Source organism: Vibrio sp. A1-1 (assembly GCF_021728175.1).
GTDB lineage: Bacteria > Pseudomonadota > Gammaproteobacteria > Enterobacterales > Vibrionaceae > Vibrio > Vibrio diabolicus.
Genome location: NZ_JAKKCL010000003.1, coordinates 1 through 57,671, shown reverse-complemented (window position 1 = coordinate 57,671; position 57,671 = coordinate 1). Strand labels below are relative to the sequence as shown.

Sequence of the window (57,671 nt, the reverse complement as noted above, 5' to 3'; positions counted from 1 at the left end):
TCTTTCGTTTGCAATTGTCTTGCGTGGTAAACAGATAGAAATAAAAAAGAGTTAGAGTAGAGCGAAGCTCTGTTTTGGGACTAATTTATTGATATGTATACAAGGAGTATGCGTTTTGCAAATCGGTGTACCTAAAGAGATACTTGCGGGTGAATCGCGAGTAGCTGCATCGCCGAAGTCGGTTGAGCAGTTAATAAAGTTGGGATTCGATATCGCGATTGAATCCCAAGCGGGGGTGCTTGCGAGTTTCGATGATGCTGCTTATGAAGCTGCTGGTGCGAAAATCGTTTCTAGTGAAGAAGTTTGGGCATCTGGTCTTATTCTAAAAGTTAATGCGCCAATCGTAGATGAAGAACAAGGCATTGACGAAATCGCACTACTACAAGATGGTGCAACACTTGTTAGCTTTATTTGGCCTGCTCAAAACGCAGAGTTGATGGAACAACTTTCAAGTAAGAACATTAACGTTCTTGCCATGGATTCCGTTCCTCGTATCTCTCGTGCACAAGCCTTAGACGCGCTCTCTTCGATGGCTAACATTGCTGGGTATCGTGCGGTTGTTGAAGCAGCTCATGAGTTTGGTCGTTTCTTTACAGGTCAAATTACAGCTGCCGGTAAAGTACCACCAGCGAAAGTATTGGTCGCGGGTGCGGGTGTGGCTGGTTTGGCTGCAATCGGTGCTGCTGGTAGCCTAGGGGCTATTGTTCGTGCATTTGACGTTCGCCCAGAAGTGAAAGAACAAGTTGAGTCCATGGGAGCAGAGTTCCTGACCGTGGATTTCCAAGAAGACTCTGGTTCTGGTGACGGCTACGCAAAAGAAATGTCCGATGACTTCAACAAAAAAGCGGCAGAGTTATACGCAGAGCAAGCTAAAGATGTTGATATCATAATTACAACGGCACTAATCCCTGGCAAACCTGCTCCGAAGCTGATCACCAAGGAAATGGTCGACAGTATGAAAGCGGGCAGTGTTATTGTTGACTTGGCAGCTGCTAATGGCGGTAACTGTGAATACACAGTGAAAGACCAAGTTATCATGACAGATAATGGCGTAAAAATTGTTGGTTACACTGACATGGTCGGCCGTTTGCCAACGCAATCTTCTCAACTTTACGCGACAAACCTTGTTAACCTTCTAAAACTGCTGTGTAAAGAAAAAGACGGTAACATCAATATTGATTTCGAAGATGTTGTTATCCGTGGTGTCACCGTGGTTAAAGAAGGTGAAATTACATGGCCTGCGCCACCAATCCAGGTTTCAGCGCAGCCGCAAGTGAAACAAGAGCAACCTGCGAAACCAGAGCCTAAAGTAGAAGAACCTACCTCTCCAACGAAGAAAATTATTGGTGTAGCCGCGGCAGTAGGTGCTTTTGCTTGGATTGCATCGGTTGCGCCGGCAGCGTTCCTTTCTCACTTTACTGTATTTGTTTTAGCTTGTGTTGTCGGCTACTACGTGGTTTGGAATGTTACCCATGCACTTCATACTCCGCTTATGTCGGTAACGAATGCTATCTCCGGCATTATTGTGGTTGGTGCATTACTGCAAATTGGGCAAGGTAATGGGGTCGTTTCATTCCTATCCTTTATTGCTGTATTGATCGCCAGCATCAATATCTTCGGTGGTTTCACCGTCACCAAGCGTATGCTTGAAATGTTCCGCAAAGATAAATAGGAGTTACAATGTCTGCAGGATTAGTACAAGCAGCTTACATTGTTGCTGCATTATTTTTCATCATGAGTTTGGCGGGGCTTTCAAAGCAAGAGTCCGCTCGTAATGGTAACTACTATGGTATCGCAGGTATGACGATCGCGCTGATCGCGACGATCTTCAGCCCTGATGCTCAAGGCTTTGGGTGGATCATTATTGCGATGGCGATAGGTGGGGCGATCGGTATTTTCTATGCGAAGAAAGTAGAAATGACCGAGATGCCAGAACTGGTTGCGATACTGCACAGCTTTGTAGGTTTAGCTGCGGTTTTAGTTGGCTACAACAGTTACCTTGATGCGCCAGAAGCAGCAACTCATGCTGAACATGTTATCCACCTTGTAGAAGTATTCTTGGGTGTTTTCATTGGTGCCGTAACCTTCACGGGTTCAATTGTTGCATTTGGTAAGTTACGTGGTGTGATTTCTTCTTCGCCGCTTAACCTTCCTCACAAGCACAAAATGAACCTTGCAGCGGTTGTGATTTCTACGCTTCTTATGATCTACTTCGTAAATGCAGATGGCAGCATGTTCGCTCTGATTGTGATGACACTGATTGCGTTCGCGTTCGGTTACCACTTAGTTGCTTCAATTGGTGGTGCTGATATGCCAGTTGTCGTTTCAATGCTGAACTCATATTCAGGTTGGGCAGCAGCAGCAGCAGGTTTCATGCTCGCAAATGACCTATTAATCGTAACAGGTGCGTTGGTTGGTTCTTCAGGTGCGATTCTTTCTTACATCATGTGTAAAGCCATGAACCGTTCGTTTATCAGTGTTATTGCTGGTGGCTTTGGTCAAGAGATTGTAATTTCAGGTGACGAAGAGCAGGGCGAACACCGCGAAACAACGGCAGAAGAAGTTGCTGAAATGCTGAAGAACTCAAAATCAGTAATCATCACTCCAGGATATGGTATGGCTGTAGCGCAAGCGCAGTATCCAGTGCATGAAATTACTGACGTACTTCGTTCAAAAGGTATTGAGGTTCGCTTTGGTATTCACCCAGTCGCAGGTCGTCTTCCGGGACATATGAACGTGTTACTTGCTGAAGCGAAAGTACCGTATGATATCGTTCTTGAAATGGATGAAATCAATGATGACTTCGCTGAAACAGATACCGTACTGGTTATCGGCGCTAACGATACGGTAAACCCAGCAGCTCTGGAAGATCCGAACAGCCCGATTGCTGGTATGCCTGTACTGGAGGTTTGGAACGCGAAAAATGTAGTGGTATTCAAGCGTTCAATGAATACTGGTTACGCAGGTGTACAGAACCCACTGTTCTTCAAAGAAAATACATCAATGCTATTTGGTGATGCGAAGGAAAGTGTTGAGTCTATTTTTAAAGCACTCTAACCATTCTTGATTTAAAACTATACAGGGTCAGCAATCGCTGGCCCTTTTTTGTTCCGTTTCAATGTTATAGTAATGCAAATCCTTCTGTTAGCAGATGTCAATTGCTTGTAGATTGATGTATAGTTTTGGCTAATGTAACAAGTGACGGTAACAGTTTGATTAAAAAGTTTTTGCTCGGTTTTGCAACTGTATTGCCGCTTTTTTCGGCACCTGCATTTTCCGATTCACTACCAGAAAGAATAGATACGTTTACAGAGCTATTTAATTATGAAGTAGCTCTTAAATCGTATGATATTCGTATTCTGCAATCAAATTATCCTACCAAGTTACTTGCGCCAGATTCGCTTCTGCCGCAAACGTCTGACTATCCGTTAAAAGATATACAACAGCTTTACAGCTTAGCGAATACTTGTCGTGGTAAATTGCCACTAAGTCCTTTAATTACTGAGCCGTTAGTATTTACAAGAGCTATCTGTAAAGGGACGCAACTGACACCACGTTGGTTCTCGCGTAGTGGCCTCATTCACCCTGGTGGTGGGACTTATGCTGCACGCTATGTGGATAAGTATCCAGAACTCAAACCAAAGCTTGCTCAATACATGCATATTAAAGAGCGTGACAATGAGGAAGGGGATGAGTTGTTAGAAAGCTTGAAAAACATGGACGACGACGCCATTAATGCTTTGATTGCAGGCGCGAGCATGTTTATCGAAGGTAACGAACTTTGGTTACGACGTGGTGACCGTTACTTTGTTTTCGAGAAAGATATCTGGGAAGAAAACGTCGCTAATGCGGGTCTGTCGTACGCTCTAGCGTCTCAAAGCAAAAGTTGCTTTGTTAAACGAGGCAATATTTGTTGGGATGTAGAAGATCACTCACAAGTTTTGCGGATCAGTATGATCATACTGGTAATCGCAAATATTCTTCTAGTGATTGGTTGGGCTGTATACCGCTGGAATAGTAAGCGAGAAGAGCTCCGTAGTAGAATGCTTGTGTTGCAAATTTTAACGCATGAGCTCAGAACACCGATTGCATCTCTATCACTGACGGTTGAGGGCTTTCGCCGAGAGTTCGAGCATCTACCTGAAAGCGTATATGACGAGTTTCGCAGATTGTGTGAAGATACACGTCGTTTGCGTCAATTGGCAGAAGCGAGTAAAGATTATTTGCAATCTGATAACCAAATGCTTGCAACAGACTGGGTTCCGTCTGTCGCAGACTGGTTAGAATTTAAGATCGAAGAAGAATTTGATAGTGCCGTGCTTTTCAACATCAATGAAGATGTGGCTGCTAAAGTTAATGTGTACTGGTTAGGAACTTGTATCGATAACTTGCTTCGTAATGCGCTTAAGTACGGTATTGCACCAGTTGAATTGGATGTTTCAACTAGTGAAGAAAAAATAGTATTCCAAGTCCGAGATGCTGGTGGCCTAACGGCTAAAGATTGGGCAAATTTGAAGAAACCGTTCGTCAGTAAGAGCGGGTTAGGACTTGGGTTAACAATCGTTGAATCTATGGTAGGCCGCATGGGCGGAAAAATGTCCCTGATGGGACCACCTACAACCTTTATATTGGAGATACCTTGTGAAACAGACACTGCTTCTCGTTGAGGACGATAAAAACTTGGCTGATGGCCTGTTAGTAAGCCTGGAACAAGCAGGATATGAGTGTTTACATGTGGAACGTATTGCAGACGTAGAACCACAATGGAAAAAAGCTGACTTGGTTATTCTCGATCGCCAACTCCCAGATGGTGACTCTGTACAATGTCTCCCAGAATGGAAACAGATTAAAGACGTACCAGTTATCTTGCTAACGGCACTTGTTACCGTAAAAGATAAAGTTGCAGGCCTTGATTCCGGCGCGAACGACTACTTAACGAAGCCTTTTGCTGAAGCGGAACTCTTTGCGAGAATCCGTGCACAGCTACGAGCACCGGATTCAGCAGAGCAAAGCAGCGCTGATAAAGTGATCACAAAAGACTTAGAAATTGATCGTTCAACTCGTGAAGTTACCTATAAAGATGAGCTAATTACGTTAACTCGTACAGAGTTTGATCTACTGCTATTTTTAGCGTCGAACTTAGGTCGCGTGTTTACTCGTGATGAGCTACTTGACCACGTTTGGGGTTACAATCACTTCCCAACGACACGTACTGTGGATACGCACGTATTGCAGCTTCGTCAAAAACTGCCAGGACTGGAAATTGAAACACTTCGCGGTGTTGGCTACAAGATGAAAGCATAAGTCATAATGAAAACACTACTCCCCGTAGTTCTCTCATTAGCGTTAGTGAAACCAGTCCATGCAATGGACTGGTTTCAAACCAACACGCCTTTAACGCAGGCACATCAACACTTACTTGAAGATGATCTTGCCGGTATGTTCAACTCTCTTGTTGAACTGTGGCAAACGGAACCAAGTAAAGATTTGACTCCTCATCTCAATGACCTTCTTGGTCAGTCTCTATCTAAAAACTGTGGCAAGTCTCTCACTGGTGTAACGCTGCCTGAATGGATAAGTGGCGTGAACGTTATTCGTCAGACCATCCAAAGCCCTGGGCGAGATACATTTAGATTAGTGATCAAGCTAAGAGCTACAACTGACATCGAAAATATTTCATTTAATCGATGGGTGGATGATTCTATATCCGCAGACAGTTCATTCAGTTATGAAGAACAGCCGAGCGGTACGGAATTAGCCAATGAGCGTAGTTATTCGAAACGCTATAACCTCACGGGTAAGCTTGAAGCAGGCTTGTATCACTTAACTATTGTTTCTAAAGATAAACAAGAGTATCGAACTTGGGTAATATTAGGAGATTCCAATTCTTCGCAATATGTTCGTTGGACATCTAAAGAGAATTGGAAAGTAGAAAAGAGCGCACTTCGTAATCCCCATTGTCCATTACCGCAACTTGAAGTTGGTTTATATGACTACATTGATGGTCAATACGAGCAAATGTGGAAAAAGACTTACGAGTCTAACTATCCCAATTCACTAGAGCTTGCGGGTGTCCCAAATGATAGATACGTGCTAGCAGTGAGTATCAACAGTCGTCGTTGGCAGGGCGATATAATTGTTGAGCAAGCTCAAACTATTAGCCGAACCTATGATCTTTCCCAAGAAGAATAGTTAAAGAAATACCATTTGTGCCGATAAAGGTTCAGGAAGAACCAAAATCACAAGTGTAGTATGAAAACCAAATATAAAATTCTAGCCACCTCTGTTGCCACCACACTTTTCGCAAACGTTGCTTCGGCTGCCACTTATGCGATAGAAGCTCGTAGCGATGCGATGGGTGGCGTTGGTACGGTATCAGCAACTTATCTGACTGCTCCTTTTTTCAACCCCGCACTTACTGCAATTTATCGCCGAAACGACGACGCAGGAATGATCGTGCCAAGTTTTGGTGGTAATTACGATGATCAATATGATCTTGTCGATGAAATCGAACGCATCAGCAAATTGACCGATGTCGATGAAATCAAAAAATCGATGAATGCCATAGATGGAAAAAAAACTGACTTTGATCTTGGTGGCGTTGTCGCTATAGGTATTCCTAATAAATTTTTATCTGCAACTGCATACGGTAAGTTATACACTGAATCATTCGTACAACCAAAAGTAGATACGTCAGGTACTAATCCGTTAGACGATAGCTACGTACAAGGTGTTTCTATTGGTGTTGCTGAAGCAGGTGTATCACTTGCTAAATACACCAACTTTATGAATCAACACCTTTCATTTGGTGTTACGCCTAAACTTCAGCGTATTTATACGTACTCTTACGCCACGAGTTTTCAGAATTTCGATACCAAAGACTTACGTGAACATGAGACAGCGGAAACGATGTTTAACTTGGATGCGGGCGCGCTTTGGTTCTTTGGCCCATATCGTGTCGGTATTTCAGCAAAAAATTTGATCGGAAGAGACGTTAAAACAAAATCGTTCATGTATGGCAGTGATACGATAAAATCATACGAATACAGCATGCGTCCCGTATATACGGTCGGGGCAGGGGTTGTTGCCGATTACTTTACTATGAGTGTCGACTACGATCTTAATGAAGAAAAACGTTTTTCATCCTTCGATGATAATACACAAATGATTCGAGCTGGTATTGAATTTGATATCTTGCGTCAACTGGCATTGCGAGCGGGTTATATGAAAAACTTAGCTCGAAGTAGCGACGAAGGTACCATTACTGCAGGTATTGGACTGTCTCCACTTAAGTTGATCGAATTAGATATTGCTGCTCAGTACACGAACGAGAACGCAATGGGGGCATCAATTAATTTCCTTGCGACCTATTAATTGAATCGTTATAGTCTGCTCCTCAAAATGAGGAGCTTTTTTATGTTTGACGATTTACCCCCTCTATCTCACCAAGAGCAACAACAAGCTGTAGAGAAAATTCAAGAATTGATGGCGAAGGGCACAAGTACAGCAGAAGCCATCAAAATTGTTGCCGAACAGATTCGATCCGAGTACGCAGAAAAACAACAGCAACAAAACTAATTAATTCATATCAGGGCTTTGGCCCTGTTTTTTTGGTCCTCATATTTATCCTCAAATATTTTCATACCTTAACGTAGTTACGTCGTAACGTTATTTCTATACCTTTCAATTTATTCAACTTCCTCTATTCTGTACTAAGCGGTTAGTAAAATTTTACTTGTTTAAGTTAACCTTGATGCGTTCTGGCTTGAACGAATATGGGGTGAAATGCTATTTTTAAATTAAAATTAATAAAATCAGTAACTTGTGTTGGTTTTTTGTCTTGTGGTTATGTTTCGATTATCTTTTTGTGTAATTAAATTACAAGATGATGATTGGGTATGTTTTCAAGTAGAGGATTATGCTGTGAAGATAAAAAAGACACGTTGTAACAGAAAAATAAAATCTGAATATAGTTATATAGTTGACGTTATATAGACAGTAAGTGCTCGCAGACGTATGTCGGTTTTAGGTTGAACATAGGAGTGTTGGACTCTGTTTTAACTCTAAATCTTGTCTTTAATTCAGTGTTGTCTATGAAATAACTCTTAATCTTGATCGATGGATTACACGAAAAAATTACTTATTGCCAAGTGGTTTTACTAAACTAGGCGACGTTGTAATTAGGAATATAAAACAAGCTGCAATAGAAATTGACAGGGTTTAGAAGCGTAGTGACGGCGTAACGTGGGTTTGTTTGCGTTAGTTACATAGTTATGTACATCTTAAGGAGGGAGAACAAAATGGGCCACATATCAATAACTGGTTCCTAAGTCACTAGTTGACTTCACGAGCCTTCAATGGCTATTAGATAGCTGATCGCTCGGCTGTTTCCACATTCTTATATCAAACTCCCATATTTTTATGAAATATGAGTTTAGACATTGCATTCGCTCTTAGTGAACTAGACTTACTATAAGCACATGAAAACTAACTAGGAGAGAAAGAATGAGTTACAAGCACGTTTTAGTCGCTGTTGATTTATCTCAATCTAGCCAAGTCGTTATCGAAAAAGCAATAACTCAAGCAAAGAACTCGAACGCCAAACTTTCATTCGTTTATGTGGATGTTGATCGTGTGATCATGGAGCCGAAAGAAGAACAAAAGTTGCAAAAGGAGCTACAAGAACTCGCTGATAAATGCCTATATCCAGTACACGAGACGATGGCAGTTATCGGTGACCTTCATATCAAATTGTCGGGAATCGTAAAAAAAGAGGGAATAGACCTAGTTGTCTGCGGTCATCATCATAATTTATTGAGCCGTTTCTTTTCATCGGTACCAAGGGTAGCGAATGAGGTTGAAGCGGATTTATTGATTGTTTACTTGGATGAGTGACAGTAACGCAGGTTTGTGCCGCATCTTTTGTAATCCCGTTTTTCGCATATTAAAAAGCCGAACGTTTGCGTTCGGCTTTGCGTATGATTGACAACAAAATAACTAACCAGGAATGGCAGATGCCTCTTGGGATAAAATAGATGCAGACTCTGCGTTTGACTGTAAATCAAAATGCACGTTAACTTGCACACCTTCTCGCTCAAAAGTGACATCATCAAAATCGGTCATAGCAATTTTGAATCCATTTCTAGCAAAAAAGCCAGTCACCATAGTTCGCTGCTTAATTTCTAGTGCAGACGCGAGTAGCTTATCCATGGCATTCTCCTTGGTTATTGTGGGGATATGGGTAGAAGATACACGCAGAACGGTATGAGATCAATTTAATATAAAGCTGCTTTCGATTAAATTTTTAATGTAAGTCAATCTATCGTTTAACCCGCGTGATTTATTCCACGCAAAGCCTTGATAATGAAACGGTATAGCATCTCATGTTGTGATAACAAGCATAAAGTTGGGGATTTTCATAAATTCCTAACGAGGCTCTTTGAAACAATACGTTACAAAGCTTCTCGCTAGACCTCATGAGTTATCAAAGGAAAATTATAAACCTGAAAAGCCATCCTAAAATGATTCATTTTTCAATATTTTTGATAACTCAGACCTAATAAAAGTAGATATTTCAGCTAGCTTTCTTGGTAAAGGGTTTTGATAAGGGTAGGCGATATACATGGAGCGTTCTATATCAAAATTTTGTGAAATTTGGATATTTTTGTCTATATGGTTACCTTTTACAAGGTAATTTGGAATGACGCCAACCCCAACCCCCTCAGAGACAAAGTTTATTAAAATAGAGGTGTTATCAACTTCGATAACGTCAGTGTACTGCTTTTTAATTGATTCCTTATTCGAGTGATTCTTGTAGATTAATAGCGTGTTGTTATTGGCATTGTTAACTGTAGATATTAAAACATCGTTATAATCACCGATTTTATGTGCAATCAGAGTGTCATCAATAATATTATTAAGCCTAATCGCTAAATCTACGTTGCTTTCTAATAAATTCTCAACATTGTTACTTGATGATATTTCAAAGTTCACTGCTGGATATCGCTCTTGTAAGCCTTTAAGAACAGAGCCAAAAATAGAAGAGGCTATAGAATTGGGCATTGTAATTTTAAACTTTCCATTAATGCATTCACTCAACGAGTTAGCTCTGTAATTTAACTCCTGCAAGCTCTCTAACGTTTTTATGGCAAGCTCTCTAATGCTTTCACCATGATCAGTTAAAACGAGTTTTCTTGTTGTCCTGTGGACGAGTGTTACACCAAGTTGTTTTTCTAATGCCGCTAGCTGCCTGCTGACTTGAGCTTTCGACTTTCTAAGTTCTTTTGATGCCTCTGTAAGAGAGAGGTGTTTACAAATGGCTGCAAAGCAGATCAGCTCATTGTTCATCAATTCCATGATTGTTACCTTTTTGCAACTCTGAGTCACGTTGTCTTTTAACGGGAGGGAAAGTATAACTTGCATCAACGGAGGGGGACAATGATATTTAAAAGCCGTCATGAAATAATGGCAGACTACTACCTTAATAAAACCATATTGGATATTAAGTTAAACAAATATCCTGAAGAAATTAACTCAATCGACTTAAATAACGAAACGGAAAATTTAAAAATAAAAGTTCTCTCTCGTGAACTTACTAAGTTAGATTCAGGTGATTTAATTGTCGATTGCGCATCATTGATAATGACTCATTCAAAATCGACAAAAGCAATAATAAAGATCGAACTTGAAAATAATTCTTTAAATTATAAAGTTAAAAATGTGAGAATATTTAAATATGAAGACTGCAATACAAAATTCGAAAAGATCTGTTTATCAGAAAGGTACATTGTATAGAATAATAAATAATATTAGTGCTTTGTATACAAAATCGTTAGTAAAATTATTTGGTGAAGAGTTGAGAATCCATCATTGCAAACATAAAATTAATGTAAGAACCACTAGCGAGTTGAGTGAACATATGAAGAAAGATCTAGGTATAGATTGAAAAGTAGAGAGTTTACATCTAATGGATGCCTTGTTCCTATAAAGCTAATGTAATAATTACACTTTTTGGGATGGATAATACGTGACCATAAGTGAGAACATTGAATTTTATCATCCTTTCGATAACTTAAAACATAAGTTATCGAAAGGATAAATGAGCAATAAATTTGAAGACAAAGACTTTAAGCAATCGTTAGGTTGCTTCTCTGATATAACTTAAACACTAGCTCATGCCCAGCAGAGTTAGTATCAGAACTTCAAGAACGCCAGCCAAAGATCTTGTTAAGTCAGAAAGTTGGAGAGAAATAATCGAATATCCAATACAGTTGTTCGGTTACTTGAATGAGCAAGATGCAGAACAAACGCGTATAGTGTCGAACGTAACCCAAGATACAGTGCAGGAACTTAATCAGCTACACGGTTTTAAAGTTGATGACTGGTTCTTATCAAGTGGTCGCTGTGGTGAAATAAAAGTTCACGGCCCATACAAGACAGCTGATGAAGCTTGCAAAGCTGCAACAGCCAAATACGGTGTCACTAAGCTATCATCGCCAATGCTAATCTTCTAAGCCTAAAGTGCGTATTATGTATATTATGTTAAATTCTTTACGATCAGAATAATGTACACGAGCAAATTCCCTATTTTTGAAAATCAATAGCTTACAAAAATCTCCAGATGCCTTGACAAAGCGAAATCTCCACACCTATTTTTGTACATACAAGAAAAATCTACGAATGAGAATCTGTACATGTATAAGGTTGAAAATTGTAACGGTAAATTTTATTGCTTACTGGATATGGTGACCACTATGCCGCCTCTGTTGGCATTTCGCTGGACCGAACAAGAACTCATGGAGAAATCGCTCGCGACCCAAAAAAGCTACCTCACCTCTGTGAAGCTGTTTTATGACTTCTGGTTGGCCAAGCATGGTATCAGCCTTGACTACGCATTACATCACAATGAGTTTCGAGACGTAGATGCTTTGACCCACGAGTTGATGCCGTTCTGGGATTATCTCCTTGCGGACAAGCAGATTTCCAATGTGATCATGCTGCCACTATCCAATAGCAGTCAGAAAGAAATGTCCAAGAAGAAGCGCACGGCCGCCAAACATTGTCAGGTGATCTGCAATTTCATTCAATTCTTGTCGGGGTTGTATCTGACAACGGCCTACCTTGATGAAGAACCTCATCAGCTGCGCCGCCTGCGCACCGAAATCAAACTGCGACTGAAAGACGTGAAACGCAAGTTCGCGAAGTGGAAGAAATCCAATAAAGAAGTACCCGCCCACAGCACCCTACGCAGTATGACCAGCGAGCAATTTGAGGACTTTTTTCGTGTTCTGACGCCGGATGTGATGAAGCCGGTGCCGGTAAAATTGCCAGACGGCAGTGTGCAAGCCTGCTTTACACTCATTAAGGAAAACCCACTTAATCCCATTGTCAGTTACGATGTGCAGATGCGTAATTACCTGCTCACTACTCTGCTCGTCCGCTATGGGCTGCGAATTGGGGAGTCATTATTGCTGCGCAAGCAATCCTTCTTGCCCTTAAAGTGCGACCCGAGCAAAGTCATCATGCGAGTACGCAATCTGGAGGATGATGAATTAAGCGATACAATCATGGACGATGCGCGTCATAATAAGCCGCAAATCAAGACCGTAGACAGTATTCGAGATGTCGAGATTACGGCCGAGGATCACACAAAAATTCTAATCTACTTCCAGTACATCCGCCCGAAAGAGTGTAAGCATGACTTCATCTTCGCTTCCTCTTTGAAGCCCTACAAACCTGTGTCCTACACCACCATTCAGACTCAATTTAAACAGGTCGTTGAAGCGTTTAAGGAACACTTCCCAGAACATTTTGACCCACAATATTCCGAGTTTATCAGTGAAACTATCACCCCACACTGGCTGCGCCACACTTGGGCCTATGCGATGTTGTCGGCTATTTATGAGAAGGAAAAGCGTCGGTACATTGACTTCGGCGTGGTCAATATTAACGGCATCATGGAGGAAGCGCAGGATCAATTAAGGGTGATGGGTGGATGGGCTAAGAAATCCATTATGCCCGCCAAATACGCTAAGCGATTCATTCAAGAGAATGCCAATCAAACGGTCATGGAGGTGTATCGCAATCATTTCAACTCAAACAGTGACAATGATTTCAATAAGGATGAATGGGATGCTGCATTCAGTTAAAAAAGTCCATCGCATAGATGATGGCGCTAGCTTTACACCAGAACAGGTTGGATTTATCAATAGCATGACACTACCTAGAGTGATGGAAATTACCCAAGCCTCTGAGTTTGATACCCCTTTTGTTCAGACGATAAATGACCGTTGGGAGTACGTCCGTTTGGGGTGCACACATATTGAAATCTTTGACTTGGATGTGCTTAGCAACAAACTGCTGAAATGGTTATCTACGATGCATACAGAATCTCATATGGCTCCTCTTGGTAGTAAACGGTTCAGCATAATTAAAAGGCTGATACGAGAGTCTGATAGTGTTTCTTTTTCAGCCTTTAAACAACGACTCGAAGTGATGGCTAAATCTAAAAATGCGGATGAGTATTACTTACTCAAGTCGGCCACTCATACTCTTATTCGTCATGACTTCCCAGGTTTCGACATTGATGATGAAGAAACGTTGCAGCGTGTAGCGACCCCGAATGTCACTGACCCCTTTCTTCGTTATCAAGAAGTTGAAGACACCATGCCTACCCATTTTAAGAATCTTATCGCCAATCGCTTGGTGGAGTTTGGCACTGAGGAAGGCCTTCGGTCATTGGCGGATAACGACTTAAAAAATCTCTGTGTGCTGGGCTTGTCGTTTGCTAATGGTCCCCGCCCACAGCAATTTGCCATGCTAAAAGGCGGCTCAGTGAAGCTCATCGCAGCTAATCACAAGACCGCACTAAAGCTCTACGAAGTGGCCGTGCCTTTAGCTAAGCAGAACACGACACCGATGAGTGGGCCAAAGATCACTTTGAGCCAAGAAATTGGCTTGTTGATAGATGAATATAAACATCGATTTGACATTGGGGATGACGACGCATTGTTTCCTTATGATTTGGATGTTGTGAACCCATCGTCTCGTGAGATCCATAAGGCGTTAAATGAGGCGTTGCTCTTCATTCAACCGGATAAAATCAAAGAAAAAATCAAACGTAACGAGATGCATCGCCCTATTTATACCACCTATGATTTTCGCCACAACATTGGCCATTCGATGGCAATGGCCGGGGCGAGTGCCGAAGAAATTGCTATGGTACTCGGTCACAGCACCACGGTCGCGGCGCAGTATTACATAATGTCAACCCCAGAACTGGCGCTGCTAAAACACAAAGCGCTCGGGCAAAACCCGGTCTGGAAAGACATGATGGGACTGCTGCTTACGGGTTACCTCACCAATGAGTCTGAATGGACGGGCAAAACGGTGTCAGGCATGCTCAAGGGAAAACTCCTCTACCGAATCGGTGGCTGTAACCGCCTACAGGATAAGTGCCATCTTGCGCTGGTGCGCTCTTGTTATGGCTGCTTTTACTTCCGCCCGTTTAAAAACTTAAACAAGCATAAAACCGTCCTTGAAGTCATCACTCACGAGCTTTTTGAATTGGTAAAAACGTCGCATGATGCTGGCCAACGTAATAATCCGCTAATAGATGCGGCCACCCAAACCAAAAATGAAGTAGAAATGGTCATTAACCGCCTCAAAGGGGGCTTAAGATGAAAGACAACTATGAAACCTTCGAACAATTTATCACGGCGCAAAAGACCTTTTTCGAGACAGCTTTGCTGCCCGAGGTGAATGCCGGTATCACTAACCCCGACGCGCTCTATTCATGGTTGACCAATATTTGGAAATACGCTTCGGCCTCTCAGGGTTTTCTGGCTAAGGCGTTGACGACTATTAACTTTCATGAAATCAACTCCCGCCGATTGGGTGGACTATTCAAACCGGACGAGGAACCATTCAAGACTCTAGATATAAATGAGACTTATGTCGACTTCATGAAAGCCTACTGCGTCTCGCTCTATCAGGGCAACAACCCGTCCGGCGCTGTGGTCTATGCCCAACAGATGCTATTGAAGCGTGTTTATGTCCGCATGGTGATGTCGGGAGTTGACCCACACCCAGTCAACATCACATCCGAGTTTCTGCAACAGGCCACCGATATGCTGGCGCAGTCGCGTACTGGCGACAGTGCTTATACCAACGCCGCCAAGGACTACGATGATTCCAATGTGATCGCCAAGAACCTCAATTACCTAAGTTTCACGTTAACACCCATTGAGATCAAGAAGAAACAAAAAGGCGTGGCCACACGCTCAACCAAAGCGGGTAAAAAAGCTAAAAAGGCAGAGTTCGGCGAAGATCTCGATCAGGACGAACACGAGAAGAACCTCTCCATTCAGACCTTTTTGAACGTGGTGGCACTGCGTGGCATGGTTCAACAAGATGGCGAACGGATCGTGTTGAACCTTGTATTACTGCTGATGGTCACCGGATTTCGCCACATGGAGGCCGCGGCACTGCGCTACAACTGCTTTAAAGTCGTAGAAATAGAAGACAAGGTCACTAAAGAGCTGATGGAACAACGTAGCTTGCCCACGTTCTACGTCGGCATCGTCTACTTGGGTGAAAAAGGTGCTGGTCACCGGACTCACTGGCTTGAGCCGTTCGCCGTGGAGATTGTCGAGGAGCTTTGGGTCGATACCATCGTGTTAACCGAGAAAATGCGCACACAGATTGAGTACGTTCGTGAGACTGGCTTTGAGTCCTACCTACCGAAAGCGTGGCGCACACGCGACGACAACGTGGTCGAAATGAGTGAGCCGTTAGTCGACCTCGATGCCATTGTAGATGAGGTCTATGAATCCACCTCTGTTTCTTCTGGGGCCCGAGGTCGTGGTCGGTCTTCTTTAAGGGATTACACTACTAAGAAAATCCAAAACAGCGGTCTGGACATAAAGCCACATTCGGTCGTTGAAATGAGCGGCCGACGTAAAAACATTCGCTATGCACAGGCGGAGATTGAACGCTTTATCCGCCACACCATTGAGAGTGACGGTCGTATATCGAATGACTTCATTTATCGCGATACGGACGCCAAAACCAAAGCCGTCAGTGAAATACCGTATGAGGCGTTGCTGTTCATCATTCCTGAAGGTAGCGCTGCCACCAAACGTACTGGCGCGATAAAAGTGGTGCCGAGAGTAATTGACAAGTTCATACTGAACCCCTTTCTGGGATATGGAACGAAGGGCAATCGTCAACGCAGCATCTTTGCCAAATACAACCTCACTGACGAAAATGGCGAGATCACCATGATGCACAGTCACACCCCGCGCCATGGCATCAATACCTTCGTTGCCATTGCGGGGATCGCTGAGCACCTTCAAGCGATGTTCATGGGACGGAAAGACTTCACTCAAAATGAACATTATCAGCACCTTGCCATTACAGAGAGAGCGGTCTCAACGGCACTGGTGACCGTGAACAACCCAGACTCGCATTTCAAACAAGAGACGGCACTTGAGCGCATTAAGATGGAAGGCACTATCGGTGTGAACCCCAAACTTACCTCGGTAAATGCACTGGCTCAAGCCTTGCATACCCACACTACCACGCAAGATAAAGCCGCGTTCGTCGTTGATGTGGTAAGTAATTCAAACAGTGATGCTTTCAATGAATTCGATGAAGTGTTTGGCATGCTGTCCGACAAGGAAAAGAAAGAAACAGCAGCGCGCCACACGGACCTGAACCCAATGGATATTGGTAGTTGTCGTCGCAAACTGGCCACATTCCAATGTCCTTATAACATGAAGTGTCAAGATGGCAGCCCATGCCCGTATTTCACCCTTACCGGACGTGACGATGAACTTCAGAAAGTGAAACAATTGGCAGCGGGTATTTTGTCTGAAATTGCGCTCATCAATAAAATGGAAATGACGGGACACATGGAGGTGGCTGAGGCCGACGAAATCCTAGCGAACCTCAACCTTCGCAAGGAGCACATCCAATATCATCTCGGTCAGTCTCAGGCGTTTGAAGACGAGAAAATCCAAATCAACCTGTTGGAATTGGACAACATGAAGAAACCTATAATGCTGTCCAGCTTGTTCGCGCTTGAGCAGCGTAAACGGGAAAAAGCTAAGCCGTCCAGGAGCCAGAAATGAGTGACAAACTTAAAGGAAACGAATTAGATATAGCCATTGAGAAGGAGTTGATCCGGATGTGTGATGAGGGCTTCCAACTGTCCCCAATTACACAGGCCAATCTATTTAGGCGATTAAACGCCAAGGGAGTGATCAAGACCCGCTCAACCTTGACCAGTCGAAAGAGTCTCATTGAGGCTTTTGCCAAGCAACAGAAAGAGGCCGTGTCAGGCACTTTAGGTAAAACCTTAAAAGACACCGCATCTATGACGCGAGCAGATTTAGAGAAGGCCAATGCGCGCCTCCTAGAGCAAGTAGAAACCGCGCGTAAGATGCTACAGGACAACACTGAATGCATCATTAGCATAGCAAAAACCATCAGGCTGCAAACCCAAGTCCGCAATATTGAACGTTGTTTGTCCCCATACCTCATTCGCGAATTACACCAACACGAGGACCAAGATGATGACTGAGAAGATGTCTAACCTTGATAAGTTCAATGCCTGGGCAGCGGCTGTGACCGAAGAAGACTTGAAGCAGATGGTGTATAACGGGCGCTTAAACAAAGCTGAGATTGCCCAACAAGCAGGATTCAGTTACAGCGCTTGGAAAGCACCGGAAAAGAATCCGACTGCCAAGGCCTTACATGAAGCCTTGTATGAATTTGAGGCGACGTTGGAGTGGCTTAAACTCTTACCCGAGAAGGCTGAGAATCCGCTCCAAGGCGAAGTCAAGAGCATCAATGATGACCCGCTGTTGAATGAGAATCGTATGCTTAAGAAACAGAACAGCGCGCTCAAGGATGAGATCATTCGTTTAAAGGCTCAGCTCGATAAGCTGTCTGAGATGAAAGAAACCGTGATAAAGTTGGGGTTAATGCATGTTAAATAAGATCACGACTCACGTCCGGGTGACCAAGGTTTACAGTGACAAAGAAGGCATGCTGCATTTTAGGGGCCAGAATATACGTAAAGCCTTGCCATACGCCGACAAATCCCATATTTACTTCATCGATGTAAAAGTACCTGCGGTTCAGTGTAACACCATCCCTGCAAAAGGACAGGTTTGGGAAATCACCGGGTCGCCAGTGCGTGAAGACGTGGTTGAAGGTGGGTATAAAAAGCAACGTTACACCTTCATTGAGCCGACTAAGGCTCAAATGACCCTGTCCTTAACCGGCGAAGAAATTAAGCATTTTATTGGCAAAAACAAAGACTTTAATGGTATCGGCCAAGCCACAGCAACCAAGCTTTTTAACGAGTTCGGTGATTCGCTGTTTGGCATGCTTAATAGTAACGATTTAACGCCCATTGATCAGCACCGTGAGTTTTCGAAACACGTGCCAGCGCTCATCAATGGTTGGGCTCGTTATGAAAACTTAAAGTATGCGTCTTTCTTTATGAAGCTTCAAATCCCTCATGCCGTTCAGCAAGCACTGTTTGAAGCGCATTCCGGGTTTGTGGTAGAGCGCATCAAGGAAAACCCTTATCTACTTCAGACCTTTGGCATGGAATTCGATGTCGTGGATAAGATTGCCCTAGAGAAATTCCAAATGGCCCTCGATGATCCAAGGCGCTCGCTGGCCCTTGTAGAAGGTGCGGTCAAGCACTTCACCAAGTACGGCCACACTTATGTCACGCTTGAACAAATATATGACCATCTAGGCGGGGACAAAACGGCCATGGTCGCACTGACCACGGGGGTTAAGGGCCTTGGTATCTACTATTGTATCGAGACCGACACTGTTCATTCTGTGCCACACTACATCATGGAGGAAACCGTTGCCCGACGCATTTTGACCCTGATAAACACGCACCTTTCCTTATCCGGTAAAGAGGATTACTCGTTAAAACATGAACTTGCTCAACTTCCTTTTCAACTGGAAGAACAGCAACTCACGGCGGTTATAAAGTCGCTCTCGAATGCGTACAGTTGTATTGTGGGCGGGGCAGGCACGGGCAAGACCACGGTACTTCGACTCATCACCAGTGTTCATTTATCGCTGGGCTATCAGGTGTTTGGCATGGCGCTCTCTGGCCGCGCAGCCATGAAGTTACAAGAGTCTATCAATTATCCGACCAAAACCATTGCTGGCTTTCTCAACAACTTAGATTTAATAGATGAGCAGGAGCCCATGCTCATTGTCATTGATGAGGCGTCGATGGTCGATATTAGCCTGTTATATCAAATCATTACTTCGATACCGACCACAGCCAAGCTGCTCATCGTGGGCGATGATGGTCAAATACCTCCTATTGGGGCGGGCCTTGTGCTCAGTGAGCTCATCGAAGTGCTGCCGTATTACACCACCACATTAGATGTGGTCAAACGACAGGATGAAACGACGGGCATTCCGGAGTACAGTCAAGCCATTCGAGCCAAACGACTACCAGAATCGCTGTCATACAAGGCGATTAGCTTCCAGACGGTCAGAAAAAACGATATACCGTTGTTCTGCCTAAAGGAGATGGGTAATGACGTACAGGTGATATGCGCCACGCGCAAAATGGCGCAGATGATAAATGTCACTGTGCAGGAGGGGGTTAACCCGAACCCGTTCCTGATGTGGCAAAAGAAGAAAACACACTTCAAAATTGATGATCCGGTGATATTTACAAAAAATGACAGTGATTTAGGCGTCCAGAATGGGTTGCTTGGCCGTATTGTCGGCTTCGACGAGGAAAGCGAATGTGTCTATGTCCGTAAGGATACTCATAGCAGTGATGACAATAATAGCGCAGTAGCATTAGAGCATTTCTACGATTTAGAACTGGCGTATGCCATCACGCTGCACAAGGCGCAGGGGTCTCAGTTCCATACAGTCATTGTGGCGGTAGAGAACAACCCAATGCTGGTTGATAATAGCTGGATTTACACGGCTACTACACGAGCGGTAGAAAAACTCATTATAATTGGTACAGAAAAGGCGTTTAGAGAGGCCATTGTCCGGCCGTCTTCAGCAGAGAAAAGGCAGGTCTACCTCTCAGAATTGATAGAAAGATTGAGTGAGGCAAAGGCCAATATTGATTAACACTAGACCCCTACCCACCCAGAATTTTACGAATACTATAACAATTGGCCGCAGAAATTTTTAAGAACCTCAAAAAGGTAAGATCCGTACATTTTTGACACTGGATGCTTACAGTTACAAGAATTATCGCATTGTAAAACGTTACGCCAACTTCAGAGCTGAATCGAAAACTAATGCATTGAACATAATCAATTTACCATAAAATAGGTAATCACCACTAATTTAACTGGCGTTAATTTAGTGGTGATTACTAAAAGATCCTAAGATCTTCTTTTACTATTTGTTTGGTTTATCGCAGATAATAACCCGGCACCTGAGCTTTATTGGTGCGCAACGCCGTGATAGCGCTATCGTCGATCGATAACAAACTTACGTCAGTAGATAATCTCCTAGAGCTGCGACTTCATCTGGATGACGCCAGACGTTTTGCTGATGAGTCTGCAATAAATGCGCGATAACCATCACTAATTTTTGAAATAGCCAGTCATAATTGAGACAATTAAACCCGAGCCGAGTCTGCTGGTTACATTCTCAAACTCTTTAAATACTACCGCTGAACCGTACGAATTAATTTCACAGACCTTCTCAGCAGGTGCATATTTATTTGAGCGAGACTCAAGTACGTAGACTTTTGGATTATCACCAATTCCACATCCGCTTTACCTGATTTGCCTTTACCTTGAGCAACCGACATTGGTTATTTTGGCTAATCTGCCGTCAGTCCCCTATCCCCTAATTTAAGACTTCTTTTATATCCCCTTCAGGTGGGCTGAACAGAGTAACAAATGACTCAAGTTTTTAGTAAAAATATTGCTAAATCATAAACTAATGTCAGAATGGTTACATATGAAACTCATTTGTTTAGCTAAGCACAAGTACAGCTTACTTTATGAGTAAACTGGTTGATAAAAAGCATATATGAATAATACAGAACTACGTTCCAACTACCAAAATGATCTCGTCAAATCTCTAAATACTCCTCTTCTCATTGAGCTAAACGAAAGCGATATCACTTCGATAGAATTAAAACAAAGTCAAAGCTTTCCTGATACCTGCCTACTGCTTGGTAGTAAAATCTATGACGACCACAACCAATCTAATGGAACAAATATTATCGTTCTGGATGGTGAAAAAAATCTAAACAAAGACGGTTTCTATTTACTTGAAACATTGCTGGATCAGCTCCAAGATGAAATCAAGGACATCAAGAATATTGCCGTCATCAAAGAAACTCTCATTGGTGGGTTGTCTGTCTCAACAGGTGGTTTACTCAATGAGTTTTTGGGATCATATCTAGACAAAGGGCTCGACCTAATCTTGGAAGGAATAGGATCTCAGTTTACAGAGCGGCTCTTTGACAATATTCACAAGAATATCGATATTTCAGATGTAGTGTTATCTCAAATTGAAGGACTTCTGCAAGATAATTCTGCCGAGTCTCTTGCTACACTTTCAAGTCATATTAAACAACGTAAGCTCAGCCTTTCGGCCGACGCTCGGTTGGAACTCAAGTCTATCTCTTCAACTTTCGCGAAAAGCGGAAAGCATGATATTTTCCAACTGGCTTTTAAAATGCTTCTAGCAACCTCTATTGGCTCCAACAAACTGATTTTTGTTAATAATCCACACAAGCTTGATGATGACTCACTAGCTGTTCTCTCCCTTCTATTCTCATACGCAAAACATCTTAAGGAATATGGTCGCCATTTAGGCATTTCGGTCATCTATGCCTATAGCAATAACCAATTTCAACCTTACCGAAAAATCGAGCAGCAATTTACAGCAAAGCAACTGTTATTAGATAATCAGCGTAGATTTGCCCAGCGCTATGCCATGCTTGAGAGCCCTACTAGTGACATGCCTGTTATTGCTGTTAAGTCTTCACACTTTGTCGGTCGTAACGAAGAACTGAATAGTCTAAAAAGATACTACGAACAGCGTCAAAGGATGAGCATTTCTGTTGTCAGCGGTGAACCAGGGATTGGAAAAACAACACTGATCAAAAAGCACCTTGAGCAAATCAGCACAGAGAAAATGATTACCCTAACCTTGTTAAACGAGATTGGTCATCAATCAACCAATACCGGATTAAGCTCTCTGGAAAAAAGCATTTTAGAGGAAGCGTCAAGACTGGAAATCCTCAAGGGCTGGAAGGAAAAAGGCATTGACTATTTAAAGAGCCTAGGAAGCAAATCATCAGCAGTGAGTGCTATAGGCTCTGTTTTCTCAGGAGCCGACAAAATCATTAATATTACTGAAGCCTGTTATGAACGATTCAAAGTTAAAGACCGTATTGTTTCGTTGAACGACCAAAGCCTGGGTGATCTAAACAATAAACAAGGTGACACAAAAGAAAGGCAGTTCAAAAAGCTGGACCTGGCGTTAGACATCCTGCTGCCTCTTGCAGACAGAGACCAACCTGTGATTTTATTTATCGATGATTGTCAGTGGATCGATGATACCTCCAGCGAGTATATATTGACTCGTTTGGCTAAAAAGTGTTCCTTATTTATTGTGACATCTATTCGTCCCAGTGATGCAGCGACAGCGCTCGTTAAACAAGAAGAAGCCAACTCCACATCTAACACGCATTGTTATACATTGTCGTTACTGAAAGTGCTAAGTATAAAAGGACATGAGAGGCTGTCCTTTGCGCCGAATATTGATGCTATTGATTGCCACACGATCGTGTTAGAAGGCTTTAACCAAGATCACCTGCATGAGCTAATCGAAAATGTAATCACCGGAGAGCCGTCACAGTTAGCGCTTTTATCGTGTTCAATTATTCAAGCGATCGGAAACCAAACTAGCAACAAGGTTAATACTCTCTTTGCAATAGAATGCATTAACTTACTTTGCGAACCCAAATTTTATAACGAAAACAAGAGTGAGAAGTTGATTCTTACAGAGCCGTTCCGATTAAATCAAAACATCGTCGATATAGAGGCGTCATTGCAAGATACTTTTAAAAACCTGCTGCAAAAGTATCAACACTCTCTTAGTCATTCCCTTGATATTTCGGATACTTTTAATTTCAGTTTGATGGCATACGCCGTACTAGAAGAAAGGCTATACCTGTTAAAAATATATTTTGCCAAACATGGGAATGCGGCGGTTAATTCACTACTATTTTCCTCTTTGCTCGGTGCGCCCTTCTCTGCCACTATCGTAAAATCGGCGTTAACTGCGATTGCTTCCACTGAAGAGGCTTCACTCCTCCCGTTAAGAAATTACATTAGGCAAAGTCACCAAGAAATCTGCCTGACAGAAGAACAGTATGTCATCATTGATGAAGTTTACGAGATCTTACGCAGGTACAGCACTTTCGGAGATAAGTACGACTACCGACATTCATTGCAATCTATCTTCCTAGATAAACAACTAAACTTCTTACTCAAGACGTTACTAGCTGAGGATTTTGTACGATCCAACAATGCATTACTCCGACTACTCCTCGAAGTCATTGATGAAGAGGAAAAACGGTCAAGTTTCTTTTCCGTTGGATATCAAAACCTAAATACGAGTCAGTTTCAAGAGAAGATGTTCTATCAGTCGATCAGACATCATATTCTATTGCGCGCTCATCAGTTATCCCCAGACATCTGGGGACCATCTTATGTCGATAATATGGAACAACTATCGGAAAGTTATTTTCATACTTATCAGCTCGATAAAGCCGCTGAACTGCAAGACATGGCTCTTCAAATATGCGAAGTATATTTTGGAAGCAACCAAGATTCATGGGCCCAGAGATACACCTCTAATTTAGCGGGACGCGCTGAAACACTACGAATGCTTAATAAACACCAAAATGCAATCACTCTGCTCGAACAAGCCGTGGCCATCATTAAGCCTTATTATCAAAACGCCCCGAGTGATTGGGCCGAAAGCTATTCCTCGACCTTGAATCTGCTAGCTTATAACTACGCTCTCATGCGTGACTTTGACAAAGCTGTGTTTCTAAGTCAGAGAGTGTTGGATATTGTAACACCACTTTATCGAAATCATCCTCAAAAATGGGCGTCAAACTATATGTATGCCAATGGCACTCTCGTCAGGGTAAATAAAGAGACAGGTCATATAGGCAAAGCCATTTCTCTCAGTGAACATACACTAGAAATATGTAAATCTTTCTATTCCGACAACTCAGATAAATGGTCTGCAGAGGTTGTAGCTAGTTGCATCGATCTTGCTCTGCTTTATAGGGAAAACGAAGAGTTTGAAAAATCGAAACAACTAGCGGAAAAGGCTTATACCCTTTGTAAATATTGTTATCGGACTAATCCTGATCTCTGGATTGAATTGTACGTCCAATCACTCGACCGCCTAGCACATAGTTATAGTTTTACCGGACCTTTCGACCGTATAAGAGAGTTGAAGGAAGAGACTATAGCTATCATCAAGCCTCGCTATCAACAGCAGCCGGAAGTCTGGGCATTTTTATACGCTGTATACCTTAATAGTCTAATAAACTATTTTCATGATAAGGAGCTTTATCAAGACGCTATTACCATGGAAGACGAACTACTTACCGTTTGCCGAGAGCTTTATCACGTCAACCCCAAGGCTTGCGCCGAACTTTATGCCTCAGCGTTAAATAATATCGTTGGAAATGGTGAAATCTGCGTTTTGTATAAGTTAAGAAACCCTATTGATATCAGCGAATTTCAACGTGAGTATCTTAATGTGTGCCGACCGTTGCTTACCGCCCACCCGGCCATCTGGGCAAAGGACTATTGCAAAGCGCTCGACGATGTTGCCAGTGATTTCTGGTTCAACGATCAAAAAGAGTACGGTCTTTCCCTTTACGAGGAAAGGCTCTCAATTATTCGCCAGCGCTACATTGATGAGCCTTTAGAGTGGGAATCAGTATACATGGATTGTCTGGAAGACATTGCCGACAAATATCATGGTTGCGACGATCATAATAACGAGGTATACCTGCTAGAAGAGCTGGTGCAGTTTACGAAGCACATTTTTCAGAAAAACTCTGAGAGCGGTTACTCTAGACACACTCGCTCCTTATCTATTCTGGGCAATCGTTATACTTTAACCCAGCAGCACGGGAAAGCGATTGAGACATTTAATGAGTTACTTTTGCTGCTAAATGATAGAGATGAATCTCAGCGCGATATGTCTTGGATGGTTAGTTACTCCAGAACGCTCAATGACAAGGCTAAAAACTACAAAGAACTTAACCAGCTTGATCAAGCCATAGCATGTGGAGAAGCTTCACTATCCATCAGTCGTAGGGTTAGTCAGCTTGATCGCGAGCGAGGATTGAGTCTGACATGGGGAACTCTTAATCAGCTTGCTCACAACTACCGGACAACTGGTCAACACGAAAAGGCTACCTATCTCGCAGAAGAGTTGGTTTCCCTATGCAAGCCAATGTGTGGCGAAGATAACGAGCGATGGGGACAGGTATATCTTATCTGCCTAACATTTTTAGCAGACTGCTATCACTCATTAGGTCATAAAGTAGGAGTCACATCAGTTTGTGAAGTGGCAGAAGCAGCTAACCTCTTGATGTACGAGTCGTACACCGACGCGTGGGAGCAACATTATCTTAATTATCTAAAGGAGTTAGCTGAAAAATATCGTACCGTTAATGAACTGTGCCAGTCGGTACGTCTGGAGAACACGGCATTATCATTCTTAAGACCGAAGTTCTACTCTCAGCCTGATAGCTGGATGAATCGCTATTTGGAGTGTATTGCACGCCTGTCAGAAGATTATTTCCTCAAAGCAGAGTTTGAAGCAGCCTTAGCTTTAGAACAAGAAATATTACCTTTTATAACAAAAAGGTATGGGGACTCCCCTATGGAGTGGTCGTATCGTTATGCAGTCGGTTTTTCTAATATTGCGAAGTTGTATAAAGAACTTGGAAGTATTGGTGATTCTCTGTGGTACGAGGAAGAAACTCTACCGATATGCATAGAAAATTATCAGTCTAACCCAAAAGAATGGTTTGAGCTGTACACATCTAACCTCAGTAATATCGCAGATCTATTTAGTCAGTTCGGCCAATTCAACAAAGCTCGCTTTTACTATGAGCATGCACTGAGCATATTGAAGCTTCATTTATCTGATGATCCGATAAGAGGACTTGTGTTGTACACCGAGTGTCGTAATAAGTTGACTACTTGTTATGAAAAACTAGGCCAAAACTTACAATTTCAATGAATTGTCGACTAAACAAACCTAATCAAACGGCTCTGTTTATTCAGTTCTATTTCGAGTTAATACGCCCTTCTTTGAAGAGAGTGTAGTGGTTAACAATTACAGACACTATTTTAAGACGATTCTCGGCATTTACTGGCGACAAGCCTATCAATTACTTGATGAGGCTGTTGTCGGTTGTGGTAGTCCATTAGATAATATCTTTCTTAGCTTTGAGCCTGATTCATAGTATCCGCCCCATGTGACCTGCTCCCCTTAATCTAGTCCAGTCTACACATTAGTAATGTTCATCCAACCAAGGAGATGATGAACATGAAAAAACGATTCAATGAACAACAAATCATTGCCATTTTAAAGGAAGTGGAAGTAGGTATCCACGCCCGAGAGCTTTGCCGAAAGTATGGGATATCGGATGCCACGTTTTACACATGGCGCAAGAAATACGCAGGACTGGATGTCTCTGAAGCCCATCGCCTTAAGGCACTGGGAGACGAGAACGCTCGGCTCAAAAAGCTGCTGGCTGATACTCTGCTGGATGCAGAAGCACTTAACATAGCTCTCAACCAAAAGTACTGACCGTCGAGGACAAGCGCAAGGCTGTCAAAGTTATTCAGAAAGTCACCCAGCTTTTAGAACGCAGAGCCTGTCTCTCGTCGGTATTCAACGCGCGTCAATACGATATCAACCTCAATCTAACCGCTAGGATGGTAAGATTCAGGCTCGTATAAAAGATCCGCCATTGGAACGACGTCGGGTTGGTTACCGTCGAATCCATCGCCTTCTGAGGCGAGAAGGTTTTGATGTTAACCATAAGCGAGTTTATCGCTTGTACTGCGAATTAGGCTTAATGGTCAGCAAACGGAGACGTAGAAAATCACAGTATGTTGAGCGAGAGCCTCTCTTGCTTCCTTCAGTACCGAATCACACTTGGTCTATGGACTTTGTGATGGATGCGCTCAGTAACAGCAGACGGATTAAATGCCTGACGATCGTGGATGACTATACAAAGGAGTGCCTAGATATTTCTATTGCTACGGGGATCTCGGGGGACGAAGTCGTGATCACGCTGGAGTCTATCGCGGCGTTTCGAGGTTATCCAGAAGCGATTCGAACGGATCAAGGTCCAGAATTTACAGGGAAAGCACTCGACCAAAGGGCTTATCAGCATTGTGTGATTTTAAAATGAATCCAAGCAGGAAAACCGACACAAAATGCTTATATTGAAAGTTTTAATGGTAAGTTCAGAGATGAATGTTTAAACGAGCACTGGTTTAGGGATTTGAGTCATGCTCGTGACCTAATCAGCCTATGGCGAATGGATTACAATGAAAGTCGTCCCCACTCAGCTCTGGGTAACCTGATTCCTTCTGAGTTTGCAGCGACCACATGAACGGCACGAAACTGCGGTAATTTAACAAGCATTACTAGTGAAGTTTTGGATTAGTTCTTGGGGGCAGTTCTTTCTGCCAAATGACCAGCGATTTGATTGTACGCTCCGCTCGGTTGTTGTAGATAGATAAATGCCCATCTTCAACATAGCGTATCAGATTAGGCCACTGACCCTAGGTGTACTTGATGGCTTTACCAAGAGGACTCGATTAGATGACTTTCTGCGTGGTTAACCATTCATAGAGGTCATCCAGCATGGGTTTGACACTGGATTGCATTTCAGACCAACGCTCTTCAGCCTAAGCGAGTTTTAATCGGGATTCAAGTGCATACAGCTTTTGGATTTTCGCTAACGCGACATCTGCTTTCCCCGATTTACCTTTACCCTGAAGCTTCTTCGCATCCATGAATTTATGACGAGCATGAGCGAAGCAGCCAACATTGGTGACTTTCGTTCATCCGTCATAAGCACCGTAGTCATCACTTTGCAGATAGCCAGAGTAGTCACCCAAGAAGCCCCCTGGACAGGCGCTCGCACGACTGTTGTGGTAACAACGTCATCTTCCACTTTAGCCGCTTCACATTCCGCCTCATTGAAGAGGTGTCACCCTGCGCTTCATTATAAGGCTTTAACGCTTTTTAACGTTTGGCGAACTGGCGGTCAAGAGCGAGCTTAAGCTGCTCTATTATGGATTGGCGCTCTTGTTGCCATTGCGCTTCCTTTTCTTGCCAGCCTTTTTGTTCAGACATTAAGTCTTTCACCATAGCTTGAAGCTCGGCGATGTCTTGGCTTTCTGGGTTAATATCGGGCGTCTTTTTCATGGCATTTTTTATACTAAAAACATCATTCTAAGGCTTGGTAGAACTGACGTTTATCGGGGTCAACTCATTGTAAAACCGTCTATTTTTGATCAGTTTATGCCGATTATGGTAAAGCCAGACAACAGGCGGTCTAAGTCAAATTGAGTCAGGGTGTACACCTGTTTTTTCTCTTGAGTTGACCATTTGAATTTGGCTTTTTCCAGCCTCTTATACCAAAGAGCGAAGCCCGTTTTGTGGTGAGTAGACCAGAGGAGTCTCACCTCTAGCCTCTCGCAGAACCGTACGTGATACTCTCATATCATACGGCTCCCATTACCCAATCGTTGATCCTCAAAATAGTGCCAATGGATGAATAGGCTTGGCCAACTTTTAGCGACATGCCTTAACCACTGTGCACTTTTCCGCTTATGCCCTGCAAGGCGTTTATATTTTCGCCTTGCCCAACGTCCCAGCCTGAGTTCCAAATAGTCTGCTAGTTTGTGCATTTGTGTTGGATAAAAACATCCATAGTATTGGAACCATCCCGTAATATCGGGTTGTATAAACGTGATAACTCTGCCAACGTTGAGGGAGTTCTTACTGACAAACGCCAAGTCCTGATACGTGATCGCATGGATTTTAACGCTTCGTTTCTTGCCGCAGGCAAAAAGCTTGTAAATAGCTTTCCTTCCTTGTTATTCGCCTTTCTTGGTCTAAACGTAAAACCTAAAAAGGTGAATGCCTTTATTGTATAGGCAAGTGGTCGATTACTGTCATTACAGTACACAATCTTTGACTTGGTTGGATGCATTGTGAGCCTTGCACTCCTTCAGCCTTACCTCTATCACTCGAAGCAAATAGTTGGCTTGGGCTTCGGAGTGACAGTGTACAACGGCATCATCCGCATACCTAGCAAATGGGCACTTTGGAGATGTTTTGCTTATCCAAACATCAAATGCGTAGTGCATGAACAGATTCATCAGTAATGGACTAATGATCCCACCTTGAGGCGTACCTTGGGTTCGAGGCATCAAAGTACTAGCGACGGTGAAAGTTGGTGCTTTTAGCCATCTTTCGATGTAAAGCAAAGCCCACGACTCCTTTACGTGATGACGTACCGCTTTCATCAGGAGAACATGATCGATATTATCGAACGCTCCTTTGATATCAAACTCTACAACCCTGTCCATCCGCCAACAACGTTGTCGAGTTTTCTCAACAGCTTGTAAAGCAGACTTACCCAATCGATAGCCGTACGAATCGGTATGGAAGCATCTGTCGATTTCTGGTTCGATTAACATCTTAACCACCATCTGTGCGATTCGGTCTGACACAGTAGGAACACCCAGACTCCTTATTCCACCGTCCTTCTTAGGTATATTTACCTGCTGAACAGCCGGTGGCATATAAGAGCCTGACGACATACGATTCCATATCTTGTAAAGGTTCCCTTTTAAATTTTGCTCAAATGCAAACAATGAAACTCTGTCCACACCCGCAGCACCTTTATTAGCTTTTACACGTTTATATGCATTCCAAACTAGCTGTTTTGAAATATCAAACGATTTTGTTGATGCCATGTGGCTCCTCCCTAGTGTTACTAGGTTGACGTAATTTCACCAACTGGATAATGCAACTCCTTCGCTCCACACTCATTAGAAATGCTTCATCACTTATATGGACTCCCTGGTAACGTCAAGAAAGTAAATTAATAAAACACGGTTAGATGCGGACTTATATACGGGCTACTTTGAAGGAGCTACCTTCGCCCTAGGATGTTTTCGCACCAGTAAATCAAAACTACTACACGGCTTTTATGCCTTAGTGAGACACTGAATTTTACTGGTTGGTCTTACCTGTTTTTTTGCATTACATTGACGTGTTCGGCTCAAGCCTCAAGCAATTGAGGTTTATATTCAGTATCGGTTTGTAACATTGCGTAGGCTGTTCTTACATTTTTATTAATTAAAGCGATTGCAGCAACTTTTTTCCCTCTTCGCTCTATTAGCGCTTGAAGCCATTTTTCTTTTACTGTTTTTGCTACTCTCTTAGATAAGCTCGATACTGCTGACATTGCTCCATTAAATAAAATACTACGAAGTCTTAGTCCTGAACTTTTCTTTGCAATACTGCCAATTTTTTCCTTTCCTCCAGAACTATGTTGAACTGGAGTTACACCTAAGCAAGCTGAAGCGGCTCGTCCATTTTTAAATGAACTACCATCCCCCAGTGCAGTCAGTAAACCGACAGCACCTAATGGGCCTACACCTTCAAGTTTCATGAGCTTCTTACAATGAGTATTTTTATGAACTTCAGCTTCAAGCTGCTTTGTAATGTCATTTAAGCGCTCAACTTGATTTTGATAGTTTTCCCAGTGAGAAAATAGAGCGACTCTTAATTGATGAGGTAACTCATTCTCAGCATCTTCAATAATATAGGGGATAGCTTCTCTAAGGGCTTTATCACCTTTTGCTATCGTAATTCCAAATTCAGAAAGCAATGAACGAATTTGATTTGATATAGCAATACACTGAGATTTCTGTAGATCTCTTATTCGCCCTAAAGATTGCAAACCTTGCTCTTCTATAGTTAATATCCTAGTCGATTTTATCGTCAACTGAGTAGCAGCGACTGCAATCGCTAAAGCATCATTTCTATCTGTTTTCTGTGTTGTTCTAAATGGTTTTACGTGGCGGGCGTGCATCGTTTTAACCGATAAGCCTAACTTTAATGCTAAACGAGACCAATATTGGCTAGATGCACATGCTTCCATAGCAACCAAACAATTTTTTTCATTGTTAAGCAGCTCTTTTAATGCTTTTCGAGTAATTGATTTATTATAAGAAATCTTGTTTTTTGATGTGACTTTGCATACCTGAAGTACATCTTTTGCCAAATCAATAGCAAGAATAGTAACATTGTTCATATGTGGACTCCTTTAGGTTGCTTTCTTTCTCAATAGAATTCAAACCGTACTCCCTCAAGGGAAGGGAGTCCACACATCTACTACGAGTTGCTCCGCCCCTGCATAAACCCTCGGTATTCTTTCTCATGGTATTTGCCTTATCATGTTTATGCAGGTTACCACGTTCCGTACTGCCGCCTAAATCAAGCTCATGCCGCCTATACACCGATTGCCACTGAAACAGTAAGTAGGTTTCCTTTCAGCTCATCCTTGGGGTACTGGGCGCCCCAAGTTTTGACTATACTTAATACTTAACGATGCGTCATCGGACGGTTTGCTTTCGCTCATCTTCTTGATTCATAACTGATATTTCATTGATACCTTTTCCAAAGTCGCTTACTACCATATCTCTTAAATACAGCAGCACTTGGTGGTTTGAAACCGACCCCTACAGGTAGATTTCGACAGGCCTTCTCTCATCAGCAATACAGCTCCAAATTTTGTTCGTGGCGTACCCCGATACAAGACTTTGATTGTGTCGCGTTGTTTATTAGTGAACAGGAATAGCGCACATTGCCTAATGGTAAATCCGTTTCGGACTCTATAATCGCCGCGAGGCAATTGATGGGTTGCTAAAATCCAGAATCTCCCGATGCAGGTAAACATTCGGATCGCTCAGTATTCTCTTCATGCTCTTCATGACAGCGCTCCGATTAATTCGGCTACGTAGGCCGCAGGTGTTCCCTGGGGAATACTGAGTTCAACGTCGTTAATGAACAGTGTCATGTTGTCAACAGGGGTTTGAGTCATCTGGTAGCGTGTCTTTTTTTCAACGATTTCGGCTTGGATAAAGCCACCTGTTTGAGGTGGCCCAGAGCACTGCAACTGTTGACGTTTTGCATAGAAGGTCGAAACACTGAGAACATGGCGCTCGCAGAACACGCGTTGGGATAGTTGACTGGATTCGTATTGCTCGAACAGGTTTTTTCATTCTTGGTCGGTATGTCGTTTTGCCATTTCAGGTCTCCTTGAGGTTGGAGGTTTGATCTTTGGACGTACCGAGATTGATTAGAATGTGGGAGTTATGACGCGCTTACTTTTTATCTATGTTGTGGCCGTGTTCTAATATTAACGTTTTCTTCGACCTGAACACCAGCTTGGTACGTAACGAGGATATGTATTTTAAAGCCATAACCCCCCAATTGAGGCTCCGGTGCTTGGGACAAGATTCAAACACCAGAGGCATTATTTGGTGGTAAATTCATCTACAACACTACAAGTTGACTGTACTCACCCAACAAACTTACTCGGCTTACCTGAAGAGCTTACATATAACCGCTTCACTGCCCGTGTAGCAGCAACATGAAGCAGTGCTCTTTCATTAAACTCCAGATCTCTCTGCTCAACTGGATCTTCAGATATAGACTTGTAATAAGGCACTACTCCATCATTTACGGCAACGATAAACACAAACTGGAATTCCAATCCTTTCACGCGATGCATGCTGGCGATCCTAATGCCATCAACATTTCTGTCTTCAATGCCATTACGCTGTACAAGATAGGTAGATAAACCGTTAGCTTCCAAAGCGTCCATATACGGTTCTCTAATGTAATCCGTCCTTGCCACAAGACAGATGTCTTTCTGTGGTACACCTTCATCTAGCAGGGTTTTAATCTCTGTATGAATTCCGCTTATCTCTTCATCCTGGGAGTCAAAGCACTTGATAAATGGATCATCACCATGGAATAGGGATAGATAATCACTACTGTGATCATCTTCACCATCTAGGTTATCTGCTGTAACCCCATTAAGGATACTCACTGCAAAACGACGAGTTTCTTCCGTTGTGCGATAGTTGATTTTCAACTTGCGACCACGACCAAGGATATTTACACCACACTGTCCGAGAACAACTTTTCGGCTATAAATCCGCTGATGGCCATCACCAACTATAAACATGTCATTAGCTTGCTCAGGCACGATCTTACGTAATAGCTTGAATGCTTGCATTCCCATATCCTGGGCTTCATCCACAACAACAGATACATACGGCATATTAATCGACTTCTGCTCGATAATCTGAGCAGCATCAACCATTGCATCCGGCATCTCTTTAATGTTGTGGAAACTCAACTGATTTCGGTATTCCTCGAAAACAGACCATATCTTGGCTCGCTGAGGCCTGGTTAGTGAGGTCCCACGACCTACTCGCTTGGCTTTAAAGTAAGTTTTCATATCAGAGATATTCTGAGGCTGAACCACTAAGCGCCATTCTTCCTGGTAGAAGTTATCCGGCAGAGATAGTTCGGTCGGCCTGAGGTTCATTGCTGCTTTCCAGCATGCTTCACGCTTATTGTTGTAGTCATAAACAACGTTATAACTGTATTTATGGCGCTTCAAGAAACTATGTATCCAGCGGTCTATGTTAACGACCTCTATTCGCTTCATTACCTCAGGTGTGCAAAGTTTCTTAAGGTTATGTTCTATATCAGCCGCAAGGTTTTTGGTGAAAGTAGTGAACAAGACCTTCTTATTTGAGTCCGCAGGTAGCTGCTCAGCCAGCCAGCGGGCTCTATGCATAGCAACAACCGTCTTACCTGTACCTGCTCCACCAGAAACGCGAACAGGTCCGTTCCAGTTACGGTTAACCAGTTTTCTCTGACTTGGATGTAAGAAAACACGCCATTTTTCTAGTGGAGCATTCAGCATCTGCTCCAGTTCAACATCATCTTCCACCAACATAAAGCGACTCTTACTACCCGCTCTCTGCAGTGCAGCATCAAAGTCCTCAGTATCAACTTCAATATCGGAACCGTGTACCTCATTTAGATCAGCCAATAGTTCATCATACGGTGTTCCTGCTGCGAGTAGATAAAGCGGCTCATAAGCATCGGCTGGGAGCGCCTTTTCCATCATTTCCAATTGAGTTTCGTCTGTTAACCGGAGAACTTTTTCGATAAATACTTCCGGAATACCAAGATCCAGTAACTGCTGTTTGGTGTACCCCTTGAATAGAGGTACTACAGTAGCAGTTGAAGAAACCTCAGAAGCTTCCACCTCCGGAGCTTTTTTGGTAATGACCTCAGTCTCTTCAACATAAGTTGTATCGATAATTTGTATAGAACCGGTCGACGGGTGGATCTGGCAGCTATACCGCTTAGCCCAATCGTAAGCTTTATCGTGATGATCAACCCACAGCAAGATAAAGGCGCTTCCTTTTTCAGGTTGGAACACTATAGCGCGGTAAGTTTGATCGATTCTGGCTGAGCGAAGGTTCTTGCTCTTACTTTCGATTATTTTTTCCAGGTGGATTCCAGAACTTTTTGAGTTCGCCCGAAACTTATTAATGAAGTCATTGACCTTCTTTTGCTGCTGCTTCGGCAGTGCGGCAAAAGCGGTAAAAAAGGTATCTGAAATCGCAAGTTGTTGACTATCTGCCATTATTATTCTTCTCCTATAACCACTAACAGTTGTTCAATCAGTGCTTCATTAACTGGCTCTACAAAACACTGCCAACCCAAATCTTCTATCGTTTTCTTATGTTCTAGTTGTTCTTCCGTTAACAACGCAACCTTATTATCGGGCCAGGCGAACTCCGCTTCCGCTACAGACTCCGATGCATCATTCTTGATATCAAATCCGTTTAGACCAACAGGTAAGCCACTGCTGACTAGAAGATCTGGCTCACCAGAAATATCGGTGTATTCCAATTGTTCCTCCCACGGAGTAAGCTCATTTTCCATTGCGTCTATAGACGAATATGAGCCTTCCTCTTCGACAGCCTGAGAAACCAAGTCCACAGCACTAATACCTTTACGGCTACACCAACTACTATTCGGTAGTAACTGTAGCAAATTCAGTATCTTCCAAAAACCGAATAGATCTTGTTTATACCGGGAAATCGACGAATCAGCATCGTCAAAGATCACATGTATCCATATCTCATCTATCAATCGCTGTAACGTTGCATTCGCTAATGCTGAATGAGGAAGGGTCACCGAAATTTCTACAGTCTTTTCAGATGTAGCCAAAGAATCCAGTAAACCACCAAACAGGAAGTCTTCCTCAGGTAGGAAATGTTCAATTAGGCAGGAAGGTATGTTTTCCTGAGCTTCCAGTTCATATTTGTGTTTATTTGGTGTCGGTTCATGGCTCGGCAAAGCTAACCAGCAAAACGCATGGGCAAACGCAACTTCTTGGTAGACAGGTAACACTGACTTTGGTGAAGAGAGAAGATTAATCAGCAATTCAAAGTTATTTGAATCCTTTTGCGTATTAACCAGTGTGGTGTAGTTATTTTTAAGGAACTGATTAACCATATTCGTTGAAATCAGGCTCGACTGATGATGATTAAAATATTCCGTCAGATGTGATGTACCTGATTGTTCTAAGTCATCCCAACCAATAGTCCAGACAAGGAACCGACCACTTTTAACCAAGGCTTCACGCTTAGCGGTGTCGTCATCCACCGAATCCTTGTGATAAGCAAATCCATCTAGGAAAACTGCAATTGGTTTAACTTCATTCGTATATCTGGCAGGCCAGAATACAAAATCAGGACATGAGGATTTTGCTACCTTATCAGCACTGTTTATATTAACTTGCGGCTCAACATGCCAGGCAGCAGTCAGTTCTATTTCACCATCATCCCTCTTGCGGGCAAATGTAAGTTCATAACCATTTTTTCCCTGGATAATCCGGTGAGAAAGTCGCATCTGTTTATTAGAAGCTTTCAGTGTTTCGATAAATTTTCTTTCTAATTCGGAGCCTTCAAGCTTAGACAGATCGATTTCATTAATCGAATCGATCTCATTCAGTTTCTGGCTATTGTCCAGAATCTCTCGTAGGATCTCCTTTGCTCTATCACGAGAAATAGATCGCATGTTCCTACGATCCCGATACGCAAATAAACACCGATAACAACCATCCTTAGTTGGGTCATCGTTACATGAACACTGCTCTAACGCCTCATACGCCAGTTCTACCAACTTGAGCAGGTTATCCGGTGAGCGCATTAATTCCTTAAGGTAACCAGTACCTCCTGGCACTGAATCATAAATACAGAGGAAATGTTTTCTTCCTTCACCCTCATTAATCGGCTCATCGTAAACAGCACCGTGAATATGAGAAACATCGCCTTTAAAATATCTCTCAAGTCCCATATGAATGGCTGCGCTAAAGGAAGTTTCAGTTACCGAACCCTTCCCGAACGTAGTAATCGGCAATAGAATTCGAAGTGCTTCAGATTCAATCTCCCGGTATAGGTAGAGACAATTAATATAGTGTTCAGGTTCAGAAGGTAAACTTTTAAACTTACAGCTCAGAGTGTGAGTCGCATCTCCTCGATCATTTTGAACAACACCACAGGACTTGCACACCCTAAAACCACCACGTTTCATGCGCTGACCGGCAACTTCAAATTCGGGGCTAGACTCATCCGGGCTACCAAAATTGATATCTTTAAATTGAGCTTTGTTGATAAACTCAAATCCAAACGGAACCCGCTCACTATCAATGTGGTAAGCTCTGCGAACATCTTTCCGCTCAAAATCTACCAGTAATTGACGAGTATAAAATTGAGGCTCTCTGTTATCGCTATCATCATGAATGCGAGACTTATCATCAGGCGAGCGAGCATATACCTGACGTAGTTTAAGAAGATCCGTTAGCTGACCACCATCATGCCAGTTCGGAGCTCCACAGCGAGGGCATACTTTATGCTCATCTCCATCAAGAGTTATATTCACCGAATGGTTACAGTTACTGCATAAACGCCACTTCTCAACTTCTGATACATCCAAATCAACCTGCTCGATCTGAACTTTATGCCCACCTGCGTAAAAGAAGTTATTCGGTGCAAGTTCTGAAATAGCTACGGCTGCCGGTCGCTCATACTCATAAGTGCTGGTCAAATACTTTTGTGTACCATCACTGCCGTCGTTTTTCTCATTCCGACGCCATAACACCGAACGAAGCGTCACCCCAGCTTCAGGGAATGCATAGTTAGGCAGCAGCCCTTCATCGGTGAGGAAATTGAGCGTTTGCTTTTCATTAATTGAATTAACTAGTTTATTCAAGCCCTGCTTTTCTTCTTCAAGATCTCTAATCTCTTTCTCGAAATTCTGGTCTTTTACAGGACTATCTTTTCTCTTCTTTATTTCCTTGGTGAGTGTTTTAATTCGGTCTATCAAAGAGTCTCTATCGCGCAGCAAGAAGCGTAGCTGGGAAATGATTTTGTTACCCAATCCAAACTCACTCCCTTCACCTCGGATATAGGCACTAAGGTGATTAATTTCTTCCTCAGATACCGAGTCAAAAAGGTCGCAAAATTCGCGTAGTAACGAACCTTTATTTTCTTCAACGTAAGCAATAAAGTTGAATGGAAACTTATCCGGTGACTCTTTAGATACACTATTAAGCATCTGTCGCACTTTCTTATCGATTGCACCATTATCAACACCCTGAGCCACCCAGTTGTCCATACAAAAAGCCGTGAGCTGTCGCTCTAATACGGCCAACGCATTCATAAACACGCCGGGAGACTTCACGTGACCAGCCATCATATCGATAGGCTCTGCATAGAAGAACAGGTCATGCGGATTACCCTCTGCCAACGTGACATTGAACGCATTACCATCTGAACGACCAGCACGACCGATTCGTTGTAAATAGTTAGCCTGTGCAGGTGGTACAGAGCACAAAACCACAGATGATAAATCACCTATATCGATACCCATTTCGAGGGTCGGCGTTGCAGACAACAAGTTTACGTCCCAGGAATTACGTTCTGCTTTTTTACTCATAAAAGAACGTTCAGTCGCTTCCCTAACTTCTCGCTCAAGTAATCCGGTGTGTTCAGCCGCTATCACTTTTTCACAATCAACCTGATCCCAGTTAAAACGGGCTTGTTCAACATCGTTCTGATAACGCCCATTACAGCTTGCATTGAGACAGCACATGTTAGTCCAAGCTCCGGTCCAACTGTTAGGAACAACCTGCTTATCTCCACAGCGTTCACATGCGAAGCGAGTCACGTCTTTTGAAATCTCTATTGCTTCAGGCTTAATTGCCCAGCCTGACTTATTATCCCGGGTATCCGATTCAATCAATATTCCGCCTTGAGTCAAGGCACCTAAACAAGCCCTATATACCTCACCGGTATCAGCACTCACCATCACATTTTCATCAACACCCAGAGTTATCTCTAGCCAGTTTTGCAGCCAGGTTTTCTTGCTCTTACTTTGGATTACCGGTGTATAAGACGCACCAATTCGTTCAACGCTTAAAAACAGTGGTGTTCGTGTTGAAGGACCAAAACCCGGCATGTATAAGCCATGAGGCGTTCTTTTGTCATTTATGCTGTATGTCTTACCGTCACCATGAAACATATAACTCTTAAAGGCTGTATGCTGGATACCTCCCTGTTGGCGAAGCTTGGTGAGAACCCCCACCAAAAACTCAAGTACCATTGTGCTGGTAACATGTTGAAGAGAGCCAAACTCTTGAGCTAGGCTATGCTGTAATCTGTCGGCTATCGGTGCTAAGACTTCAATAGGCACAGCTGCGGCAGCGAAAGCTGAACGCTCCAGTGAACGGCCTATGGAGCAGTGAAGCCCAAATTCTTTAAAAGTCTCCCATTCCAGACGGCCATCGACCAAAGTAGAGATTTCATGTTCACCCTTTTTCTTTTTGGGAAGTGAGCCTTCAGAAAGTAAATGCTGATAGTCCCCCATCCACTCCATATTATTGGCAATGAATTTCGCGACATAGATATCAGTAGATACACTCTTATTCCGTGCGTACTCAACAACCCGCTTTGACAGTTCAGACAAATTAACTGTCTCTTCATTTGCTAAAGTTGCCGCTATTGCACTGCGCAACATAAGAGGCCAGGTCCTGGAACCGTAAAATCCTGCATGGTGTGCCGCATCCTGAACTGAATCTGAAAATGTAATCAGCTTCTTATCATCGTTATAGCGGCTCCCATATAACTGATGGATCATCACACTGGTTAAGCTTGATGCGCGAGAGCCCATAACGCTAAGACCTTTAGCACTACCACAGCATGGACAGTCCATCTTGAATTTGTTGCGATTAACACCGTTTTCGCTGCTCTCCCTGATTTCCTTAGGCATAACCACAGAAATCAGATTGGTTGAGCTACAACTCACACAATGATCAGTAGTTGAAGAGTTAACAGCTAAACAGTCACGGCAGAGAAGCCGAACAGGGCCATTAATCGCTTGTTTAGTATCAGAATGCGCAGGAAACGCCATACACAGATCGGGGTTCTGAGTAAAAAAGTGGCGATAGAAAGACTCAAGATCATCTTCAATCACAGTCCCTGTAGTAGGTAATACGCCCGCCCAGCCAGTTACACCGCAATCACGGCAGTTAATAACCGGGAGGTGCTTCTCTAGATCATCAGAAACAACATCATCAGAAAAGGTCAATCGAGGTTGCTCCGATACAGATGCTACTAAGCGTCTTAGCTCCCTCAACCAAAGCTGATAGCGAACCTGTAAGAATGGCAGTACAGATCCTTCTGACTCTCTACGGGCAACGGAAACCAGAGTTACAAAACTTTCAATCAGGGCAAGAGCTTGAACAGGTTCAATATTAAGCAATGATGAAAAATAATCGGCCATCTCGTTAGCATCGCTGATCTGGCTCTGCAACTTGTTAAGCAACCATTGCAAGAACTGGTGCTCCATCAGCAGACTACCCAGTTGTACGCAACGTTCTTCCCGCTCAGCTTTACCTAAATCTGAAGAGAGATAAAGTGACGGTTTATCCACCTGTTTTTCAGAATCATCGTCCTCAAACCAAATATCTATCTGTTTATTAATGTAGCTATCGATAGAGTCGCTGTAACAGGGGTCAATTTGTTTATCCGCATACAATGGTACCTGCCGAAAGACAGTTTCAAAGCCAGCGAAGAACTCACGGACGCTATATCTGTCTTCATTAACGATTGCCTCATCATCAAAATGGCAATCAAATATTTTCTGTGCGTAATCGATAAGATCTTGCTTTTCATCACCAACGGTTGCCGAGGTACCGACACAAGCCAAAAAGTCATCAGGAGTATTCAAGCGGTATTTTAAACGACGGATAAGACATGCCAGATCGGTACCCTGAGCACCATCAAAGGTATGTAATTCATCAACCACCAGATACTGCAACATCTCCTCGGTATTATGCCTCCAAAGCTTCTGGTCTTCTGGGCGGATCAATAAGTAATCCAACATCTTGTAGTTGGTCAGCAGAATATCCGGCGGATTATCACGAAGCGTATCTTTGCAGGTGATCACTTGTTTTTGGGCAGGATTCATTCTGCGAGACGGTGACGATTCTTGTGCGCCTACAAACAAACCTACACTTAATCCAGCGAGCTTAGGGTTCTGACCTATAGTTTCTGCAAAACGTTTCGCCTGATCGGTGGCTAGGGCGTTCATGGGATAGATGATAATAGCCTTAATACCATCCCGCATACCCGCTCGGTTCTGCACTGCACAATGGTTAAGGATTGGGTACATAAAACACTCTGTTTTACCTGAGCCAGTCCCTGTTGCAACCAGAGTTCCTTTTGGTTGAACACCGGAAAGTCGCTGAAACGCCTTAGCCTGATGCGCATAAGGCGTAAACATCATGTTCAAATGATCAAAGTAATCCTTCGCCAACGTACTCTTTCTGAAGGGCAAAGCCATCGAAAGATACGGCCCCTTTATAAGAACATCGGGAGCATCTACAAAATCATCGATAGCAGTTCGGTTACTTTCTCTTCTAAAAAGAGGCGTTGACATTGCAAACGCACCTTTCAAAAACTGTTGTACTGCGCTAGCCGTTTGTTTGGCTACTACTGAAGGTAACATCCTGCTCCCTTAATCTTTAGATATCAATGCAGATAACACTTTGATAAGTTTCTTAGGTGAAAACTGATCAATAGAAAATAAAGACCAATCATTTTCTTCCAGTAAATCCAGAGATTCTTCTAAATCATCATCGGTTGTGATAGCAACTTTACTCTCAGGCCAAGCAAACTCGACTTCCCCCTGAACCTGATCACCTATGACTATTTCATAACCCCAGACCGGTGATTGCAGCCCTTTACTTCTTGCTTCCTGAACAAAATTTTGAATGCAATCCAATTCGGTTAACTCCGAGATCTCATCCCAACTTTTTGTAATTTCAGAAAGAACCAAACCGAAGATCCGCTCTTTAATTAGCTTATCGATTTCTGACGAATCGATTGAGCCGTTAACATCCCTCGAAACAATCAACTGATCAGAATACCCATTCTCTTGATACCACCGTTCCTTGCGTTGCCACTTCGCCATATAGTCTGGGTCATCTAACAAACCCAAATGCTCCCAATAGTAAATTTGTCCTTGATATTGAATAGTGAAGTCTGGGAGATATTGACTGCCATCCTTTCCTGTCAGAGGTTTTTCATAGAATGGCTCAAGGCCATTTTGGAAAAGAAGATCAGCGACGATGACTTCCGACTTACTGCGAAGCATCAGCCCCATAATGGATTTATGGACCTTCCCTGATTCGTACCAATCAGCCAGCGTTAATAATTCATCTGGCACCTGATTCAGTTCAAACAGAGAGCTGTTGATACAGGCTAAAGCTGATTTTTCAGGTCGCGCATGTCCTATCAGTGAACTTACGTTATCTTGGATCAACAATGTGCACCGCATAGATGCCCGCGTGATCCCGGTATAGATCAGCTCCATCATTCGGCGGTTATTATTCGCCTTAGGAATGACAAAGTAGACGTGCTCAAACTCACTTCCCTGAGATTTATGCACCGATATGGCATATGCAAGCTCTGTGTTGCTCTCTAGGCTATTCTTTCCCGACTTAGAGTAATCAATAGCGAGGTGATCTTTCTCTACAAAATAACCCGCAAACTCGCTGAATGAGTACTTGTTCCATTTGAGGTATTTAGCTTGCTTGGGTTTCGGTTTTATAGTGCCAATTTCACCATTAAAAATCTGTACTTTGTCATTACTACGGTCTTTGTGATTCCACGCATAAATCGGATCTGATTTTGTGCGATTTCTAACCTGAATCACTTTATCAAACAGGTGAAAGCCATCCACAGAACCGCGTTGCGCCCAAGAGCCTGCTTTGAACTTCTGACAACTCAAATTCAAGGCTTCTGTACCATACATCTCTCCACGTACAGGAGATAAAACCTGGAATTTTACTATGTCATCTTGTAATACTCGGCTCCAGGTCTTCTGAGCACTCTCCTCACCGAGACAGAAATCTGCATGGACCTTTTCAATCAATGTATTGGCAAGATCCTGCTCTTCACTCCAGTAGATAACAGACAAATCATCACCAATTTCACCACCATCCTGTATCCTGATAAGTAGTTCGTCGCGATCCAGTTTATCGGCTTTCATGGAACCACTTTCCGTTTCTACTTTAGCAACTGAATTTCGAAATAACTCTGCAACATCAAGAATCGATGTGCCTTTTCCTTCAACACGATTATGCATTTGTCGAAGATTTATACTCAGCTCAACAAGTTGATCCGGATATGCTTCTCGTACATGACTGATAATATCCGCGTAAACTCGCCCCACTCCGATGGGAGGAAGCTGTGCTGGATCGCCAACGAGCATTAACCGTGATACGGAGTTCCAGTCCATTGCTCGACAAAACGAAGCGAATAAGGTGTTATCAATCATTGAGCATTCGTCAATCACCAGACACTGATAGCCAGTAACTTTTTGACCACCTGCTCTTTTTAGATTCATGTTCTTACTTAGCCATCCATGTCTGGTTAACAAAGCATGGATAGTCTCCACATCTACCCCTTCGATCCCCTGTTTTTTAAGCTCTTTTCTTAACCTATCAGCTGCTTTTCCAGTTGGTGCTAAGATGCAGATCGATACACCTATCCCACTCACAGCCTGAACACCTTTCAGAAAGGCTGTAGCAACAGTACTTTTACCCGTACCTGCACTTCCCGCTAATACTGCAAAAGGCTTATCAAAGACTTCTATGCAGGCATCGGCCTGTAACGATATTGCTTTTTCGTATTCCGGTCTTATTTCTTCATTGGTGTACAAGAGACTCTCACGAACCAACAGCGCATCCTGCCAGTTTCGCTTTGTTCTTATACGCGAAAGCTTTACGGTTGGCCTTTTTAATAGTTGTGTCAAAGTATCATCAACTAATCGCTCATCTTCAAAAATGTCCAAATCATAAAGCAGTAATTCACCCTGTTCCTCGCGATAATGTATAGCGAATTTATAAAATTCTTTATCAGCTTCGAGAAAACCTCTTTTAAACACAATCCGTTTCCATTCGGGAAGCCGCTCCAGCCTCACATTAACTTGATCAAGTATATTTTCAGCCTTAATGAAGACATGGGGAGTGCTTGCACGCAACGTTTCGAGTAAGAGCGCACGCAAACGCTCAGGAGCATCGAGATCTACCAGCCTGCAGGCCTCAATCTCCATAGCTGGAACCATCCCTCTATCGACAAGACTCCAACGGATAGAATCACTGTCATCATCCCCTTTGTATTGCTCTGCAAGCAGGTAAGGGTTTTCTACTAACTCCTGTTCAGATGCAAGTACGCCCCACTCACTACGTTGATCACTAATCAAGCGAGAAATCTGCGCTGAACTCAAAGCTATGCGGGGCATAATCTCAAGTAGCAACTTTTTTCGTATCTCACTTCCTTCAAGAGATACAACTATCTTTCGGCGTATGTTTTTAAGTTCATCTTTAGAAGGGATCCAGTCACAAAGCGAGTTAGTTTTTCCGCTGATGAAATCACAAACGGAATTATATGCATCACTCTCTGAAGCTAGTGCCGCTTTTCTGTAAAAGCTAATCCCTTGGCTAAGACCTAAATACTCAAGAACAGCTGGTATACCGGGATATGCCCCTCTGCTATGCCATAACCTACCAAGCAACTGATTAACCCAGTCAATCCTTGCTTCCCAGTCATCACTCTTATCCTTTATTTCGTTTTTGAGGACATACAGAGAGTTAAGCAACTGCTCTAGCAACCCAATTGCATCGTCATCACTTAATTGTCTGGAACCATATTTACATGCATGAGTTTGTTCAGGAAAAACAACAAACCGCCTAGCCTCATCTAACTCATCTTTGTATTTATGATATGGCAATCGAACGCCCTGTTCTGGCCACTGGCTAGTTATACCACGCTGCCATACAAAACCATTATGGAACTTTTCCTTAACTTCCTGTGTACAATTACTATAAAAAACGGGAGGAGCAATTTTCCCAATTAGTGAGACGCCCACCAACACATGACGCTGATGTTCTTCGGAGGAAAACGGATTTGAATAATGCGCATAATAGAATGCTAGGCTGGCACCTTCCTCCAACTCATCAAAATGCTCACAGGAAAAATTAAACCTCGCCTCATAATCAAAAGTGTTCCCTTTCTTTACCCCATCCCTTAAATACATAGCTTCGTAAGGCCATGTACAAGCTGTAGAAGCAGGGAGTTGCCATTGAACGGGGTCAGCGCCTCCATCATAAAAATCAGGAGGTGTATCCTCAGCAAAACATTCACTTCCACTAAACGCGTTCGCGCTATACACACAAGGTGGTATACGCTCCAATTCATTGAACGGCTTACCCGCTACTGATTTCTCCCAATTTAAATCCCTTCTTTCACGAATAACCTCGCCTGGATAGGATTTACATCCGACACAGTAAACATTTCGTTCTGGATGCTGACAAATATGCCCATTCCAACCATCATCATGCCACGCTAGCCGAATGCTGATATGTTTAGTCATTTTTTTGTTCCTTTGAATCTACGTTCAAATTGGCAAGCTCTGTGTTCTTACCCATGGTTTCTGTATACGTTTCGCTAGAGCAGTGTTTTAGGGCGTTCATCGAGAGGATGATTAATAGCCTTAACACCACCCAGCAGATTCGCCTGGTTCTGTACTACACGATGGTTCCAAGTGGGGTCCGTAAAATACTCGTTTTACCAGCCCCCATCCCAATTTCGACTAGGATCCCTTTGGCTGAACACTGGACAGTCGCTAAAACCCCCCTGCCTGATATGCATAAGCCGTAAGCATATTTTGAATTCACTTATTCCGGACAAAGAATGTAAGTGTTCTCTCGTTCCGTGGTTATTTGCCTATATTCTTTTACTTTCTGCTTAACAACTTCACCAATATTGAACGAGTCAAACGACAACCCATAGGCTACAGATAGGCGGTGAAACTCTTGGTCATCTATAGAAGTGCGAAGACGTTCTGGTTTGGGCAACTCAAGAATCTCAATAGGAAATCCAGTTTTAACCACTTCAACTGCTTGGCGATATACAGAAATATTCCTTCCTCCGCCACAAAGAAACGTCGTTATCTTTTCAGTAAACTTGCCAGGACCACCAGTATAATGCTTGTCGGTAGTACAAATGGTGTCACGAACTTTTAAATTCACAGCTCGCCGAAAAGGAGTGTCGATTTCTCGTAACTTATCTTCAGGAACATCTGCCCACAGTGCATACTCTCTATCATTAAGTAACTTATTCAAATCTGAGGGGGGGAGTTCTGAGCTGCTTTTTAGGCGAACCAACCGATATTTGCGCAGAATTTCGACACCTAGTGTCTCTAAGTTTTGATCATAGGTTTTATACCGCCATTCGCCATCATGTTCATCAATGATAAACATCGCTATGTCAAGCGTCCCGGCACCAACATCGATTAGCAGATGAGAGTACTTTCGTCGTTGAGGAGATTGCACATAACCAACAATTTGTGCAGAAAATTCGGGCAGAAGCATTAATCGTTCATTGTCGAATCTAAGCGATGATGGAATGCTACTACACCGGTTATCCAGACGCTCAGACACTTCTCGTGCAGTGTAAACAGAAATTATTTTACAATAACTAAGTGTCCAAGCTGCTGAAATGAGTCGTTGATATTTTTCTAATAACTTTCTATCTTCATAGTTTTCTGCAGGAATACCGGCATTAATCAACCAAGCGATTGATCTATTTTTATAGGGAGAATCCGCATCATTCTCTGGCCAACGACGAATAACTTTAAATACCAAAGCCAAAAACATTACTATGGCTATATTATGTTCGCGCTTTGAATCTCCCATTATCAGTGGCATTTTTAATTCGGTAATTTCAGTATCACCACGCTGTTGAGTTAATGAAGCATTACCATACTGGTCAACATAAACTGCACTTGGTAACAAATAACCATGTTCACCAAAGTTAATCGCATAAGCATCCGACTCATCCCCTATCACAACCTTGGTATAAGCTGTTCCAAAATCCAAGCCGACATAAAGATACAAATCCTCATCCCTCATCGGACTTATTTCATCTTGAAAGTCGAGTGGTGTATTGGAATTGTTCGCTAATTTGTCGACCAACAACGCCCGATCTGGCGATTCATATTCAGGCAATTTAAATTCAGGTGGGTTCATTGGATTAGCATGCTCTGTTTTCTTTGAGCACGTTTCATGACCACCAATTAAGTGCAACGGTTGCTGAAGTGCTTTTGCTGCATTAGCTAAACGCTTTTTCGTTTTGTTTCGGCGACGTTTTTTCTTAGAATTAGCCTTTTCTGCTTGGTTCTGTTGCAGAGGCGTGGTTCCAGACTTACGATTTTGTTCACATGTTTTTTTGTTCCTTGAAGAAAGTTTATCCGCAGAGCCTTCAGTCTCTTTTTGAGGGCGAGGTTTTTGCTCCATCGATTCTTTATATTTTTTTAATGCCAGCTTCCAGTCTTCCATTGACAACTACGAGCTCCTTTCAACGTTTATCACCAGATGACACACATCATGAATATGATGTTTCAGGACAGCTGACTGATTCAACTCAGCTTCTCTCTGTTCAAATCGCTCAGTCAGTTTACGGATCTGTCCCTCTGTCGCTTTGATCAGCGAAGACCTCCCGGCCAGCTGATGTTTAAATAAAGCGCTCTTTCGACTATTTAATTGGCGTTCAAAATGCTTTTTAGCGGAAGATAACTGCAAACCAACTCGATCATTATTCTCTGCAATTTTCTGTGCTGCTTCCTTTTCATAGTCTGACTGTAGCTGCTCATCGCAGCGGAAAAAAGCACTATCAATAGCAGCAACATCTACAGAACTAGAGACGTTAGGCCAGTCTTTTCCCTGCAACCGACCCGCATTAACAACATCAAATGACTTATTCGGCTCAAACAGCTCATCGCTCTCCAAATGTATTAAACGACTTACAAGTTTTTCCTCGATGCGTATACCTTCAAAAGACAGCCGCTTAACAACAGCTACATATTGTCCAGGTAGCAAATCTTTAAGCTTGTCCTGCGCCAGGCTAGTTGCTACTAACGGCACAAAGGCTTCGTTATGCTGACGTAAATACTCGCTGATAAACTGGATCAGTGGGTGGGTCTGATTTATAACCTCATGTTGATGATCAGACTTAACCATCTTATTGCGAAATACCACAGTGCGCCTTCCGCCCTGATCAAGAGAGGTCAAAGCGTGCATCTTATTTTTTTGCACAAACTTACCAAGTTCAGCCGCTGTTTGCGATGGTAAAATAATCTCATAAACTGTCTGATCAGTTTTAGGTTGGAAAAACTCAAAGCCCGTGCAGTGACGTTCCAGAAAGTCTTTAACAAAAGTGATTAGATCTGCTTCTGTGATGCGCTTGCTAAACTCGTGGGCAGCATTTACTTCCTGTAAAATATGGCCACTATGAGCAATCAAATTAGATGCTTCAGATTCAAGCTGGTCAGTGGTTTGACGAAGCTGCTCAATAGCCAAAGAAGTTTGCTCTATACGCTGCTGCTCTTGTTCCGGTGTCAACTCAGCACAGAACAAATCTTTCGTCAGAAGACTAATTTCGTCGCCTAAGATCGCTTCCATGTCACCTAGTGAACGTTTAAAAACATCAAGCCGTTCATACAAACGGTTGTAGATCCGTTGGTCGATAGTATCGTGATAGCAAAAATTCAAGATTGTGATTCTATCGGCTTTTTGACCATGTCGATCAATACGACCGATACGCTGCTCTATGCGCATAGGGTTCCAGGGCAGATCGTAATTAATCAATACTCGACAAAACTGTAAATCAACACCCTCGCTAGCAACTTCCGAGGCCAACAGCACTCTGGCTCCAGCCTTTTCCTTAAAGCGATCAATAATGTCCTGTTTTGTTTCTCGCATCCCACCCATCAGCACTTCACTGCTAATGTGATGCTCACCCAGGCGTTCAGCCAGATAACGTAAAGTTCCTCTGAAATAGGAGAAAATGATAACTTTCTCGTCAGGATACTCAGTGAAAAAAGTCGAAAGCGTATCCAACAAGGCGGAAAATTTACTGTCATATTCACGCAACTCTTCCAATTCAACAATCCCCTGAACACCGGCTACGATATGCTGCATCAAGGGAGCAGAATCTCCAACAGAACTGTCGGTGCCGAGATCTTCATATAGCTGAAAATCATCTTTGCTACTGCGTCCTTGCCAGGACTTCATCGCCGCGTACATACTACTGGACAATTGTCTTTGTGGGGTAGCCAGCAAAAAACCTTCAGATATGTCGCGATCAACTGCGTACCGGCGTACGATTTCAGTCACTCTTTGGTAAAGCTCTGTTTCGACCTCTGTCATCTCTACGTGGGGAGCCATTGGATCACGGATAACTCTAAGTTCTTTAACATCGGCTTTACGAGTACGGATGACAGCTTTTGACAGCAAGTTGCATCGTTCTATACGGTTAGCAAGCTGAATTCGCACACTGTCATCTTTTAGCTCTTCGTCATTTAACCCATCATCTAATATAGCTTGTAGTTGGTTGTTATCTCTTAACAAGTAATGCCGCTGAGCCCTGTTTAGCTCCGTTTCTATCTCCTCCCAGCCTGAAGACTTATCCAGCGCCTGACGCTGAGCCCTTACTAATGGCTCGTTGGCCGTTAAAATGCTGGGAAATATATGCTCTGAACTGAAGGTATCTTCGTCCACCAAGTTAAGAAGCTGATATAGATCCTGGCTATGCAAATTAATGGGAGTGGCCGAGAGCAGTATAATGTTTTCACTCACCTCCCGGATTAAACGGCCAAGCTTTGAAGTAGCACTTTCTGCGTTACGCATCTTATGTGCTTCATCGAAAATCACCATATCAAACAAAGGCTCTTCAGCTTCATTTTCTGCCATCAATTGTGCTAATTTCTGGCGCGGGCTTACCTTTTTAGCTTTGCTGGTGATACCCTTCGCTTCATCATCCATTTTTTGTCTTGGCGGGCGCAGACCATCGTAGCTACATACAATCGCTTTGCCTGGTGGAACATTATGTCGATCACGCTTAAGTTCTTGACAAAGTTCCGCTGCGTTCATTAAGGTCGCATCGATACCAAAACGGAACGCCAGTTCATCTCGCCATTTTTCTCTAAGCATCGCCGGACACACTACCAACAATCTTCTGGCATCGGTTCTGGCTCGCATCTCGGTCCAGATCAAACCCGCTTCTATGGTTTTACCTAAACCCACTTCATCAGCAATAAGAATGCCCTTAGACTGCGCTTCCAGAAAAGACAGCACCGGCTTGTATTGGTAAGCAAAAAATTCGGTATTGGTGGTATCCATGCTGTAAACCAAATTCGCAAGCCGACCTGAGAGCTGAATGCAGGTAAGGTTCCGCCGTAAATCATTAACCCGACCAAATTGCTTATTTTCCAGCATGCTATAAGGATCATCAGTATTACCACTATCAATCAACTCTAGTGATTTTGCAATCACCCAACTGGATCCATCCGGATAGTGAACAAAGTAGCGGATAATGCCGCCTTGCGTTCTGGTTTTACCGCTTAGGGTTCCTACACGGCCAGGATCGCTTATTAATCTAACCTGCTGGCCCGCTTGCCATATCTCACGCATCACTGCCCTCCTGATTAAACCGGCGTTCAAACTCAGCCCATACCGTATCGTAATCTTGCTCACGGTCGCATTTGTCGAATGGTGCGACATATTCGATAGTTCTGGTAAGAGGACCGTTAGGTACCGTGTCATCTTGTATGGTTTTAAATACAGAGCCAGACTTCAGATCACAGATATCTTCCCATCCCAATGGGATCATCTCTTTTGGTTGCTCTGTTATTGGCATCAGTTTAGCGATATCTTTTTCACTCTTTCGGGTATCGTCACGCCAAACAGGAGTTACGGTGCGACCATCAATTTCACCAGATTTCAGAGTATAAAGTGATTCCTTTTTCGCAGCTTTACGTGGCAAACCAACACCAACTAAGCCTTTGGATGCGGTAAAAACGATACGACCGGTTTGGTCATACCAGGTATCGGCTTCGTACTGGCGCATAACTGGGAACTGTACGCGATAGATAGTTTTTAGCTCTTCTAGAGTTAGTCCCAACGCCATTGCTACCAGTACATCAATTTCTACCAAAGCTTGGCGTCGTTCGTAGTCAGTCCGTAAAGCGCAGTTGCGTTGCCACTGTGGGGTAAGGTTTTTAAAGAAATCGCTAGATAGGCGGGAATCATTTTTTGCCCAAAAGTCACTCTCGGATTTGCTATCAAATACTTCATTCCACAAATCAGCATACGAGTCAGAAACACAGTTCAATGCCAAGTATCGGGTACACATCTGCTGATTTTCCACAAAAGGAAAAGCTTCTAAGCCTTGTGCATATAAATCACCTCGTCCTGTCGATTTTAGGAAGAAGTCAAACACTATTGATGCGCAGGCAGAAGCAAAATTAAGCATTTCATCTACACATTCAAATGTTGTAGATATACATGTATTAATATTTGCAGCACCTTTAGGCATAATTGTGGAAATAAATGTTCGTTCTCCCGATTGACTCAACTGTCGCCTATGAACAAATCGATAATAATCCGTCACAGGCCTTGGTTTTGGTTTATCCGCCGAATTTGCACCATTAGCTTTCCATTGTTCCAGATCGGCTTCATCCACCCAAGGCACTTTTGGGGTGCGTTTTTCGTATTCCGCCATATCGCAGGCAGGCACATAGTTCGTGCGCGGCAGATAATCATCAGGGATGACGGTAAGATCAAGCACATCATATGAACGGTTCGTATTACAAACTGCTTGCGGAGTATTATAAAACGGTCGACCAACAAAAAAGTGTGGCCCGGAAAGCACCCATTGACTGGTATTGTTCGGGAATTGGGTAGTACGCTCAATGGTTCCGTCCTTTTGAGCATTGGTTTCATGCCACATCTCCAATGACATATATTCATTCTGTAGATCACCCAGACGTTTTGGCTGAGCTGCAAATTTCTCCAGTACGGAAATTAACTGCTTAGAATGGAGTGCGGGAAGTCGGGCTGCAGTTGCTGGTGTACCTTCTGCGTCATAGAGTTTGGAAAATAAAGATAGATTAGTTTCAGTAATATCAACAATTCTTGAGGAGTGACCTTCCGTATTCCAGCCATATGACACCTTCTGTTCAGAGTCCACCGATATTTTCTTTAACCCAGGAGCCTCTCCAATACCATCATGTTCAATACAAGTATCAATGGTACTTGGAGTAAATAAATTGGAGATATTCTCAAAGAATATTTGGTCAGATTTATAACCATAAATATGGATTCCAAAATACACCTGATTATCTACTTCGGCGAACAGTTTAAACTGATTTTGAAATTGAAAATGCTTCCTTAACCGAGGGTAAACCATTTGCCTGAATGCTCCACCTTTTGGATCATCATAAATTCCTTCAGGATGAAGGAAGCCTGCTATCCCTTGTTGGTTATTAATACGCCATGCCTGCGGCAAAAAGCACTTATAAAGATTGGTCTGCTGTCCTTTCAGCTCAGGATAGTTTACGATCGCATTCAGGAAGTTCTGTGTTCCTGCTGATTCTTCATACTCAGCCAGATAAGCTTGTTGTAGTTCAGGGATCTGTTCAAAGGTCTGTTCGCGCAGGCTGTTGAGTTTTGAAGCAGAAAGTTTTTTCAAAATAAATTCTGGCTCAAAGTCGCCCATTACGCCACCTTCTTGCCATTCAACCTTCAGCCAAGGTGGGTTCCCCAAAATCAAGTCAAAGCCGCCACCCTGTCCACTTGCAGCATCCAGTGCAAAAATATCTGCAAACTCAAGCTCCCAGTGGAAAAACTTCTGACGCTGCGCTAGTTGATCCACCACTTTTAAGCGAGGAAATTTATCGTAGATAAATTTGCGATCCAAACTACTCTTAGCGAATAGATCGTGCCGGGTAGTAACTGTTTCCACTTCCGCGAACATGTCCAGTGTTTGCATCTTGTCAACGTTGGTCTCTACCGTCAGCTCTACTTCCACATAACCTTCAACAAGGGTTTCCAGCTCCATCAGATATTCCCATCGCTCAGGCAGTTCGCCCGCCTGGTCAATAGGCCAGAACCAAAGTGCGCACCAGTAATCCATCACCAGTTTAAGTTTTTGGTAGTTGGAACTTTTGGCAGTTTGAGATTTGATCAGCAGCTCATCCTTAGCTGCCATATTGGTTTCGAAGTTAGTTTTATCCAGGCTAAGAGGCCAGACGTTGTAATTATCTGAGGTTTTATCACGTAAGTACTTAAGCTCTTTAGTATGCTCCTGCCAAAGCGTATCAATCTTGGAGGAAATACGCTGTAGCTGTGCTAACTCGTCATCGCTAAAGGACTGAATGAACTCTTTACGCCAGTCATTAATTGCTTTGATCTGTTCGCTTTTCAGATCTTTAACTGCTTTATCCTTATAGTTAGCCATTGCCTCGTCAGGCAACAAGAAGTGGTAAACGTCACCATTAGCACGTTGCTCACCCGGCATAACCCGCTTAGGTGCACGGTTAAGCCAACTAGCGTCTTTTTTGATCTTCTTCGCGCCATATTGCAGCTCATGAGCGGCAAAGGTCTGACGACGAGCCCCTATCAGTGAGTTGCCGTTGAACAGCTGATAGCCAAACCAAGGCACAAACGTATCGTTACTGATGGCATTAAGCCAAAGTGAAACCTCTGCCAGTTCAACTGCAACCGGGTTTAAATCCACCCCAAATACATTGTTATCCGCCAGATACATCTTCACCCGCTGCAACTCGTAGGTGTACTGCTCTTGAGGAATACGTGTGCCTTCTGCGTCTTGCTTTAGTTCCAGATACTTTTCAGCAAGCTGGTTAATCGCTTCATTCAAGAATGCTGCACTGCCCATAGCGGGCTCACATACCTTCAGGGTAAGAATCTTATCGGCTTTATGATGTTTGTCTTCTATCGGCTCGATCTGCTCTTTGTAGAGCTCCTTCAATGCGTATTTCACCAAAGATTTGGTTAACACCTCTGGTGTATAGTAGGAAGCTGACTTTTCACGGTCACGACCAGCCATACGATAAATAAAGCTGCCTTTTGGATGGCAAATAAGTTTGCCTTTGTCGGGACCACTGGTGTGGTAAACCTTCTCTTTCTCGTCGTATTTGGGAAGTTCGCTGGCCGTCACGAAGTAGCCAGTCTCGAGTTCATTTAACTCCTCACCAGCTTTTTTTACCTCATAGAGATCTTCACTAGCGAAAAAGCCACGGTAGGAAAGTAGTGCTTCATAGACCGCGCCCAACTGGTTAATGCCAAGCTGATTATAAGAAATACGACCACGGCGCTTGTTCTTGCCCTTACCGGGACGACTCAGAGACATCAGTTGAATCACCCGTTGCAGAGTTTTATTGGTAAATACCACCCTGTTTAGAATCGGAGTTTCTTTGAGATCAAAAAGGTGGCTATCTAAGCGAGCTATAGTAAAGGTATCGTCTGTGGTAGCCAGCGTGTCCTTCTGGACAGTTTGTGGTTGATAGCCTTTAAAAATTAAGCGAAACAGCATGTTCAGGCTGTCGTGAATATAACTGCCGTTCAGCGCCTCTTCACCGGTAAGCTGAATCATTTCCAATTCACGCAATGACTCCAGGCTGTAGCCTTTTAAATATGTGGCTGAATCCATCTGAGCATAGCCAAGCTCAGGACGCGCCTCGATATAAAAGAGGAACAGCAAGCGGTACATATAGCGCAACGCTTCGCGGCTCAACTTTTCAGGGTCAATTGCTTTTTGTCCTGTATAGTTCGCCCGGTTTCTTTCCAGCAGATATTCCATTGCTTCGTTACCCAACAACTCAATGGACTCTCGCAGAGCATATTTAAGATCCTCCGAGACACCAAAAGCATGTTTATGGGAGTTTTCATCAAGGTTATCCAGCAGTGTCGAGCCACTTTGTGGGATCACTGAATCTTTGTGCAGCAGAACCGAAACCGCCTCTAGTGTTGCTCCTTCTTTACGTCCCAGGATTTCTTCAAAATCAAATCGAAGCACGCGGTTTTGCGCCCATTTGGTACGGTCGATAAGCAGGCATTGGCGGTTCCCCAACAGAAGCAACCAACGCGGTGGCTCTGCTTGAGTAAATACGTGTTTTGAGATTAGATCCTGCCAGCTTAGAGGCTGACCGTGTTTATCTTTGGTCATTGCTCGAAGTTGGTCTGGCTCAATACCCTGAATAAACTGCTCTTTGAGTAGCGGCAATGCCAGTGGGTCAGTATTGTCTTCATCGATTAGATCATGAGCCATAGCAACCCACAGGCTGGGCGCTCCACTCTGATCTTCATAGCTGGCTAATAGTGGTAACGGACTCTTATCATCCAGTTCTATCTGCTGCAGTTTTACCTCATAACCGAGTGCGGAAAGAACAGGTTTCCAGCGATTAAGCTGATCCCTTAGTCTTTTCCCGGTTGCACGCTCCTTTTGCTGTTCGTTCAACAGCTTAAAGTAACGGACTCTATAGCTTTCTAACTGGCGATGTGGTGTCCGGTAGCCTGACTGAGGTGATTCACCCTCAGCACGAGCAATGCGCTCTAGTTCTCTTGCCTGTTGCTCCTGTTGATTCCAACCATCAAGAACACCACGTATATCGTTACCGAAGATCTCGCTCAAGTAATGATGGGAGTAGAATTCGTTTTCGTTGTTAATGCCAATTAGTGCCATGTTATTTCTCCTCCCCTGTAATCACTGCAACCACCTGGATATAGGGGTGCGGCTCTATGGTCATGGTGTCTTCCATCCACTGCATATAGCTTTCAAAAACCTGGTCAATCTCGCGCTGCTGCCTCTCTTTACTGGATTGCTTAATCCCCTCCAACTGGGCGCTGGCTTCAAACTTCAGTTCCATCTGCTGTACCCGCCGTGTTCTAAGTTTATCCAGCTCATCAAGCTGATGATTAAGTTTGCTGTTAATCGTCGAATCAACATGTTTGCGTTCATGCTCAAGAAATTCTTTTGCATGTTCGATGACTTCAGGAAGGTGTTGCTGCAAACGCTCACTACGACTTTCGATCATTGGGTTCGCCAGTTTTAGATCAGCCAGCGGCAGCGCTTTAAGGAATTCTTCTAAAGGTTGCATGGCAGCAAATTTGCCTGCATTTAGCGTAACCACCAACCATGGGTTAACCACCGGATGACTCTTACGGTTCGGGTAAAGTCCGCTTATTAGGTAATGATCAGTATTGGCTTGTACATGTCCCGGAATACGCAAAATAGGCGCTTCGTGACGTCTGAAAGCGACACTTTGCAGCTTATCATTCAGCCATTGCACTACCGGGTTAAGCTGCCACAAATAATGAATCTTCGGCCATGAATCCTGATCAGCCCGACAACGAGCTATCTCATCCGACAATGTGGCAACGTTTTCTGAAAGGACAAAGTGCCAGTTCTCGGGTTTTACTTCCGGAGCGAGTTGATTGAACCGATATTGCAGATCGTTTGGTGCAGTTAGCTCCAACACCTGCTCTTTCTTACGAGCGGTATATTCAACTCTCTGACCGTTCTGTTTCAGATAACTTAGTGCAGCTTCGCAGTAACTCAATTCGTTACTGTATAGACTAGAAAGCTGCCCTGTTAATCCGGTGGTAGTCTGGCTGACCGGACTTTGCGGGGTAAAAGCGTGCAGTGGATTATTACTGATTTCTTTTGGCGGTACTGTGCCCAAACTCAGCATTGCATCAAGCACATTAATACCCTTACTAGGATCAGAGATCACATCAGCAACTACCTTCTCCTGTTCTTCCTGAGTATAGGCATCCATAAACTCAGATGGGTCACCAATATTTGTCTGTGCCTGTTCATCTTTATTAACCAGAATGTCGTAAACGCGGGCATCTCCAAGAAGCAGACCGGTATCATCCTTCTTTGTCATTAGATAGCGAATTTGAGGTTGAACCTGTTGGCCGTAACGGTCGATTCGTCCGTTACGCTGCTGAAAGACCATCAACGACCACGGGATATCAAAGTGAATCATTTTGTGGCTGAAATAGTGAAGGTTGATACCTTCTGACGCTACATCAGAACAAACAAGAAGACGTATTTTCGACTGGGCTTTACCGAAGCTCTCAACGATTGACATGATCTCAGTGTCGGCCATGCCGCCATGCAGTTTTACTATCTGAGATTTGTCGATATCGTTCTCTACAACCTGCAGGTTGAGATCCCGTTTCAGGTTGTCATAAAGAAAATCTAACGTGGGGATACTTTCAGTAAAGATCACTAGTCTGTCGTCAGACTTAGTTGGCTTCCAACCTAGTGCTGGGGCTTTTTTATCATTTATGGTGGATAATAAAGCCTGATATTTACCAAAACTGCTGGCATCGATATTTTCTAATCCGGCCTTGAGTGAATAAAGGCTGTTGATTTCAGTTTGTAGTTCTGGATCTTCCTGCCGCTCAAGCTTATTTATGCGATTGTTTACCACAGAGTGACAAGCCATCGGGCTGGAGAATAGTGCTTTCTCAAAAGAAACTTTTAGCAGGCGACCTGAGTTTGGCCCACCGTTATCTTTACCAATCTTTGCTTCAGCCAGCAGTTCGTACACGTACTGCTCCTGTTGGCTAGCCGCTGCATGAATACTTTCAATATGACGCTCCGGAAATTCTCCGGCGATTTGGTCTTTTACATCATGTTTAAAGCGTCGTACCACCAAGCCTTTATCTTTAAAATCTTCGTGCTTGTAGTTGCTCTTGTCGGTGATAGCCGTTGCATCCAGCATATTCATCAGGCTGGCAAAACTCTCCGGTTTACCATCATGCGGAGTAGCAGAAAGCATAATTAGGGTGTCGCTACGCTGGGAAAGTAGTTTAGCCGTAAGTGTTCACCGAGCCCATATTGACAGAAAAAGTGTGACACTCAGCACTTGATCCACTTTTGGCTATTGAGTGATCATTCCAGTGCTTCATCCTGTTTGTTATGAGCAGAAAGAAAGCCCCTAAA

30 protein-coding genes and 2 pseudogenes are annotated in these 57,671 nt (G+C 43.3%); 18 read left to right on the top strand and 14 right to left on the bottom strand.

Features of this window, described 5'->3' with window-relative positions; translation table 11 throughout:
* Nucleotides 1–115 precede the first annotated feature (115 nt).
* The 8 genes from L3V30_RS07235 to L3V30_RS07200 all read left to right on the top strand — a co-directional run bounded on the left by L3V30_RS07235 (nt 116) and on the right by L3V30_RS07200 (nt 8,895).
* Complete coding sequence (locus tag L3V30_RS07235) at nt 116–1,672, top strand: Re/Si-specific NAD(P)(+) transhydrogenase subunit alpha (protein ID WP_005394487.1); 1,557 nt, start codon at nt 116–118, stop codon at nt 1,670–1,672.
* Between the two features lie 8 nt (nt 1,673–1,680).
* Nucleotides 1,681–3,057, top strand: coding sequence for a Re/Si-specific NAD(P)(+) transhydrogenase subunit beta (gene pntB, locus L3V30_RS07230; protein WP_134645671.1), 1,377 nt, complete (start codon nt 1,681–1,683; stop codon nt 3,055–3,057).
* Between the two features lie 155 nt (nt 3,058–3,212).
* The gene (gene vxrA / locus L3V30_RS07225) at nt 3,213–4,667 is read left to right on the top strand and encodes a sensor histidine kinase VxrA (protein WP_005394482.1); all 1,455 of its coding nucleotides are present in this window, start codon (nt 3,213–3,215) and stop codon (nt 4,665–4,667) included.
* The gene (gene vxrB / locus L3V30_RS07220) at nt 4,642–5,304 is read left to right on the top strand and encodes a response regulator transcription factor VxrB (RefSeq protein ID WP_005394480.1); all 663 of its coding nucleotides are present in this window, start codon (nt 4,642–4,644) and stop codon (nt 5,302–5,304) included. The genes vxrA and vxrB overlap by 26 nt, the downstream gene beginning before the upstream one ends.
* Before the next feature lie 6 nt (nt 5,305–5,310).
* Complete coding sequence (locus L3V30_RS07215; RefSeq protein WP_005394478.1) at nt 5,311–6,192, top strand: DUF2861 family protein; 882 nt, start codon at nt 5,311–5,313, stop codon at nt 6,190–6,192.
* Between the two features lie 60 nt (nt 6,193–6,252).
* A complete protein-coding gene (locus L3V30_RS07210) occupies nt 6,253–7,374 on the top strand; it encodes a conjugal transfer protein TraF (RefSeq protein WP_109170285.1) in 1,122 nt (373 codons plus the stop codon).
* Nucleotides 7,375–7,416: 42 nt separating this feature from the next.
* Nucleotides 7,417–7,578, top strand: a complete 162-nt coding sequence (locus L3V30_RS07205; RefSeq protein WP_005394474.1) for a YoaH family protein — start codon at nt 7,417–7,419, stop codon at nt 7,576–7,578.
* Between the two features lie 927 nt (nt 7,579–8,505).
* The gene (locus L3V30_RS07200; protein WP_012842271.1) at nt 8,506–8,895 is read left to right on the top strand and encodes a universal stress protein; all 390 of its coding nucleotides are present in this window, start codon (nt 8,506–8,508) and stop codon (nt 8,893–8,895) included.
* Nucleotides 8,896–8,997: 102 nt separating this feature from the next.
* Here the strand turns inward: L3V30_RS07200 and L3V30_RS07195 are convergent, their stop codons facing one another.
* Nucleotides 8,998–9,210, bottom strand: a complete 213-nt coding sequence (locus L3V30_RS07195; protein WP_012842272.1) for a hypothetical protein — start codon at nt 9,208–9,210, stop codon at nt 8,998–9,000.
* A 306-nt stretch (nt 9,211–9,516) separates the two neighbouring features.
* The gene (locus tag L3V30_RS07190; protein ID WP_237308598.1) at nt 9,517–10,356 is read right to left on the bottom strand and encodes a LysR family transcriptional regulator; all 840 of its coding nucleotides are present in this window, start codon (nt 10,354–10,356) and stop codon (nt 9,517–9,519) included.
* A gap of 81 nt (nt 10,357–10,437) precedes the next feature.
* On the opposite strand from L3V30_RS07190, the gene L3V30_RS07185 reads away from it, so the two are divergent.
* The 10 genes and pseudogenes from L3V30_RS07185 to L3V30_RS07140 all read left to right on the top strand — a co-directional run bounded on the left by L3V30_RS07185 (nt 10,438) and on the right by L3V30_RS07140 (nt 27,715).
* On the top strand, nt 10,438–10,794 hold the full coding sequence (locus L3V30_RS07185; protein ID WP_054867612.1) for a hypothetical protein: 357 nt from the start codon (nt 10,438–10,440) through the stop codon (nt 10,792–10,794).
* Between the two features lie 521 nt (nt 10,795–11,315).
* The gene (locus L3V30_RS07180) at nt 11,316–11,513 is read left to right on the top strand and encodes a hypothetical protein (RefSeq protein ID WP_237308597.1); all 198 of its coding nucleotides are present in this window, start codon (nt 11,316–11,318) and stop codon (nt 11,511–11,513) included.
* 180 nt (nt 11,514–11,693) lie between these two features.
* The gene (locus L3V30_RS07175; protein WP_237308596.1) at nt 11,694–13,148 is read left to right on the top strand and encodes a site-specific integrase; all 1,455 of its coding nucleotides are present in this window, start codon (nt 11,694–11,696) and stop codon (nt 13,146–13,148) included.
* Nucleotides 13,132–14,682: a hypothetical protein gene (locus L3V30_RS07170; RefSeq protein ID WP_237308595.1), complete on the top strand. Its 1,551-nt coding sequence runs from the start codon at nt 13,132–13,134 to the stop codon at nt 14,680–14,682. The genes L3V30_RS07175 and L3V30_RS07170 overlap by 17 nt, the downstream gene beginning before the upstream one ends.
* Nucleotides 14,679–17,132, top strand: a complete 2,454-nt coding sequence (locus L3V30_RS07165) for a hypothetical protein (protein WP_237308594.1) — start codon at nt 14,679–14,681, stop codon at nt 17,130–17,132. Before L3V30_RS07170 ends, L3V30_RS07165 begins: the two co-directional genes overlap by 4 nt.
* On the top strand, nt 17,129–17,584 hold the full coding sequence (locus tag L3V30_RS07160; protein ID WP_237308593.1) for a hypothetical protein: 456 nt from the start codon (nt 17,129–17,131) through the stop codon (nt 17,582–17,584). The genes L3V30_RS07165 and L3V30_RS07160 overlap by 4 nt, the downstream gene beginning before the upstream one ends.
* Nucleotides 17,574–18,002, top strand: coding sequence for a hypothetical protein (locus L3V30_RS07155; RefSeq protein ID WP_237308592.1), 429 nt, complete (start codon nt 17,574–17,576; stop codon nt 18,000–18,002). The genes L3V30_RS07160 and L3V30_RS07155 overlap by 11 nt, the downstream gene beginning before the upstream one ends.
* Nucleotides 17,992–20,142: an ATP-dependent RecD-like DNA helicase gene (locus L3V30_RS07150; RefSeq protein ID WP_237308591.1), complete on the top strand. Its 2,151-nt coding sequence runs from the start codon at nt 17,992–17,994 to the stop codon at nt 20,140–20,142. The genes L3V30_RS07155 and L3V30_RS07150 overlap by 11 nt, the downstream gene beginning before the upstream one ends.
* 918 nt (nt 20,143–21,060) lie before the next feature.
* Nucleotides 21,061–26,328 carry a tetratricopeptide repeat protein gene (locus L3V30_RS07145; RefSeq protein WP_237308590.1) on the top strand — a complete coding sequence of 1,756 codons (5,268 nt, stop codon included), beginning with the start codon at nt 21,061–21,063 and terminating at the stop codon, nt 26,326–26,328.
* A gap of 309 nt (nt 26,329–26,637) precedes the next feature.
* A pseudogene (locus tag L3V30_RS07140) lies at nt 26,638–27,715 on the top strand (IS3 family transposase).
* Between the two features lie 70 nt (nt 27,716–27,785).
* Here the strand turns inward: L3V30_RS07140 and L3V30_RS07135 are convergent.
* From L3V30_RS07135 to L3V30_RS07080, 12 genes and pseudogenes are all read right to left on the bottom strand, one after another.
* Nucleotides 27,786–28,536 (bottom strand): annotated as a pseudogene (locus tag L3V30_RS07135) (transposase); the annotation flags it as partial.
* A 293-nt stretch (nt 28,537–28,829) separates the two neighbouring features.
* Nucleotides 28,830–29,129, bottom strand: coding sequence for a group II intron maturase-specific domain-containing protein (locus tag L3V30_RS07130; RefSeq protein ID WP_237308589.1), 300 nt, complete (start codon nt 29,127–29,129; stop codon nt 28,830–28,832).
* 162 nt (nt 29,130–29,291) lie between these two features.
* Nucleotides 29,292–30,095 (bottom strand): group II intron reverse transcriptase/maturase, encoded by an 804-nt coding sequence (gene ltrA / locus L3V30_RS07125; RefSeq protein WP_237308588.1) that lies wholly within the window; start codon nt 30,093–30,095, stop codon nt 29,292–29,294.
* 308 nt (nt 30,096–30,403) lie between these two features.
* Nucleotides 30,404–31,441, bottom strand: a complete 1,038-nt coding sequence (locus L3V30_RS07120) for an IS110 family transposase (protein WP_237308587.1) — start codon at nt 31,439–31,441, stop codon at nt 30,404–30,406.
* Between the two features lie 675 nt (nt 31,442–32,116).
* Complete coding sequence (locus L3V30_RS07115; RefSeq protein ID WP_237308695.1) at nt 32,117–32,401, bottom strand: IS66 family insertion sequence element accessory protein TnpB; 285 nt, start codon at nt 32,399–32,401, stop codon at nt 32,117–32,119.
* A gap of 309 nt (nt 32,402–32,710) precedes the next feature.
* Nucleotides 32,711–34,864 carry a UvrD-helicase domain-containing protein gene (locus L3V30_RS07110; RefSeq protein ID WP_237308586.1) on the bottom strand — a complete coding sequence of 718 codons (2,154 nt, stop codon included), beginning with the start codon at nt 34,862–34,864 and terminating at the stop codon, nt 32,711–32,713.
* A gap of 2 nt (nt 34,865–34,866) precedes the next feature.
* Nucleotides 34,867–41,298 (bottom strand): DEAD/DEAH box helicase, encoded by a 6,432-nt coding sequence (locus L3V30_RS07105; protein WP_237308585.1) that lies wholly within the window; start codon nt 41,296–41,298, stop codon nt 34,867–34,869.
* A gap of 9 nt (nt 41,299–41,307) precedes the next feature.
* A complete protein-coding gene (locus L3V30_RS07100; RefSeq protein WP_237308584.1) occupies nt 41,308–45,228 on the bottom strand; it encodes an AAA family ATPase in 3,921 nt (1,306 codons plus the stop codon).
* A gap of 304 nt (nt 45,229–45,532) precedes the next feature.
* Nucleotides 45,533–47,194, bottom strand: coding sequence for a hypothetical protein (locus L3V30_RS07095; protein ID WP_237308583.1), 1,662 nt, complete (start codon nt 47,192–47,194; stop codon nt 45,533–45,535).
* A 6-nt stretch (nt 47,195–47,200) separates the two neighbouring features.
* Complete coding sequence (locus L3V30_RS07090) at nt 47,201–50,326, bottom strand: SNF2-related protein (RefSeq protein ID WP_237308582.1); 3,126 nt, start codon at nt 50,324–50,326, stop codon at nt 47,201–47,203.
* Nucleotides 50,319–55,397, bottom strand: coding sequence for a hypothetical protein (locus tag L3V30_RS07085; RefSeq protein WP_237308581.1), 5,079 nt, complete (start codon nt 55,395–55,397; stop codon nt 50,319–50,321). Before L3V30_RS07085 ends, L3V30_RS07090 begins: the two co-directional genes overlap by 8 nt.
* 1 nt (nt 55,398) lies before the next feature.
* Nucleotides 55,399–57,507: a helicase-related protein gene (locus tag L3V30_RS07080; protein WP_237308580.1), complete on the bottom strand. Its 2,109-nt coding sequence runs from the start codon at nt 57,505–57,507 to the stop codon at nt 55,399–55,401.
* Nucleotides 57,508–57,671 lie beyond the last annotated feature (164 nt).

Excerpts from the sequence above, each read along its gene's own strand:
- pntB (WP_134645671.1), top strand. The coding sequence starts at position 1,681 with ATGTCTGCAGGATTAGTACAAGCAGCTTACATTGTTGCTGCATTATTT.
- L3V30_RS07215 (WP_005394478.1), top strand. The coding sequence starts at position 5,311 with ATGAAAACACTACTCCCCGTAGTTCTCTCATTAGCGTTAGTGAAACCA.
- L3V30_RS07210 (WP_109170285.1), top strand. The coding sequence starts at position 6,253 with ATGAAAACCAAATATAAAATTCTAGCCACCTCTGTTGCCACCACACTT.
- L3V30_RS07205 (WP_005394474.1), top strand. The coding sequence starts at position 7,417 with ATGTTTGACGATTTACCCCCTCTATCTCACCAAGAGCAACAACAAGCT.
- L3V30_RS07200 (WP_012842271.1), top strand. The coding sequence starts at position 8,506 with ATGAGTTACAAGCACGTTTTAGTCGCTGTTGATTTATCTCAATCTAGC.
- L3V30_RS07195 (WP_012842272.1), bottom strand. The coding sequence starts at position 9,210 with ATGGATAAGCTACTCGCGTCTGCACTAGAAATTAAGCAGCGAACTATG.
- L3V30_RS07190 (WP_237308598.1), bottom strand. The coding sequence starts at position 10,356 with ATGGAATTGATGAACAATGAGCTGATCTGCTTTGCAGCCATTTGTAAA.
- L3V30_RS07185 (WP_054867612.1), top strand. The coding sequence starts at position 10,438 with ATGATATTTAAAAGCCGTCATGAAATAATGGCAGACTACTACCTTAAT.
- L3V30_RS07175 (WP_237308596.1), top strand. The coding sequence starts at position 11,694 with ATGTATAAGGTTGAAAATTGTAACGGTAAATTTTATTGCTTACTGGAT.
- L3V30_RS07170 (WP_237308595.1), top strand. The coding sequence starts at position 13,132 with ATGCTGCATTCAGTTAAAAAAGTCCATCGCATAGATGATGGCGCTAGC.
- L3V30_RS07165 (WP_237308594.1), top strand. The coding sequence starts at position 14,679 with ATGAAAGACAACTATGAAACCTTCGAACAATTTATCACGGCGCAAAAG.
- L3V30_RS07160 (WP_237308593.1), top strand. The coding sequence starts at position 17,129 with ATGAGTGACAAACTTAAAGGAAACGAATTAGATATAGCCATTGAGAAG.
- L3V30_RS07155 (WP_237308592.1), top strand. The coding sequence starts at position 17,574 with ATGATGACTGAGAAGATGTCTAACCTTGATAAGTTCAATGCCTGGGCA.
- L3V30_RS07150 (WP_237308591.1), top strand. The coding sequence starts at position 17,992 with ATGTTAAATAAGATCACGACTCACGTCCGGGTGACCAAGGTTTACAGT.
- L3V30_RS07145 (WP_237308590.1), top strand. The coding sequence starts at position 21,061 with ATGAATAATACAGAACTACGTTCCAACTACCAAAATGATCTCGTCAAA.
- ltrA (WP_237308588.1), bottom strand. The coding sequence starts at position 30,095 with ATGGCATCAACAAAATCGTTTGATATTTCAAAACAGCTAGTTTGGAAT.
- L3V30_RS07120 (WP_237308587.1), bottom strand. The coding sequence starts at position 31,441 with ATGAACAATGTTACTATTCTTGCTATTGATTTGGCAAAAGATGTACTT.
- L3V30_RS07110 (WP_237308586.1), bottom strand. The coding sequence starts at position 34,864 with ATGGCAGATAGTCAACAACTTGCGATTTCAGATACCTTTTTTACCGCT.
- L3V30_RS07105 (WP_237308585.1), bottom strand. The coding sequence starts at position 41,298 with ATGTTACCTTCAGTAGTAGCCAAACAAACGGCTAGCGCAGTACAACAG.
- L3V30_RS07100 (WP_237308584.1), bottom strand. The coding sequence starts at position 45,228 with ATGACTAAACATATCAGCATTCGGCTAGCGTGGCATGATGATGGTTGG.
- L3V30_RS07095 (WP_237308583.1), bottom strand. The coding sequence starts at position 47,194 with ATGGAAGACTGGAAGCTGGCATTAAAAAAATATAAAGAATCGATGGAG.
- L3V30_RS07090 (WP_237308582.1), bottom strand. The coding sequence starts at position 50,326 with ATGCGTGAGATATGGCAAGCGGGCCAGCAGGTTAGATTAATAAGCGAT.
- L3V30_RS07085 (WP_237308581.1), bottom strand. The coding sequence starts at position 55,397 with ATGGCACTAATTGGCATTAACAACGAAAACGAATTCTACTCCCATCAT.
- L3V30_RS07080 (WP_237308580.1), bottom strand. The coding sequence starts at position 57,507 with ATGCTTTCTGCTACTCCGCATGATGGTAAACCGGAGAGTTTTGCCAGC.